General features: G+C 72.7%; 52 protein-coding genes (1 of these 52 running past the window's edge). 28 read left to right on the top strand and 24 right to left on the bottom strand.

What is annotated here, in order from left to right; translation table 11 throughout:
• Positions 1-54: 54 nt before the first annotated feature.
• A complete protein-coding gene (locus tag ABZ564_RS07705) occupies positions 55-546 on the bottom strand; it encodes a hypothetical protein (RefSeq protein ID WP_360851314.1) in 492 nt (163 codons plus the stop codon).
• Positions 547-737: 191 nt separating this feature from the next.
• Between ABZ564_RS07705 and ABZ564_RS07700 the strand changes: the two genes are divergently transcribed.
• Positions 738-1,592 carry a pentapeptide repeat-containing protein gene (locus ABZ564_RS07700; protein WP_360851311.1) on the top strand — a complete coding sequence of 285 codons (855 nt, stop codon included), beginning with the start codon at positions 738-740 and terminating at the stop codon, positions 1,590-1,592.
• A 4-nt stretch (positions 1,593-1,596) separates the two neighbouring features.
• On the opposite strand, the gene ABZ564_RS07695 is transcribed toward ABZ564_RS07700, so the two are convergent.
• Positions 1,597-2,103, bottom strand: a complete 507-nt coding sequence (locus tag ABZ564_RS07695) for an SRPBCC family protein (protein WP_360851154.1) — start codon at positions 2,101-2,103, stop codon at positions 1,597-1,599.
• A 220-nt stretch (positions 2,104-2,323) separates the two neighbouring features.
• Between ABZ564_RS07695 and ABZ564_RS07690 the strand changes: the two genes are divergently transcribed.
• Both ABZ564_RS07690 and ABZ564_RS07685 read left to right on the top strand, forming a co-directional pair.
• Complete coding sequence (locus ABZ564_RS07690) at positions 2,324-3,691, top strand: radical SAM protein (RefSeq protein ID WP_360851151.1); 1,368 nt, start codon at positions 2,324-2,326, stop codon at positions 3,689-3,691.
• A gap of 200 nt (positions 3,692-3,891) precedes the next feature.
• Positions 3,892-4,443, top strand: coding sequence for a glycoside hydrolase family 25 protein (locus ABZ564_RS07685; RefSeq protein WP_360851148.1), 552 nt, complete (start codon positions 3,892-3,894; stop codon positions 4,441-4,443).
• A gap of 59 nt (positions 4,444-4,502) precedes the next feature.
• Here ABZ564_RS07685 and ABZ564_RS07680 read toward each other — a convergent pair whose 3' ends face one another.
• Positions 4,503-4,652 carry a hypothetical protein gene (locus ABZ564_RS07680; RefSeq protein ID WP_360851145.1) on the bottom strand — a complete coding sequence of 50 codons (150 nt, stop codon included), beginning with the start codon at positions 4,650-4,652 and terminating at the stop codon, positions 4,503-4,505.
• Positions 4,653-4,708: 56 nt separating this feature from the next.
• Here ABZ564_RS07680 and ABZ564_RS07675 point away from each other — a divergent pair, with 56 nt between their 5' ends.
• From ABZ564_RS07675 to ABZ564_RS07665, 3 genes are all read left to right on the top strand, one after another.
• Entirely contained in the window at positions 4,709-5,209 is a 501-nt protein-coding gene (locus tag ABZ564_RS07675; RefSeq protein WP_360851142.1) for a MarR family winged helix-turn-helix transcriptional regulator, read from the top strand.
• Positions 5,206-5,487, top strand: a complete 282-nt coding sequence (locus ABZ564_RS07670; protein ID WP_360851139.1) for a hypothetical protein — start codon at positions 5,206-5,208, stop codon at positions 5,485-5,487. Before ABZ564_RS07675 ends, ABZ564_RS07670 begins: the two co-directional genes overlap by 4 nt.
• 99 nt (positions 5,488-5,586) lie before the next feature.
• Positions 5,587-7,095, top strand: coding sequence for a carboxylesterase family protein (locus tag ABZ564_RS07665; protein ID WP_360851136.1), 1,509 nt, complete (start codon positions 5,587-5,589; stop codon positions 7,093-7,095).
• 17 nt (positions 7,096-7,112) lie between these two features.
• On the opposite strand, the gene ABZ564_RS07660 is transcribed toward ABZ564_RS07665, so the two are convergent.
• A complete protein-coding gene (locus ABZ564_RS07660) occupies positions 7,113-8,105 on the bottom strand; it encodes a hypothetical protein (protein WP_360851308.1) in 993 nt (330 codons plus the stop codon).
• 310 nt (positions 8,106-8,415) lie between these two features.
• Here ABZ564_RS07660 and ABZ564_RS07655 point away from each other — a divergent pair, with 310 nt between their 5' ends.
• A complete protein-coding gene (locus tag ABZ564_RS07655) occupies positions 8,416-9,570 on the top strand; it encodes a S1 family peptidase (RefSeq protein ID WP_360851133.1) in 1,155 nt (384 codons plus the stop codon).
• A gap of 69 nt (positions 9,571-9,639) precedes the next feature.
• Here the strand turns inward: ABZ564_RS07655 and ABZ564_RS07650 are convergent, their stop codons facing one another.
• Positions 9,640-10,080 carry a GNAT family N-acetyltransferase gene (locus ABZ564_RS07650; RefSeq protein WP_360851130.1) on the bottom strand — a complete coding sequence of 147 codons (441 nt, stop codon included), beginning with the start codon at positions 10,078-10,080 and terminating at the stop codon, positions 9,640-9,642.
• A 103-nt stretch (positions 10,081-10,183) separates the two neighbouring features.
• On the opposite strand from ABZ564_RS07650, the gene ABZ564_RS07645 reads away from it, so the two are divergent.
• Positions 10,184-10,483 (top strand): DUF2087 domain-containing protein, encoded by a 300-nt coding sequence (locus ABZ564_RS07645; protein WP_360851127.1) that lies wholly within the window; start codon positions 10,184-10,186, stop codon positions 10,481-10,483.
• 404 nt (positions 10,484-10,887) lie between these two features.
• Here ABZ564_RS07645 and ABZ564_RS07640 read toward each other — a convergent pair whose 3' ends face one another.
• Positions 10,888-11,718 carry a helix-turn-helix transcriptional regulator gene (locus ABZ564_RS07640; protein WP_360851124.1) on the bottom strand — a complete coding sequence of 277 codons (831 nt, stop codon included), beginning with the start codon at positions 11,716-11,718 and terminating at the stop codon, positions 10,888-10,890.
• A 724-nt stretch (positions 11,719-12,442) separates the two neighbouring features.
• On the opposite strand from ABZ564_RS07640, the gene ABZ564_RS07635 reads away from it, so the two are divergent.
• Positions 12,443-12,646, top strand: a complete 204-nt coding sequence (locus ABZ564_RS07635; protein ID WP_018523299.1) for a cold-shock protein — start codon at positions 12,443-12,445, stop codon at positions 12,644-12,646.
• 74 nt (positions 12,647-12,720) lie between these two features.
• On the opposite strand, the gene ABZ564_RS07630 is transcribed toward ABZ564_RS07635, so the two are convergent.
• The gene (locus ABZ564_RS07630; protein WP_360851119.1) at positions 12,721-13,338 is read right to left on the bottom strand and encodes a hypothetical protein; all 618 of its coding nucleotides are present in this window, start codon (positions 13,336-13,338) and stop codon (positions 12,721-12,723) included.
• A gap of 493 nt (positions 13,339-13,831) precedes the next feature.
• Between ABZ564_RS07630 and ABZ564_RS07625 the strand changes: the two genes are divergently transcribed.
• From ABZ564_RS07625 to ABZ564_RS07595, 7 genes are read left to right on the top strand one after another with little or no spacing between them, the layout of a single operon-like run.
• Positions 13,832-17,035, top strand: a complete 3,204-nt coding sequence (locus ABZ564_RS07625) for an amino acid adenylation domain-containing protein (protein ID WP_360851115.1) — start codon at positions 13,832-13,834, stop codon at positions 17,033-17,035.
• Complete coding sequence (locus ABZ564_RS07620) at positions 17,032-22,611, top strand: amino acid adenylation domain-containing protein (protein ID WP_360851112.1); 5,580 nt, start codon at positions 17,032-17,034, stop codon at positions 22,609-22,611. Before ABZ564_RS07625 ends, ABZ564_RS07620 begins: the two co-directional genes overlap by 4 nt.
• Positions 22,608-24,098, top strand: a complete 1,491-nt coding sequence (locus ABZ564_RS07615) for a class I adenylate-forming enzyme family protein (protein WP_360851108.1) — start codon at positions 22,608-22,610, stop codon at positions 24,096-24,098. Before ABZ564_RS07620 ends, ABZ564_RS07615 begins: the two co-directional genes overlap by 4 nt.
• The gene (locus ABZ564_RS07610; protein ID WP_360851104.1) at positions 24,095-27,133 is read left to right on the top strand and encodes an amino acid adenylation domain-containing protein; all 3,039 of its coding nucleotides are present in this window, start codon (positions 24,095-24,097) and stop codon (positions 27,131-27,133) included. The genes ABZ564_RS07615 and ABZ564_RS07610 overlap by 4 nt, the downstream gene beginning before the upstream one ends.
• Complete coding sequence (locus ABZ564_RS07605) at positions 27,130-27,339, top strand: MbtH family NRPS accessory protein (protein WP_360851101.1); 210 nt, start codon at positions 27,130-27,132, stop codon at positions 27,337-27,339. Before ABZ564_RS07610 ends, ABZ564_RS07605 begins: the two co-directional genes overlap by 4 nt.
• Positions 27,336-27,605, top strand: a complete 270-nt coding sequence (locus ABZ564_RS07600; RefSeq protein ID WP_360851098.1) for an acyl carrier protein — start codon at positions 27,336-27,338, stop codon at positions 27,603-27,605. The genes ABZ564_RS07605 and ABZ564_RS07600 overlap by 4 nt, the downstream gene beginning before the upstream one ends.
• Entirely contained in the window at positions 27,598-29,016 is a 1,419-nt protein-coding gene (locus tag ABZ564_RS07595) for a condensation domain-containing protein (RefSeq protein WP_360851095.1), read from the top strand. The genes ABZ564_RS07600 and ABZ564_RS07595 overlap by 8 nt, the downstream gene beginning before the upstream one ends.
• A 53-nt stretch (positions 29,017-29,069) precedes the next feature.
• Here ABZ564_RS07595 and ABZ564_RS07590 read toward each other — a convergent pair whose 3' ends face one another.
• Positions 29,070-29,324, bottom strand: coding sequence for a hypothetical protein (locus ABZ564_RS07590; RefSeq protein ID WP_360851092.1), 255 nt, complete (start codon positions 29,322-29,324; stop codon positions 29,070-29,072).
• Here ABZ564_RS07590 and ABZ564_RS07585 point away from each other — a divergent pair.
• A complete protein-coding gene (locus ABZ564_RS07585) occupies positions 29,323-30,729 on the top strand; it encodes a VWA domain-containing protein (protein ID WP_360851088.1) in 1,407 nt (468 codons plus the stop codon). The two genes, ABZ564_RS07590 and ABZ564_RS07585, sit on opposite strands and share 2 nt — an antisense overlap.
• A 222-nt stretch (positions 30,730-30,951) precedes the next feature.
• Here ABZ564_RS07585 and ABZ564_RS07580 read toward each other — a convergent pair whose 3' ends face one another.
• From ABZ564_RS07580 to ABZ564_RS07565, 4 genes are all read right to left on the bottom strand, one after another.
• Positions 30,952-31,845, bottom strand: coding sequence for a GH25 family lysozyme (locus ABZ564_RS07580; protein ID WP_360851085.1), 894 nt, complete (start codon positions 31,843-31,845; stop codon positions 30,952-30,954).
• A 491-nt stretch (positions 31,846-32,336) separates the two neighbouring features.
• On the bottom strand, positions 32,337-33,107 hold the full coding sequence (locus ABZ564_RS07575) for a phosphatase PAP2 family protein (protein ID WP_360851082.1): 771 nt from the start codon (positions 33,105-33,107) through the stop codon (positions 32,337-32,339).
• Complete coding sequence (locus ABZ564_RS07570) at positions 33,108-34,061, bottom strand: YihY/virulence factor BrkB family protein (protein ID WP_360851077.1); 954 nt, start codon at positions 34,059-34,061, stop codon at positions 33,108-33,110.
• Positions 34,061-35,785, bottom strand: a complete 1,725-nt coding sequence (locus ABZ564_RS07565) for a diacylglycerol kinase family protein (protein ID WP_360851074.1) — start codon at positions 35,783-35,785, stop codon at positions 34,061-34,063. Before ABZ564_RS07565 ends, ABZ564_RS07570 begins: the two co-directional genes overlap by 1 nt.
• 206 nt (positions 35,786-35,991) lie before the next feature.
• Between ABZ564_RS07565 and ABZ564_RS07560 the strand changes: the two genes are divergently transcribed.
• Both ABZ564_RS07560 and ABZ564_RS07555 read left to right on the top strand, forming a co-directional pair.
• Entirely contained in the window at positions 35,992-36,372 is a 381-nt protein-coding gene (locus ABZ564_RS07560) for a VOC family protein (protein ID WP_360851070.1), read from the top strand.
• 50 nt (positions 36,373-36,422) lie between these two features.
• Positions 36,423-36,854 (top strand): SRPBCC family protein, encoded by a 432-nt coding sequence (locus ABZ564_RS07555; protein ID WP_360851066.1) that lies wholly within the window; start codon positions 36,423-36,425, stop codon positions 36,852-36,854.
• A 317-nt stretch (positions 36,855-37,171) separates the two neighbouring features.
• Here ABZ564_RS07555 and ABZ564_RS07550 read toward each other — a convergent pair whose 3' ends face one another.
• The 4 genes from ABZ564_RS07550 to ABZ564_RS07535 all read right to left on the bottom strand — a co-directional run bounded on the left by ABZ564_RS07550 (position 37,172) and on the right by ABZ564_RS07535 (position 42,101).
• Positions 37,172-38,455 (bottom strand): phosphatase PAP2 family protein, encoded by a 1,284-nt coding sequence (locus ABZ564_RS07550; RefSeq protein ID WP_360851305.1) that lies wholly within the window; start codon positions 38,453-38,455, stop codon positions 37,172-37,174.
• A gap of 310 nt (positions 38,456-38,765) precedes the next feature.
• Positions 38,766-40,556, bottom strand: a complete 1,791-nt coding sequence (locus ABZ564_RS07545; RefSeq protein ID WP_360851062.1) for a cellulase family glycosylhydrolase — start codon at positions 40,554-40,556, stop codon at positions 38,766-38,768.
• A gap of 296 nt (positions 40,557-40,852) precedes the next feature.
• Positions 40,853-41,635 (bottom strand): maleylpyruvate isomerase family mycothiol-dependent enzyme, encoded by a 783-nt coding sequence (locus tag ABZ564_RS07540; RefSeq protein WP_360851059.1) that lies wholly within the window; start codon positions 41,633-41,635, stop codon positions 40,853-40,855.
• Positions 41,636-41,726: 91 nt separating this feature from the next.
• Entirely contained in the window at positions 41,727-42,101 is a 375-nt protein-coding gene (locus ABZ564_RS07535) for a hypothetical protein (RefSeq protein WP_360851056.1), read from the bottom strand.
• Between the two features lie 143 nt (positions 42,102-42,244).
• Between ABZ564_RS07535 and argJ the strand changes: the two genes are divergently transcribed.
• The gene (gene argJ / locus ABZ564_RS07530) at positions 42,245-43,420 is read left to right on the top strand and encodes a bifunctional glutamate N-acetyltransferase/amino-acid acetyltransferase ArgJ (protein ID WP_360851053.1); all 1,176 of its coding nucleotides are present in this window, start codon (positions 42,245-42,247) and stop codon (positions 43,418-43,420) included.
• 49 nt (positions 43,421-43,469) lie between these two features.
• On the opposite strand, the gene ABZ564_RS07525 is transcribed toward argJ, so the two are convergent.
• From ABZ564_RS07525 to ABZ564_RS07515, 3 genes are all read right to left on the bottom strand, one after another.
• Positions 43,470-43,838 (bottom strand): DoxX family protein, encoded by a 369-nt coding sequence (locus ABZ564_RS07525; protein WP_360851049.1) that lies wholly within the window; start codon positions 43,836-43,838, stop codon positions 43,470-43,472.
• A 3-nt stretch (positions 43,839-43,841) separates the two neighbouring features.
• A complete protein-coding gene (locus tag ABZ564_RS07520) occupies positions 43,842-44,441 on the bottom strand; it encodes a helix-turn-helix domain-containing protein (protein WP_360851046.1) in 600 nt (199 codons plus the stop codon).
• Positions 44,442-44,533: 92 nt separating this feature from the next.
• On the bottom strand, positions 44,534-45,424 hold the full coding sequence (locus ABZ564_RS07515; protein ID WP_360851042.1) for an LLM class F420-dependent oxidoreductase: 891 nt from the start codon (positions 45,422-45,424) through the stop codon (positions 44,534-44,536).
• 204 nt (positions 45,425-45,628) lie between these two features.
• Here ABZ564_RS07515 and ABZ564_RS07510 point away from each other — a divergent pair, with 204 nt between their 5' ends.
• From ABZ564_RS07510 to ABZ564_RS07490, 5 genes are all read left to right on the top strand, one after another.
• Positions 45,629-47,173, top strand: coding sequence for an MFS transporter (locus tag ABZ564_RS07510; protein ID WP_360851038.1), 1,545 nt, complete (start codon positions 45,629-45,631; stop codon positions 47,171-47,173).
• 59 nt (positions 47,174-47,232) lie between these two features.
• The gene (locus ABZ564_RS07505; protein WP_360851034.1) at positions 47,233-47,424 is read left to right on the top strand and encodes a hypothetical protein; all 192 of its coding nucleotides are present in this window, start codon (positions 47,233-47,235) and stop codon (positions 47,422-47,424) included.
• Positions 47,425-47,588: 164 nt separating this feature from the next.
• Positions 47,589-47,873: a hypothetical protein gene (locus ABZ564_RS07500; RefSeq protein WP_360851031.1), complete on the top strand. Its 285-nt coding sequence runs from the start codon at positions 47,589-47,591 to the stop codon at positions 47,871-47,873.
• A gap of 85 nt (positions 47,874-47,958) precedes the next feature.
• Positions 47,959-48,729: a restriction endonuclease gene (locus ABZ564_RS07495; protein ID WP_360851027.1), complete on the top strand. Its 771-nt coding sequence runs from the start codon at positions 47,959-47,961 to the stop codon at positions 48,727-48,729.
• 398 nt (positions 48,730-49,127) lie between these two features.
• Positions 49,128-49,688: a YrhB domain-containing protein gene (locus tag ABZ564_RS07490; RefSeq protein ID WP_360851024.1), complete on the top strand. Its 561-nt coding sequence runs from the start codon at positions 49,128-49,130 to the stop codon at positions 49,686-49,688.
• On the opposite strand, the gene ABZ564_RS07485 is transcribed toward ABZ564_RS07490, so the two are convergent.
• From ABZ564_RS07485 to ABZ564_RS07475, 3 genes are all read right to left on the bottom strand, one after another.
• Positions 49,685-50,923: a cation:proton antiporter gene (locus ABZ564_RS07485; RefSeq protein ID WP_360851021.1), complete on the bottom strand. Its 1,239-nt coding sequence runs from the start codon at positions 50,921-50,923 to the stop codon at positions 49,685-49,687. The genes ABZ564_RS07490 and ABZ564_RS07485 overlap by 4 nt on opposite strands.
• 210 nt (positions 50,924-51,133) lie before the next feature.
• Positions 51,134-51,382, bottom strand: a complete 249-nt coding sequence (locus tag ABZ564_RS07480) for a DUF5133 domain-containing protein (RefSeq protein ID WP_360851018.1) — start codon at positions 51,380-51,382, stop codon at positions 51,134-51,136.
• A gap of 235 nt (positions 51,383-51,617) precedes the next feature.
• Positions 51,618-52,520, bottom strand: coding sequence for a DUF3626 domain-containing protein (locus tag ABZ564_RS07475; protein ID WP_360851015.1), 903 nt, complete (start codon positions 52,518-52,520; stop codon positions 51,618-51,620).
• Positions 52,521-52,640: 120 nt separating this feature from the next.
• Between ABZ564_RS07475 and ABZ564_RS07470 the strand changes: the two genes are divergently transcribed.
• The 3 genes from ABZ564_RS07470 to ABZ564_RS07460 all read left to right on the top strand — a co-directional run bounded on the left by ABZ564_RS07470 (position 52,641) and on the right by ABZ564_RS07460 (position 54,223).
• Positions 52,641-53,204 (top strand): hypothetical protein, encoded by a 564-nt coding sequence (locus ABZ564_RS07470; protein ID WP_360851012.1) that lies wholly within the window; start codon positions 52,641-52,643, stop codon positions 53,202-53,204.
• Between the two features lie 216 nt (positions 53,205-53,420).
• Positions 53,421-53,765, top strand: coding sequence for a hypothetical protein (locus ABZ564_RS07465; RefSeq protein WP_360851009.1), 345 nt, complete (start codon positions 53,421-53,423; stop codon positions 53,763-53,765).
• An 11-nt stretch (positions 53,766-53,776) separates the two neighbouring features.
• Positions 53,777-54,223, top strand: coding sequence for a glutaredoxin domain-containing protein (locus ABZ564_RS07460; protein ID WP_360851005.1), 447 nt, complete (start codon positions 53,777-53,779; stop codon positions 54,221-54,223).
• Positions 54,224-54,295: 72 nt separating this feature from the next.
• Here the strand turns inward: ABZ564_RS07460 and ABZ564_RS07455 are convergent, their stop codons facing one another.
• Both ABZ564_RS07455 and rph read right to left on the bottom strand, forming a co-directional pair.
• Positions 54,296-55,210 carry an NAD-dependent protein deacetylase gene (locus tag ABZ564_RS07455; RefSeq protein WP_360851002.1) on the bottom strand — a complete coding sequence of 305 codons (915 nt, stop codon included), beginning with the start codon at positions 55,208-55,210 and terminating at the stop codon, positions 54,296-54,298.
• Between the two features lie 38 nt (positions 55,211-55,248).
• Positions 55,249-56,437, bottom strand: partial view of a rifamycin-inactivating phosphotransferase gene (gene rph / locus ABZ564_RS07450; RefSeq protein WP_360850999.1) — the end only. 1,418 nt of this gene lie beyond the right edge of the window; 1,189 of the gene's 2,607 nt are visible here — the last part of the coding sequence; the start codon falls outside the window, past its right edge — the gene reads right to left on this strand; it ends in the stop codon at positions 55,249-55,251.

Here is a 56,437-nt window from a genome sequence, read left to right as displayed (position 1 = left end):
CAGCATCCCCCATGGGTCTGACAGCGTCCGTCGGCGAGGGGTGCGGCACAGTGCCTATCGGCCGTCCGGCCGACGCGCACCCGTCGGCGGCTCGACCTCCAGGAACCGGCGGCCGCGCGGCCCCCGGTACAGCAACACGGGCCAGCCCGACTCCCGCAGGGCCGCCGCGCAGCGGGACAGCTCGTCCTCCTCCTCGTACGCCGCCCCGCTGCCGGGTGGACCGAGCCACTCCACCCGCACCGTGCCCGGTGAGGACCCGGCCGCCACCCGGTAACCCTTCTGCGTACGGCCTCCTGACGGGCCGACGGCCGAGGCGGGCAACCCGGCGGCCTCCAGGACCAGGGCCACGGCCCTTACCGGACGGTGCAGTTCCCAGGGCGCGGGCACCGACTCCGGGTCGGCCCGGCCGCCGTTCGCCAGGCGCCTGATCTGCAGCAGCCCGGCGAACGCCGATTGGACCGAAGCGGCGCGGGCCGGCGCCTCCCCCGGGGCCGTCGGGCCGTCCCCGGTTGCCGGTTCGAACCCGCTCTCCTGCTCGCCGTCCATCCGCAACCCCTTCGTCCCGTCGCCGTACCGCACTGCTGTCAGTGTGCGCCGTCCCACCGACAACGGCGGACCGGACAGGAGACGCGGGGGCCGCACGCGAAGCCGATAGGCTCCGGTGCTGTTCACGAACACCGCGCCCGAAGGATCCACGCACCGTGCCAGACAACGATCGAGCCTCCGACGTCGACAGCCTGCACGGAGGCGACCGGGCCCACAGCACCGCCCCCCGGAGCGCGGACGACCGGGCCGCCCTGCGTGCCGACTGCGGCAACTGCTTCGCCCTGTGCTGTGTCGCGCTGACCCTGACGCGCTCCGCCGACTTCGCCGTCAACAAGGCAGCGGGCACGCCCTGCCGGAACCTCCGGGACGACTTCCGCTGCGGCATCCACTCCCGGCTGCGTACCGACGGCTTTCCCGGCTGCACCGTCTACGACTGCTTCGGGGCCGGCCAGAAGGTCTCGGTGGAGATCTTCGGCCGCCGGGACTGGCGCGGCGCCCCGGAGACCGCCCAGCAGATGTTCCAGGTCTTCCCGGTCGTCCGGCAGCTCCACGAACTGCTCTGGTATCTCACGGAGGCGGCCGCCCTGACTCCGGCGCGTCCCCTGCGCGGCGAGGTACGGCGGACCCTCGAAGCGACCGAAGCCCTCACGCGCCTGGACGCCTCCGCCCTGGCGGACCTGGACGTGGCGGCACACCGGGGCGAGGTCGCCGGGCTGCTGGGGCGCGTGAGCGCACTCGTCCGCGCCACGGCCCCGGGGCGAAAGAAGCGCAACCACCGCGGCGGCGACCTCATCGGCGCCCGGCTGAGGGGTACCGATCTGCGGGGCGCCGATCTGCGCGGCGCCTACCTCATCGCGGCGGACCTCAGCGGCGCCGACCTGCGCCTGGCTGACCTCATCGGCGCGGACTTCCGGGACGCGGATCTGTCGGGCGCCGACCTGACCGGGGCGCTCTTCCTGACACAGGCCCAGGTGAACGCCGCCAAGGGGAACGGCACCACCAGGCTCCCGTCGTCGCTCGACCGCCCCACGCACTGGGAGAAGTGACCCGTCAGGCGCCGGGGGCCTCCAGCACCGCCTTGAGGCGTTCGAGCGTGGTGCGGATGTTGCGGCGCTGGAACGCGGCGAAGGTGTGCCCTCGAGTGGCCAGCCGGTCGAAGGCGTTCGCCACGGCGTCGGGCCAGGCGCGCCGGTCGTCGGTCCAGGTCTCCGTGACCCGGGTGCCACCCTCCACCGCCTCGAAGCGGTACTCCCACGTGGCGATGGGACCGCGCAGCAACGGCCGTCGCGCGCCGATCGCGTGGACCCGGAACGCGAACCGCCGGCCCGGATCGGCCGCTGTCACCGTGCACCGCGTCGTCCAGCTCACCGGCCCCCGCTTGTTGCGGCCGTCGAAGACCATGCCGACGTATGCAGCCCGGCGTACCCCCAGCACCCGCGCTCCCAGGTTCTCCGGACTCCAGCGGCCCATCGACGTGGGGTCGCTCAGCCTGGCGTACACCTCCAGCGGTCCGGCGTGCACGACGATGCTGTCCGAGACGGACATGGTGCGGGGCATGGAGCACTTCCGTTCCGCGGCCGGCTGCGGTCACCAGCGGGCGTCGGGCCGGCCGCCCGGCCGACGGGCTCCCGCCCCCACACCTTACTGACCGGTCACATAGGATCCGGAAGCGGGGAGTGACGCATCCGGCAGCCGGAACCAGAACGCCCCGCGGCCGTGGTTCGTTGCACAGACGTCGCATCCGGACCACGACGAAGACCGACCGAGGAGCCCGCACATGCCCAGCCGTACCGACCCCAGCCGTACCGAGCCCGGCACCGCAGACCGCACCCGGCTCATCGAACGGCTGATGGAGCAGTTCCCGCACGTGCCGCGGGAGGCCGTCATCAAGGAGGACCTGCTGCGCGGCGGCCTGGCCTTCGACGAGTCCGCGCTCAGCGACAACGAGGACGGTGACGTCAAGCCCAAGTCGTACTTCATCTTCTCCTTCGACCACGGCACCCTGCCCGAGCTGGGAGCGGCCGCGCTGCGCCGCCCGCCGGAGGAGATCGTGCTCACCGGCGGCCCGTACGAGTTGCGCCGCACCGTCGTCTCGGTGCGCGTGAACCCCGCGTCCCCGTACCGCGTCGCGGCGGACGAGGACGGGATGCTCGGGCTCTACCTCGACGGCAGGCGGATCTCCGACGTGGGTCTGCCTCCCATGCCGGACTACTACCGGCACACGCTGGCCAACGGGAAGTCCGTGATGGAGGTCGCCCCGACCATTCAGTGGGGTTACCTCGTCTACCTCACCGTTTTCCGCGTCTGCCAGTACTTCGGCGCGAAGGAGGAGTGCCAGTACTGCGACATCAACCACAACTGGCGCCAGCACAAGGCGGCGGGCCGCCCGTACACCGGCGTGAAGCCCGTCGAGGAGGTCCTGGAGGCGCTGGAGATCATCGACCGGTACGACACGGCGAAGACCTCCACCGCGTACACGCTGACCGGTGGTGCCATCACCTCGCACATCGGCGGAAAGGACGAGGCGGACTTCTACGGCCAGTACGCCAAGGCCATCGAGGAGCGTTTCCCGGGCCGCTGGATCGGGAAGGTCGTCGCCCAGGCCCTGCCCAAGGCCGACGTCCAGCGCTTCCACGACTACGGCGTGAAGATCTACCACCCCAATTACGAGGTGTGGGACCGCCGGCTGTTCGAGCTGTACTGCCCCGGCAAGGAGCGCTACGTCGGCCGCGACGAGTGGCACCGCCGCATCCTGGACTCCGCCGATGTCTTCGGCGCCCGCAACGTCATCCCCAACTTCGTGGCCGGCGTGGAGATGGCCGAGCCGTTCGGCTTCACCACGGTGAAGGAAGCCATCGACTCGACCACCGAGGGCCTGCGCTTCTTCATGTCCCACGGCATCACCCCGCGCTTCACCACCTGGTGCCCGGAGCCGACGACCCCGCTCGGCAGGACCAACCCGGACGGGGCGCCGCTGGAGTACCACATCCGGCTGCTGGAGTCCTACCGGGCGACGATGGAGGAGTTCGGGCTCAGCTCGCCCCCCGGTTACGGTCCGCCCGGCGCCGGCAACGCCGTGTTCTCCGTCAGTTCCTTCATGGACAGCCTGCCGGCCGACCCGGAGGACGCTCCCGAAGCGGGATGAGAGCGGGGCGCGCGGTTACGCCTCCGCGGAGAGCTCGCACACCGGGCGGGCGAAGCCCCGCACCGCGCGCGCCACTTGCGCGTGTGTGCCGGAGCGTGCGCCCCGGCACACACGCGCATCCGTGCTTCCGGCGGGGGTGGAACATGGGCAGGAGGGGAAGGTAAGCGGAACAGAGCAGCCCATTTGTAAAGGCGGTGCCCATGCTGCACGGTGTCGATGTCAGCTCCCACCAGTCCTCGTTCGACACGGACGGACTGGACTTCGTCTTCATCAAGGCGACCGAGGGCCGTTCGTACGTCAATCCCCGCCTGACCGAACAGACGAAACGGGCCCGCGACGCCGACTGCGTCGTCGGCTTCTACCACTTCCTGTGGCCCGGGAACATCACGGCGCAGGCCGAGTACTTCCTCAGCAAGGCGCCCGAGAAGGCCGGTGACCTGCTCGCCGTCGACTGGGAACAGAGCGGCGAAGGCACCCACGCGAGCAACGCCGAGAAGGACCGCTTCATCCGCGAGGTCAAACGCCTGCGGCCGCATCATCGCGTCCTGCTCTACTGCAACCGCTACTTCTGGCTGAACCACGACACCACGTCGTACGCCGGGGACGGGCTCTGGATCGCCGACTACGTGAAGGCGGGAAAGCCACGTATCAAGGCGTCCTGGCGCATCCACCAGTACACCGACCAGCCGCTCGACAAGGACGTCGCCGACTTCTCCTCGCGTTCCGCCATGCGCGCCTGGGCGCGGAAGTGACCGCGGCACGCCCCGGCCGGTACGACCGCAACCCGACGAGGTTCCCCTCCGGCTCCCCCCTATGGACGGTGCGCGGCCCCGGCCCCTCCGAAGGCCGGTGCGCCGCCACTGGTCCGTACGGCTCCGATCGGCGCCGGCGGTACGGCGTCGTAGAAGCGGAAGCCCTCGGCGAACCGGCCGACCGGCAGGCGGGGACGGAGCGCGTTCACGGCGACTCCTTCAGTAGGTGCGCACCCATCATGGGGGCAGTCCTACGATGTGCCCGATGAACGAGACCCCACCCAGCCTTCTGGGACTCACGACCTACCTCATGACCAAGACCGGCAAGACGGCGCGCGGCCGGCTCGCGGACCGGCTGGCCGAACGCGGGCTGCGACTCTGGCACATGGCGGTCCTGGCCGCCCTGGCCGACTTCGGCCCGCATGTACAGCGGGAACTCGCTTCGAGGCTCTCGATCGACCGCAGCGACGTCGTGAAGATCGTGGACGGGCTCGGTGCGGCCGGCCTGGTGGAGCGGGCTCGTGACACCGCCGACCGGCGACGCGTCACGGTCACCGTCACCCCGGCGGGCCGAGCTCTGCTGGAGAGCCTCAAGTCCGAGGCGCTGGCCGTGCAGGAGGATGTCCTGGCGCCGTTGAACGCCCGTGAACGCGCCCAGCTGACCGCCCTGTTGCTCCGCGTGCACGACGGAGCGCGCGAGACCGCGCAGGCGCGGGCCGGTCGCGAGGCGGCTCGGCGCGCCGGGTGCGGCAGACTTCTCCGGTGACCACACCCGCGGCCCAGCCGCCTCGTGACCGCGCGCTCGGGCGCGGTATCTCCACCCTCATCCCGCAGACGGCACCCGCCACACCTGCCGAACAGGCGGCTGCGGTACTGGCGGCCATGCAGTCCGTCCCGGTACGCATCGGCGTGCTCCAAGCGGCTGTGGTGCTGCTGGAGGAGCGGGTGCGCGCCACGGGCGACGAAGCGGAACGGGCCGCGGCGGCGACCACCGTGGCCCTGCTCCGCAGCGCCATCGGCCAGGCCGACCGACCGTCTCCGTGACCACCTGAGGTGAATTCCCTTCGCACGGCCGCTTGAAGTGAGCCATTCTGATCACCGCTCCCGCCTCGGGGGCGGTGGGTGAAGGGAAGTCGGAACACGTTGCTGAACACCGGTGTGTACGAGACGGCATCCGGACGGGTACGTGGACGCGCCCCGGCCGGAGACGTCGTCGCCGTCCTCGGAATTCCCTATGCCGAGCCGCCGTTCGGCGAGAACCGCTTCCGGGCCCCCCGCCCGCGCGCCCCGTGGTCCGGCGTCCGCGACTGCACGGAGTTCGGCCCGGTCCCGCCGCAGTCGGCCGAACTGCCGGGCACCCCGTCCTGGTCGCCCGGCGACGAGGACGTGCTGAGCCTCAACGTCTGGACGCCCGCCGCCGCATCCGGTCCGCTGCCCGTGCTGGTCTGGATCCACGGCGGCGCCTACACCTTCGGGTCGAGCGCGCAGCCGGACTTCGACGGGACGGTGTTGGCCCGCACCGGCCTCGTCGTGGTCACCCTGAACTACCGCCTCGGCTTCGAGGGCTTCGGTCATGTCCCGGCCGACGGCCCGGACGACACCTGCCCGCCCAACCGCGGACTCCTCGACCAGATCGCCGCACTGGAGTGGGTCCGCGACAACATCGCCGCGTTCGGGGGAGCACCGGACGACGTCACCGTGGCCGGACAGTCGGCAGGAGCCACGTCCGCGGTCTGCCTGATGGTGATGGACGGCGGTCGGGGCCTCTTCCGGCGGGTGATCGCGCACAGCGCGGTCGGCCCCTGCTTCGCCCCGGAACTCGCCGAACGGGTCACGGCGCGAGTGGCCGCCCGCGCGGGGATTCCCGCGACCAGGGCCGCGCTGGCCGGGGCTTCTCCGCAGGCGCTGGTCCGGGCCTCCGACACGGTCCTCGAGGGCTACCGCCAGGACCCCGATTCCGGCCGGTTGCACTGGGACCCGGTCATCTACGGACCGGTCGCCGACGGGCACCTCCTGCCCGACGATCCGCTGCACCTGATCACCTCCAAAACCGCCCGGGACGTCGACCTCCTCGTCTGCCACACGACCGAGGAGTACTGGCTGATGGACGCCGTCGGCAGCAGCGCCGATGTCCCCACGGACGACCGGCTGCACGGCTTCGCGGCCGACTTCGGCCTGCCGGAGCCGCTCATCGAGGGGTACCGCGCGCTCATGCCCGGCGCCGGGGCGTACGACGTCCACCTCGCCGTGTACGGGGACCTGCTGTTCGGTGAGTACAGCAGTCGGCTCGCCGGGGCCCACGCGGCGGCGGGCGGCCGCGCCTTCCTGTCCCGGTTCGACCGCAGGAGCGGCGGGGCGCGTGCCTGGCACTGCGCGGACGTGCCATTCGCTTTCGGCAATGTGGACGACGAGAGCATCCGGTTCCTCATCGGCGGCGCCGCGCCGACGGCCGGGGACCGGGCCCTCGCGGAGCGGATGACCGCGGCCTGGGCCGGGTTCGCGGCCACCGGTGAGCCGGGCTGGGAGCAGGGCGGCGCCGAAATCAGGGTGTGGGGGACACCGGACCGCGCGTCCGCCTTTGGGCACTGGCGGGACAGCGACGCGGTCCGCGCCCTGTGGGCCGCGTACACCTACTGTCCCGCCCGGCCCTGACGCGGCGCCCCCGGGGTTCACATCGGGGGCAGCCGCAGCGGCCCCCGGCCCTCGCGGACCTTCCCGACATGCCGCAGCTCGCCCACGGGCTTCCCGTCCGGGTCCGTGGTCACCAGCACCGCCCGGTCGCCCAGGCACGACTTCTCCCCGTCGGGCTCCTCGCAGTAGAGGACATAGCCCGTGAGCCGGTCGACGGTGCCCGGCTCCAGGACCCAGACCCCGTCGTAGTCGCTCACCTGCACGCGGGGGTGAGCCGTCCGGAGCCGGTCCTTGACGGCGCCGTGGACGGCAGCGGCGAACTTCTGCCGTTCCTCGAAAGGAGGGACGATCCGGGCGCTGCCCGAGGACGGGTCCACGTGCCCGTCCGTCGCGGTGTACCCGGCGACGTAGTAGGCGTGCGAACTCAGGGCCCCGAGCAGCGGGGTCGCGCTCAGGCGCATGGCCGTCGGCTGCGACTTCCTTCCCGCCGGCCTGCCCCTGGCGACGGACGGGGAGACCAGGTTGACCGATGCGCCTCGCACCTCGGCCCCGTTCGTCCCGCCGGCCGCCTCCTTCCACCGCCGGGCACACGACCCGACCTCCTTGAGCAGGGCGGACACGGTGGCGTTGGTGGGGGAGGCGGCGATCCAGGGCGCCCCGGTCGAAGGATCGACGGCGATCACCTCGTGGCCGCAGCGCCGGAACGCGTCGACGAGGACCCGCAGCGCCGCCGCTTCCCGCCGTCCCCGCTTCACGGCCTCGTCCATCACCCCCCGGCAGTCATGGGTGTTGCAGGTGCCGGCGTCGGCGTTCACGCGCATCCGGACCACGGCGTCGGGGTTGTCGTTCATCGCGAAGACGATCTCCGAACCGCTCGCGTGCGGGACCAGTGTGTGTGTCTCGATCACGCGGAGGACGCCGGGGTAGTAGGTGTCGGCCAGCTTCTCGGCGTACTTGCGGTCCTCCTTCGTGGTCACCACTCCGCACCCCGCCAGGGCCAGCGCGAGCGCGCATGCCAGCGCGCCGGCCACCCCGGCGCCGGTTCCGCGTCTTCTCGAGGATCCGCTCATCTCCGCCCCGCCCCCTGTCCCGCGTTCCGACCCGCCCGTGCCCGGGCCTGCTCGTTCATCTGATGTGACAGTAGGACGCGGCCCGGCGCGGGGGATGAGTACGGCTACTCAGCGGCCGGCCCGTACGAGCGCCCATGGAATTGGCATGGACCTGCTAAGGATTCTTCCGCTACAGTCCGGAACGGCATACTCTGAGAGCGCTCTCAAGGAGTCGCCTCGGACGCCTGCTGTTCCTCCCCCACCCAGCCGGAACAACAGAAGGGCCAAGACCTTGAGACGCACCACAGCCTTGAGGACCGCACTGTCCGCCGTACTTCTCCTCGGAGCCTGGGCGGGCGCCGGCCTCCCCTCCGCATCCGCAGCGGACACCCCCACCGCCTCCTCCCGGACCGCGCCGGCCTCCGACGGTCTGCTCGCCGCCATGCAGAAGGACCTCGGCCTGACGGAGGTCCAGGCGAGGGCGCGGCTCTCCGCGGAGAAGACCGCCACCGCACTGCAGCCGAAGGCGCGCCGCGCCGCCGGGACCTCCTACGGCGGCTCCTGGTTCGACCCGGCGACCGGTGACCTCACCGTCGCCGTCACCGACACCGAGCAGGCCGCGGCGGTACGGGCCACGGGCGCCGCCGTACGGATGGTGACCCACACCGCGCAACGCCTCGACTCGGTCAAGGCGAAGCTCGACAGGCTCGACGCCCCCGCCGGCGTCAGCAGCTGGCACGTCGACCCCCGCGCCAACAAGGTCGTCATCGACGTCCTCGCTTCCCGGCGTTCCGACAACGATGTCCGGGCCTTCGTGCAGAAGGCCCGCGAGGCCGGGCCCGTCATCGTCGAGCAGACCGCGGAAGCGCCGCGCACCTTCTCTGCCGGGACCGTGGGCGGCGACCCGTACTACACGGGCAACGCACGGTGCTCCATCGGCTTCTCGGTCCACGGTGGCTTCGTCACGGCTGGGCACTGCGGCCGGGCGGGGGCCGGGGTCAGCGGCTGGGACGGCTCCGCGATCGGCAGCTTCCAGGGCTCGTCCTTCCCCGGTGACGACTACGCGTGGGTCAGCGTCGGCAACGGCTGGTGGACGGTCCCCGTCGTCCTCGGCTGGGGCACCGTCTCCGACCAGCTCGTCCGCGGTTCGAACGTGGCCCCCATCGGCGCCTCGATCTGCCGCTCGGGCTCCACCTCGCACTGGCACTGCGGCCATGTGCTCGCCACCAACGAGACGGTGAACTACAGCGCCGGCGCGGTGTACCAGATGACCAGGACCAGCGTCTGCGCCGAGCCGGGCGACTCCGGCGGCTCCTTCATCAGCGGCGACCAGGCCCAGGGCGTCACCTCCGGCGGATGGGGCGACTGCAGCTCCGGCGGTGAGACCTGGCACCAGCCGGTCAACGAGATCCTGAACCGGTACGGGCTCACGCTCCACACCGCCTGACCGAGTCCCGCGCAACCCGGGGCCTGCCGAGCGGGACGGCGGGCCCCGGTACGCGTGTGCGCCGGGAGGTCAGGCGAGCCGGAGGTCGACGAACGGCACCGTGCCGCCCGGCAGGAGGTACCTCTCCCTCTCCACGAAGCCCTGCCGCAACGCGAAGCGCAGCCCCTCGGGGTTCGACTCCAGGACACAGGTCTCGATCACCTCGGCGCCGAGCTTCCTGGCCAGCTCCAGGCCGTGCGCGTACAACTGTGAGCCGAGCCCCCGGCCGCGGTGCGCGGGCAGGATGCGCGCGATCACGGTCGCCACCGGAGCGTCCGGACCGGGCGGGCGCACGGTGGAACAGCCCACGAGGACATCACCCGCGTACCCGACGGACAGCCGGTTGCGACCGGCCCGCTCCGTCACTTCCGTGAACGACAGGGTGGCCGTGGGAATGATGGCGTTGTGGGCGAACTGCCAGTCCAGGAGCGAGGCTTCGCCCCTCACCCGCTCGATACGAAGATCGGTCATCGCGTCAGGAAACCGTCACGCGGCCCCTCCGTCAAATGGCCCCTGCTCAGCCCCCGACGCAAATGCGTTGCCCCGCCGGTGGCTCCCTGCCAGGCTGCACACCATGTCCGACCAGCAGACCGGCAAGCGCCCTGCCGACAGCCACGGCGTGCACGCCCTGTTCTCCCACGGCCGCCTGACCGCGATCCCCCGCAAGGCGGCCCGCCGGGAACAACTCCTCGTCCACCTCGCGGAAACACTCTTCGCGCCCGACCGCACCTATACGGAACGCGAGGTCAACGAGGCCCTTCGCACTGTTCACGACGACTGCGCGGCGCTGCGCCGGTACATGGTCATCGGGGGAATGCTCGGCCGCACCAAGGACGGCGTCAGCTACCGCAGGCTGTCGCGCACGGCGGCGTGACCGGGTAGGGAAGGGCGGGCCGACCGGATTCGAACCGGCGTGCGCCTCCAGGCCCGCCTGAGGTGCGTCCGTCCAGGTCCCCCGCAGGGCGGCGGTGGCGAGCCCCGGCCCGTACGCCACCGTGACGCCGGTGGCGCCGGCCGAGCCGGTCCAGCAGGCCGGGCAGTACGTCGTCGGCCGCGCTCAGCGCCTCCTTGGTGCTGTCGAAGGGGAAAGTCCGGGTGATGTGCGCGGATGTCGTCCGCGATCTCCCGCGCGGTGATCTTGCGGGCGGGGAACACCGTGGTGGGGCGCGACAGGCAGACGGACACGGTGCGACGGCGAGGTGGGGGTGGAGCACGGCCTGAGCGGCAGAAGGCCGCGTCGACCTGATCAGAGCACTGCCGAAGCCGGGAGGGAAGGACCTACGGGGCGCGCAGCACCGGAGTACGCGAGTGGGGCCGCCGCTCACCGGGACGGAAGACGAGGACGACCAGGCGCGCACCGGGAGCGGCCATGGGCTGCGCCGCGCACATCGTCACCCACCCCGGACCGTCGACTGCGTGCCGGACGGGCCGCTCGTCGCCGTCGGGATGGATGTGCGCGCCGCCCGACTCCCAGATCGGCGCACACTGCGGATCGGCCAGCACGTCCTTCTCGATCCGGCGGAGCACCTCGTCGTCGGGCCGGCCGGCGAGAGCCGCCCGCAACTGGGGCACGACGAGCGGGGCCCAGGCGGTTTCCCAGTCCATGAGCATCGCGCGTCCCTGCGGTTCGAGGAGCATCCACCGCATCGTGTTCGTGGGCACCCGCCTGGCGGGAAACAACCGGGCGAACCCGTCGTTGTACGCGATGAGTTCCCAGGAGGCGTCGGTGATGTACGCGGGATGGGTCATTCCGTCGATGGCTTCCTGCCACACACCCGGCACCTCCTTGCCCGAGCGGGCGGTGAGCGGACCGGGCGGGTCGCCTATCCCGGCGTACCGGCACAGCGACACCCATTCCTGCTCGTTGAGTGAGAAGAGCATCGCCACATCCCGGAGGAAACCGGTGTCCGGCCTCGGCCAGGCACCGGATTCGAGACGGCGGTACGTACCGGGGGTGCGGTGCAGGAGTTGGTCTACCTGGTGCTGGGACAGTCCGGGTGCGCGACGCCCCTGCCGGGACGAACGGTGAAAACCGTACCGGGCGGGGTCGATCCGTGCACGGCGGACTCTGAGCAGCGTCCGCAGTGCCGACTTGTCGGTGTTGGTCATGCGATCAAATCCCCCGCGTATGAGCCACGTTGCGCGAGCGTGAGCCTAATTGGCGCGACGCGGCTCAGCGCTAAAAAATGCGCGTAGAAAACAGTCTGTTTACCTTCCATGCTGGAGGCGTCGGGCGGTGGGGCCCGCAGCTCTCCGGGGCAGCGAGCCCGCGCCTGACGTGCGGACTTCCTGCTGTCTCTCCTGGCACCGCTCGCAGCCGGAATTCCGCGCCCGTTCAGAACGGTGGCGGGAAGGGCCTGACCAGCAGACCGTCTTTCGCCCCACGGGGCGGACCCGGTCGTACGGTCCGCTGGTCCGGCTCTTTCCGTCACTCACCTCGGTCTCCCGGGCCGAGGCGGGGCGGAACGCGGTGCGGCCGGCAGCCCCCCTGCCGGCCGCACCATTTTCATGCCCGCGGCCACTGCTCCATCCGGAGGCGGTCGTACCCCGGCGGCGCTCCGCGGCGCGACGCCGTCCTCCGGACCCGGGGCGCCGCAACCCGCTGATTCCGCCGCGAGCGTGGCCCCATCAGCGGGTTTCCCCGGCATCCGACGCGACGCGAAGTCGTTGCTCTCTGGTGGAGAGGGGTTTCGCCATGTAGCGTCACTGCCGGAAGTCGTGGTTCGCAGAAACCGCCCGTGCTCCGGCGCGGGCGCCTTGCTGTGCAGGGGTGGACCACGGCGCCACTGGGGCCGCGTGGTGCGGCTCCCGATATCGACTGAGAGGCACCGGCATGGCCAGCGGAACCGTCAAGTGGTTCAACGCCGAAAAGGGTTTCGGCTTCATCCAGCAGGACGGCGGCGGGCCGGACGTCTTCGCGCACTACTCGAACATCAACGCCACCGGCTTCCGTGAGCTCCAGGAGGGCCAGGCGGTGACCTTCGACATCACGCAGGGCCAGAAGGGCCCGCAGGCGGAGAACATCACGGCCGTCTGACGCCGCAGCATCACCCTCCGGCCCCCCGGGAGCGCGCTCCCGGGGGGCCGGAGGCGTGAACGGCCCCGGCCGCTTCAGCCGGCCGCCGAGGCTTCGCCGGCCACCGGCCCGCTTTCATCGGTCTGCGTCGGCTCGGTCGCGGTATACATGGCCGCGCCCTTCTGCATCCCCTTGCCGACGACGCCCCGTTTGACGAGGGTCTCCAGGGTGTTGCGCACCACCTGTACGGAAGTGCCGCGCTCCGGGTGCGCCTTCGTCAGGTCGGCGTGCACCTCGCGCACCAGGCGTGGTTCCCCCAGGGGCATCAGCGCGCGGATGAGCTGGTGCAGGGGAGCGCCCGCCGTGGGGGCCGCCTTCCTGCCGGCCGCTCCGGCCCGAGCGGGTTTCGCCTTCGCGCGCCCGGCGGGCCGGGGGTTCGGGAGGGGTTTGCCGGTGGCGGCGTCATCGCCGACCGGCACCTCGCCGGTCCGCGGGGCGCGGCGCGGCCGAGGGGGCGCCGTCGCGCCGGGAAGCGCGGCCTGCATACCGGTCAGCCAGGTCTCGTCCGTCCGGAGTTGCTCCAGACGGGCCCGCAGCCCCTCGATCTGCGCGGTGAGCTCCTTCTGCTCCGAACGGTTGTCGGCGAGATCGGTGGCGAACCGCTCGGCATACGCCCTCTGTACGCTCTGCGACGCGCTGTCTGTGTTGTTCACGGTGGTTCACGCTCCTTGGACTGGGGTTTGCTGCCGCACTCCTCCATTCACCACATGCGGCGAAGCGGCGGGTGGAGTTTGCGGGCAAGGTCCAGCCGAAGGGATGAACGACCCGCCGGAAGCCGGGAAGTCCACATGCTGATCACACCGAGCAACGTGCCCCCATGCCGACGTGGGGGAGTGCGCGGCGCGCACCCCCCGCATCGGGCCTGGTGACGGGTGGGGCGGTGCTGCCCCGCCGACGTCGCACAGTCGTTGGAGCTCTCAACTCCATTTTTGTATACAGGTGTTGCATTGACGCATGCCTGTGCTGTTCATAACATCGCAACACCTGAAGCCGTGAATGACTGGATCTCGTCGGTGGTGAGACCGGTCGGCCGCCGCGGTATCCCCATGCCGCCGCGTTGCTTCGCACCCCCCATGCTCCGCACGTCCCCATTGACCTGAAGCAACCGCACACCACGCCGCTCGGCGTGCGCGCCGAGGGAGCCGGATGAGTACCCAGGCCGTCCAGTCAGACCTGACGCATGGTCAGAAACGTCTGTGGTTTCTGCACCAGATGGACCCCGACGACGCCTCGTACAACATTCCGCTCGTCCTGCGGCTGACCGGAGAGCTGTCCCAGCCCTCCCTGCGGTCCGCCTTCGACAGAGTGGTGGCCCGGCACGAGGCGCTGCGGAGCCGGTTCCCCGCCGAGGACGGCAACCCGGTCGCATGGGTGACGGAACCGGCCCCGGTCGACGTGGAGTTCCGCGACCTGCGCCTCGACGGCGACCGGCTGGAGACGCTGATCGCCGAACGCACCAACCGGGCCTTCGACCTCGCCCGGGGGCCGCTGCTGCGCGTCTCCCTCTTCCGTACGGGCGACACCGAGCACGTCCTGTGCCTGGTCCTGCACCACATCGTCGCCGACGGCTGGTCGCTCAACGTCCTGCGTGACGAACTCGCGGCCCACTACGCCTCCCACCTGCGGGGCGAGGAAGCCGACCTGCCCGCCCCGCCCGCGCGCCCGAACGAGCAGGAGCGGGACCCCGACGAGGCGCAGGCGCGCGAAGCCCTCGCCCACTGGCGGGAAAACCTGGACGGCGCGCCCGCCCTGGAACTGCCCCTCGACCGTCCGCGCCCCGAACGCCCCTCGACCGACGGCGCCTTCCACACCCAGCTCATCACCGGTGCCGGGCCCCTGGTCGACGCCCTGGCACGGGCCCGGCGCTGCACCCCGTTCATGGTGCTGCTCGCCGCCTACCAGGCGACCCTGTACCGCTGCACGGGACAGCACGACTTCTGCGTCGGTGTCCCCACGGCGGGCCGCTCGGGCCCCGACGAGGAACGGGCCGTCGGCTACTTCTCGCGGACCCTGGTCCTGCGCTCCGACGTGTCCGGCTCGCCCACCTTCGCCGACCTGCTGCGCCGGGCCCGCTCCACGGTGTTCGGGGCCTTCGCCCACGAGCGCGTCCCCTTCGAGGAACTGGCCGAATCCCTGCGGCTGGACCGGGACCCGGGGCGCACCCCGCTGTTCCAGACGATGCTGACCGTCCACACCCAGGACGCCGGACTGCTGCGCGACGCGTCGTTCGCCGGTCTCGGCTGCACCGAACTGGACCCCGGCATGCGGGCGTGCAAGTTCGACCTCACGCTGGACGTGCGCCGGGACGGCGAGGACGTGGTCGCCGTCTTCGGCTACCGCACGGACCTGCTCGACCGGGACCGGGTCGCCCGGCTGGGGCGCTGGTTCGAAACGCTGCTGCGCGCCGCGGCCGCCGGCCCGGACACGCCCGTCCACCTCCTGCCGTGGCTGGACGAGGCCGAGCGCGCCGCCCTGGAGGCGGCCGGCCGGGGCCCGGACCTGCCCGAGGGCCCGCCCACCGTGCACGACGCCATCGCCCGGACCGTACGCGACCGGCCCGCCGACGAGGCCCTGCGCGGGCGCGACGCCTCGCTCTCGTACGCCGCCCTGTGGGAAGCGGCGGGCAGACTGGCCGGCCGCCTCGCGGCCGGCGGGGTACGGCGCGGGGACACCGTCGGCGTGCTCCTGCCCCGCGGCCCGCGTGCCGTCGTGGCGATGCTCGCCGCCTGGCGGGCCGGCGCCGCGTACCTGCCGCTGGATCCCGACTACCCGGCCGCCCGGCTCGCGTACATGGTCGCGGACAGCGGCGCCGGGATCGTCGTGACCTCCCGCGCCGCCGCAGCCGCCGAAGTGCCCGAGGGCGTCCGGACCTTGTACGTGGAGGACGCCGACGACACCGGCGCGGCGGGGGAGTGCCTGACCGTGCCCCTCCCCGACGAGCCCGCCTACCTCGTCTACACCTCCGGGTCGACCGGCACGCCCAAGGGCGTCCTCGTCCCCCACCGGGCACTCGCCGAGCGGGTGCGCTGGATGCGCGAGGGGTACGGGATCACCGCCGAGGACCGGGTCCTGCACTGCGCCTCACTGAGCTTCGACACCTGCGCGGAGGAACTGTTCCCCGCGCTGACCGCCGGGGCCGCCCTCGTCGTGGCCGATGCCGGGGCCGCGCTGCCCGACCAGCTGGCCGAGGACTTCACCGCCGATGTCACGGTCATGGACCTGCCCACGCCGTACTGGCAGCACCTCGTCGGCGACCTCGACGTCGTCGCCTGGCCGGACGGGCTGCGGCTGCTGATCCTGGGCGCCGACCAGGTGCAGGCCGCCGCCGTGGCCGCCTGGCGGGAGCGGTTCGGCGACCGGGTGCGGCTCGTCAACTCGTACGGCCCCACCGAGACCACCGTCATCGCCACGACCGCCGTCCTCGGCGAGGCCGACACCCGCGCCCGCCCGCCCATCGGCACCCCCATCGGCGGCGTCACCGTCACGGTCTGCGACGAGCACGGCGGTCCGGTCCCGCCCGGCACCCCCGGCGAACTGCTCATCGGCGGTACGGGCGTGACCCTCGGCTACACCGGCCGGCCCGGCGCCACCGCACGCGCCTTCGTCCCCGACCCGTACGGCCCTCCGGGCTCCCGCCGCTACCGGACCGGTGACCTCGTGCGCCGCCGGGCCGACGGCGCCCTGGAATTCCTCGGCCGGCTGGACGGCCAGGTCAAGGTGCGCGGCTACCGGGTGGAGCCCGGCGAGGTCGAGAACGCGCTGCTCGCGCAACCGGGGGTCGCCGAGGCGGTGGTCGTCGCCCGCCGCGACACCCTGGTGGGCCATGTGGTCCCCGCCGCCACGGACCCGGCCGTCCCGGCGCTCGATCCGGCCGCTCTGCGGAGCGCCGTGGGAGCGCTCCTACCGGCCCACCTCGTGCCCGCCGCGATCCTCGTCCTGGACCGGCTGCCGCTCACCCCGAACGGCAAGCTCGACCGCGCGGCCCTGCCCGCCCCCGACCGGCGCCCCGAACTCCGCGCGAGCTACCTGGCCCCGCGCACCGAGGCGGAGGAACTGGTCGCGCGGATCTGGCGCGAGGTACTGGACATCGACCGGGTCGGCGCCCTGGACGACTTCTTCGACCTGGGCGGACACTCCCTGCTCGCCACCCGGGTCATCGCCCGCGTCCGGGCCGCCGCCGAACTCACCGTCCCCCTGCGCACCCTCTTCACCCACCGCACGGTCGCGGCCTTCGCCGAAGCCGTGGAAGCCGCCCTGATGGCCGAGATCGACGCCCTGTCGGACGAGGAGGCCGCCGCGCTCCTCGCCGCGGACGGCGACGCCCTGGAAGGAACCCGTACGCCGTCATGAGCGACACCACCCCATCCTCCGCCGGTCTCTCCGACGCCAAGCGCGCCCTGCTCAGCCACCGGCTGAAGGCCGGCCGCGCCGCCGTGTCCCGGCCCGCCGTGCCCCGCCGCCCCGAGGGCGTCGTGCCGCCGCTCTCCTTCGCGCAGGAGCGGCTCTGGTTCATGGAGCAGTTCGCGCCCGGCACCGCCGCGTACAACATTCCCGTCGCCCGCAGGCTGCGCGGCGACCTGAACCGGGAGGTGCTGGCACGCGCCCTGGACACCGTGGTCGCCCGGCACGAGACGCTGCGTTCCCGGTACCCGGTGACCGACGACGGCCGCCCGGTCCTGGAGATCGCCGAGCCCGAGCCCGCGCCGCTGCCCCTCGTGGAGGCGACGGACGAGGAGCACGCGGCCCGGCTCGTGGACGAGGCGGGGGCCCAGCCCTTCGACCTGGCCGCCGGGCCCCTGCTGCGTACGCTGCTCGTACGCCTCGGCGACCGCGACCACATCCTGCTGCTCGTCGTCCACCACAGTGTCAGCGACGGCTGGTCCAGCGAGATCCTGATCTCCGAGATCCTGCGCTGCTACGCGGCCCACGCCGAAGGCGACGACCACCCGCTGCCCGAACTCCCGGTTCAGTACGGCGACTTCGCCCAGTGGCAGCGCGACCGGCTGAGCGGCGACGCGCTGACGGCCGAAGTCGCCTACTGGGCCGGGGAACTGGCCGGAGTGGAACCGCTCGTCCTGCCCACCGCCCGGCCCCGGCCGGCCCGGCAGACCTTCGACGGGGCCGGCTACGGATTCCAGGTGGACCGCGCGCTCCTCGACCGGCTCGCCGCCCTCGGCAAGGCGCACGGGGCCACGATCCACATGGTGCTCCTCGCCGCCTTCCAGGAACTCCTGGCCCGGTTCAGCGGCCAGCGCGACTTCGCCGTCGGCTCGCCCGTCGCCGGCCGCCCCGAACCGGAACTCGAAGGTCTGGTCGGCATGTTCGTCAACGTCCTGGCGCTGCGCGCCCGGCTCGACGGCGACCCGACCTTCGCCACCCTGCTGGCACGTACCCGCGAAACCTGTCTGGAGGCGTACGCCCACCAGGAGCTGCCGTTCGCGCAGCTGGTCACCGAGCTGAACGTGGAGCGCGACGTCTCCCGCTCCCCGGTCTTCCAGGCCGTCCTCGCCGTGCAGAACTACGCCACCGGGCGCCAGGCCGCCGCCGGCCCGGACCTGGACGTGGAGACCTACGGTCTGCGCGCCTCGGGCACCCGCTTCGACGTCGAGCTCTTCCTGATGGAGTGGCCGGACGGGCTGCGCGGCGCCTTCAACTACAACACGGACCTCTTCGACGAGGCGGACATCGCCCGTCTCGCCGCCCACCTCGACCGGCTGCTGCACGCGGTGGCCGACCGCCCCGACGTGCCCCTGTCCGCACTCGACCTGCTCTCCGCCGACGAACGCGCCCGGGAAACCGAGGACTTCAACCGTACGGAAGTGCCCACACCGGCCGACGCCACGCTGGTCTCCCTCATCGACGAGCAGATCGCCCGCACCCCCGACGCCACCGCGGTGACGGCCGACGACCGCAGCCTCACCTACGCCGGACTGGACGCCGCGGCCGACCGCATCGCCGCCCGGCTCCTCGCGGCGGGCGCCGGCCCCGGCGACGTCGTCGCCGTCGGCGCGGAACGCTCCCTCGAACTGGTCGCCGCACTGCTCGCCGTACTGCGCACCGGCGCCTGCTACACCCCGCTCGACACCGAATACCCGCCCGAACGGCTGGCGTTCATGCTCGACGACAGCGGTGCGCGGGTGCTTCTGACCCAGCGAGGCATCCCCGTACCCGAAGGCTGCCGGGCCGCCGTGCTGCTCCTCGATGACGAGGAAGCGGCTGACGGGAGCGCTCCCACAGCCTCGGGGGCCATCCCGGGGCCGACGCCCGACGATCCCGCGTACCTCATCTACACTTCCGGATCCACCGGCCGCCCCAAGGGAGTGCCGAACACCCACCGCGCCATCGTCAACCGGCTGCTGTGGATGCAGCGGAGCTACCCGCTCGGCCCCGACGACTCCGTCCTGCAGAAGACGCCGGCCGGGTTCGACGTCTCCGTCTGGGAGTTCTTCTGGCCGCTGATGACCGGCGCGTGCCTCGTCCTGGCCCGCCCCGGCGGCCAGAAGGACGCCGCCTACCTGCACGAACTCATCCGCTCCGCCCCCGTGACCGTCGCCCACTTCGTCCCCTCGATGCTGCCCCTCTTCCTCGCCGAGGAGGGAGCCGGACGGTGCACGGCCCTGCGCCGCGTCGTCTGCAGCGGCGAGGCGCTGCCGCCCGACACGGCGCGCGCCTTCCACGAGGTGCTGCCCGGCTGTGCCCTGGCCAACCTGTACGGACCCACCGAGGCGGCGGTCGACGTCTCGGCGTGGGAGCACGAGGGCGGGCCCGACGTCGTCCCGATCGGCTTCCCGGTCGACAACATCCGCCTCTACGTCCTGGACCGGGCGCTGCGGCCGGTGCCGCCGGGGGCGCCCGGTGAGATCCACATCGCGGGGACCGGGGTCGCCCTCGGCTACCACCGGCGCCCGGGGCTGACCGCCGGCCGGTTCGTCCCCGACCCCTACGGCCCGCCGGGCTCGCGGCTCTACCGCACCGGCGATCTGGGCAGGCGCCGCCCCGACGGGGCTCTGGAACACCTCGGACGCATCGACCAGCAGGTCAAGCTGCGCGGGCTGCGGATCGAGCCCGGTGAGATCGAGTCGGCCCTGCGCGCCCTGCCCCTCGTCATCGAGGCGGCCGTCGTCGTACGCGAGGACAGCCCGGGAGACAAGCGGCTCGCCGCCTACCTCGTCACCGCCGACCCGCAGGCCGAGCCCGATCCGCAGGAACTGCGCGCCGAACTCAAGCGGGTGCTGCCCGCCTCCATGGTGCCCGTCTCCTTCACCGTCCTGCCGGCCCTTCCCCTCACCCCCAACGGCAAGCTCGACCGGCGCGGTCTGCCCGCCCCGCGGATCCACCGGACGACCGGGGCGGCCGCCGCGCCCGAGACCCCGGCGGAGCGGGTGCTCGCCGGGATCTGGGCCGAGGTGCTCGGTCTCGACGAGGTCGGCGCCGAGGAGGACTTCTTCGACCTCGGCGGCCACTCGCTCCTCGCCACCCAGGTCGTGGCCCGCGCCCGCAGGCTGCTCCCGGAGGCAGGGGCCCGGCCGGTCAGCGTGATGGACCTGTTCACCTGCCGCACGGTCAGGGACCTGGCGGCGCTGGCGGAGCTCCCCGAGGAGGCCCGGGGCCCCCGCAGACTGCTGCACCGCCTCACCCCGCAGGCCCCGGCCGGGCGCCTGCGCGCCACCCTGGTCTGCGTCCCGTACGGCGGGGGCAGCGCGGTCGTCTACCAGCCCGTCGCCGACCTCCTGCCCGAGGGCTACGAGTTGTGGGCCGTGGCCATCCCGGGCCACGACGTCGGTGTGACCGAGGAGCACCTGCCCTTCGGGGAGCTCGCGGAGAGCCTGGCCGCCGAGATACGCGAACGGGTCCGGGGGCCGCTGATCGTGTACGGGCACTGCGGTGTCGGCACCGCGCTGGCCGTGGCGACCGCCCGCCTCCTGGAGGCGTCGGGCCGCGAGCTCGAAGCGGTGTACGCCGGTGCGCAGTTCCCCTTCGCCAAGCCGCGCGGGCGGGTGCTCGGCGCCCTGTCCGAGGTGGCGTCCCTGGAGGCGCTGCTCGGCAACCGCGTGTACGTCAACTGGCTCACCGGGATGGGCGTCGACACCTCCCAGCTCGACCGGGAGCAGACCGCGTTCATCGTGGGCAACATGCGCCGCGACAGCCAGGCCGCCGAGGAGTACTTCACCGGGGCGATCGCCGATGTCGAGGCGGGGGCACCCCGGCTGCGGGCGCCGCTGGTGTCGCTCGTCGGTGACCGCGACCCGGCCGCCGACTTCTACCAGGAGCGCTACCGGGAATGGCTGCTGCTCGCGGAGCGCTCGGCGGTCGCGGTGATCGACCAGGGCGGCCACTTCTTCGTGAAGTACCGGGCCGCCGAGGTCGCCGAAGCGGTGACGAGCGTCCACGAGGCCATCCGTGCGGGGAGCACCGACACCCTGCCCGCGCGCTCCCCGGACACGGCCTGGTGGTTCCACGCCGAGACCGGGCCACCCGGTGGCGCGGAGGAGGCGGCGGACCCGGCGGCGGGCGCCCCCGGAGACGGTGACGACGCACAGGCCACGGGCGCCCCCGCACCGGGTGCCGCGCGCTTCCTCGCCGTCGTGCTCGGGCAGCTGGGCTCGATCGTGGGCTCCGCGCTCACGGAGTTCGCCCTGCCCATCTGGATTCTGCTGGAGACCGGTTCACTCGCCCGGTTCGCGCTGTACTCGGTCGTGGCGATGCTGCCCGGCATCCTCGTCGGCCCGCTGGCCGGCGCGGTCGTGGACCGGTTCGACCGGCGCAAGGTCATGCTCGCCGGCGACCTCACGGCGGGGCTCAGCCAGGTGGCCATGCTGTGCCTGCTGCTGGGCGGCGTACTGGACACCTGGTACCTGTACCTGCTGCTCGGCAGCCTCTCCGTGGCCCTCACCTTCCAGCGACTGGCGTACAGCTCGGCCATCCCTCAGCTCGTCCCCAAGCGCTACCTCGGCCATGCCAACGGAGTCGTGCAACTCGCCTTCGGTGCGGCGCAGTTCGTCGTGCCCCTCATCGCGGTGGCGCTCATGGCGGGAATCGGTCTGCGCGGGATCCTGATCCTCGACATCGCGAGTTACGTGGTCGCGGTGGCCGTCCTGGTGTGCGTCAGGTTCCCCCGGACCCTGCCGTGGAGCCGCCGGGAACCGGTCGTCGAGGAGATCAAGCAGGGCTTCGCCTACACCTGGCGGCACCGGGGATTCCGGTCGATGCTCCTGTGGTTCGCCGCGCTCAACCTCTTCCTGTCCCCGCTCTTCCTGCTGGTGACGCCCCTGGTGCTGTCCTTCGACACCCTGGACGGGGCGGCGGCGGTCGCCACGGCGGGCGGTGCCGGTGCCCTCGCGGGCGGACTGATCATGGGGGTGTGGGGCGGGCCCCGCAGGCACCGGGTGCGCGGCATGCTGGCGCTGGCCGGGGTGTTCGCCCTGGCCGGTGCGGTGACCGGGCTGCGGGCCGACCTCTGGGTGATCGGCGCCGGCGCCTTCGGGATGTCCTGCGCCATCACCCTGGTGAACGGGGTGTACTCGACGATCGTCCAGGTCAAGGTCCCGCAACGCTTCCACGGCCGCGTCTTCGCCCTGAACACCATGGTGGCCTGGTCCACCCTTCCCATCGGCCACGGACTCGTCGCACCCCTGGGCGCCAGGCTGTTCGACCCGCTGCTGGCCGAGGACGGGGCGCTGGCGGACAGCGTGGGCCGGGTGCTGGGCACGGGGCCGGGGCGCGGCATCGGGCTGATGTACCTCCTGTGCTGCCTGGTCATGCTGGCGCTGGTGGCCCTGGCCCTGCGGCTGCCGGTACTCGCCCGCTTCGACCTCGACGTGCCGGACGCCGAGCCCGACGACCTCATCGGGCTGCGGGAACGCGCCGCCGCCCTCGCCGCGTCCGCGCAGCGCGCCGAGCCCCTTCCCGCAGGAGCGGAGCGGTGAGCCCCGCCGCACCCCCGCGCTCCCTGATCGAGCTGCTGGTCCACCGCGCCGCCCTCCACCCCGACCGCGCCGCCCTCCGCAACGGGCCGCACGCCCTGGACTTCGGCACCTGGCGACACCGTGCCGCCGCCCTCGCGCACGGCCTGCTCGCCCGTGGCCTGAGCCCCGGCGACCCGGTCGGGCTGCGCTACGGCAGTACGGAGTGGACCGATTACGCGGTCGCCTACTGCGGGGTGCAGTGGGCGGGCGGCATCGCCGTACCCCTGTCCGACCGGCTGGCCCCGGCCGCCGCCGCCCACATCCTTCACGACAGCGGGTGCGTGGGCGTCCTGCATGCCAAGGGCGGTCCACCGCCCCGGCTGCCCGCCGGGGTGTGGCAGGCGTCCGGCGAGGACGTCGAAACCGGGGACGGGACCGCCCTGCCCCTGCCCGGCCCCGCCGCCCCCGCGCAGTACCTCTACACCTCGGGTACCACCGGCCTGCCCAAGGGAGTCCGGGCCACCCACGCCAACCTCGCCCACGGCTGCACGCTCGACGAACGCCGCAGGCCCCTGCGCCACTCGCGCGCCTTCCTGCACAGCTTCCCGATCGGCACCAACGCCGGGCAGACGATGCTCGTCAACTGCCTGGACACGGCGGCCACCGGTGTCGCCGCCCCGCAGTTCACCCCGCTGCGGTTCGCCCGGCTGATCGAGGAGCACGCGGTCGGCAGCGTGTTCCTGGTGCCCGCCACCGCCATCGAACTCCTCGCGTCCACCGCCCTCGCCCGCCGCGACCTCGGCACGGTCAAGCTGGTCGGGTCGACGGCGGCGGCGCTCCCGCAGCCCGTCGCACTCCGGCTGTCGCAGGCGTTCCCCGGCGCCCAGATCGTCAACTACTACACCTCCACCGAGGCCGCGCCCGCCCAGATCACCCTGCTCTTCGACCCCGACCACCCCGACTCACCCGGCCGGCCCGCCTCCCTCGGCCAGTTGCGCGTCACCGACTCCGAGGGGAACTTGGCGGCCACCGGTGAACCCGGCGAGATCTGGCTGCGCTCACCCACCGCCCCCCGCTCCTACCTCGGCGCCCCCGACACGGACGCCGAGGTCTTCCGGGGCAGCTGGGTGCGCATGGGGGACATCGGGCGGCTCGACGAGGACGGCTACCTCCACCTGCTCGACCGGGAGCGCGACGTCATCAAGTCCGGCGCCCACAAGGTGTCCACGATCCAGGTCGAGAACGCGCTGCACGCCCACCCGGACGTCGCCGACGCCGCCGCCTTCGGCATTCCGCACCCGGTGCTGGGCAGCGTGGTGGCCGCCGTCGTCGTGCCCCGGCGCGACGAGCCGGACACCAGCCGGCTGCGGGCCTTCCTGCTCGAACGGCTCGCCGCGCACGAACTGCCGGCCCGCATCCTCTTCCGCGACACCCTGCCCCGCAACGAGGGCGGCAAGGTCCTCAAACGTGAACTGCACCGGCTCCTGGACGACGAGGCGACCTCATGACCCCTTCCGCAGCACCGGCCCCGCTCGACCCGGCCCAGCACGGGCTCTGGGTCACCGAGCAGACCCTCGACACCGCATCGGCCTACCACCTCAGCGTCACCCTCGACTTCAGGGGGCCGCTCGACCCGGCAGCCCTGGCGACGGCCTGGACCGACTTCGTGCGGGCCACCCCCGTGCTCGCCGCCCGCGTCGACCCGGCGGGGCCGGACCTGATCCCGGGGGAGGCGCCGCCGCTGCGGCTGGTCACCGCCGCCCCCGGCGAGCTCGGCAAGCTCCGCGACGAGGAGACCGCCGCACGGTTCGGGCCGGGCGAGGCCCTGGTCCGTCCGACGCTGTTCATCACCGCCCCGGACCGGCACCTGCTGCTCGTGGTCGCCCACCACCTCGTCTTCGACGGCGAGTCCAAGGACATCCTGGTCTCCGGACTGGCCCGGGCGTACCGGGCGGTGACGGGGGAGAGCGAACGGCCCGCTCCGGTTGAGGCGCCGATACCGACGCCCCCCACCCCGGCGGAGGCGGACGTCGACGCGGCCACCCGCTTCTGGGCCGGCCGCTGGCGCGAAAGCCCCGCCCCAGCGCTGCCCGGACTCACCGCCCACCACGCGGACCCCGTCACCCCGGCCCCCGGCAGTTCCTGCGGCTTCCGGCGCGACGGGGAGTGGCACGCGCGCCTGGTGGCCGCCGCCACGACACTCGGCGTCACCCGCTTCGAACTCCTCACGGCGGCCTGGCACGCCCTGCTGCTGCGTTACGGCAACACCGCCCCCGCCACCGCGATCGAACTCTCCACCCGCGCGCCCGGAGCGCCCCGGCAAGCCGGCCTGCACGTCAACGAACTGCCCCTCTTCACCGACCCGCGGCCGGAGCTCTCCTTCGCGGAATTCGCCCACGAGGTACGGGGCGAACTGCGCGCCCTCTACCACCACCGCACCGTCCCCCTCAGCCGCGCGGTGCGCGGACTCACCCCGCGTACCGCACTGTGCCCGCTCTCCCTCAGCTACCGTCGCCGCGACGCCTCCGGGTCGGTCGACTTCGGCCCCGCACTCGACGTGCGCACCGAGTGGATCGGCTTCGCGCACACCGCCCGCAACATCGGCCACCTCCAACTCGTCGACGCCCCAGACCGCCTCGAAGGCAGCCTCCAGTACCGCACCGCCGCCTTCGAGACCGACGCGCCCGCCCGCGTCCTGGCCCACTTCCTCACCCTGCTCGACGGGGCCGTGGCCGCCCCGCGGACCCCCCTGGGCCGCCTGCCGGTCCTGCCGCCGCGGGAACGCGCCACCCTGCTGGCCGACCCCACCCGCGCCCCCGGCAACGCCGGCACCACCCTGCCCGCGCTGTTCGCCGCCCAGGCCGCCGCCACCCCCGACACCGTCGCCGTCATCGAGGGCGACACCACCCTCACCTACGCGGAACTCGATGCGGCCGCCCGCCGCCACGCCCGCCGGCTCCGCGACCGGGGGGCCGGCCCCGGCACCCTCGTCGGCATCGCCCTGCCCCGCTCGGCCGCCCAGCTCGTCGCCGTACTCGGCACCCTCACCGCCGGCGCCGCCTACCTTCCGCTCGACCCCGACCACCCCGCGGAGCGCCTGGCGTTCATCCGCTCCGACGCCGGGCTCACCCTGGAGACCGTCACCGGCCCGGGGCCCGAGGACCTGGACCGGCTGCCCGCCGCCCCGCCGGCGCCGGAGCCGCCCGCGCTCACGGACCCCGCCTATGTGCTGTACACCTCCGGCTCCACCGGCGTGCCCAAGGGCGTCGAGGTGTCGCACGCCGCCCTCGCCAACCTCCTCGCGGCCCTCCGGGACATCACCGGCACCGGGCCCGGCAGCCGCTGGCTCGGGCTCACCTCCCTCTCCTTCGACATCTCCACCGTCGAACTCTTCCTCCCCCTGGTCACGGGAGGCACCGTCGTCCTCGTCCCCGAGGGCCGCCACCGCGACGGCTCGGTCCTCACCGCACTCGTCGAACGGCACCGCCTCACCCACGTACAGGCGACGCCGAGTGGCTGGCGCACCATGCTCGCCGCAGGACTCCACGCACCGGACCTCGTCGCCCTGACCGGGGGAGAGACACTGCCCGACGCCCTCGCCCGCGAACTGCGCACCGCCGTCGGCCGCCTGACCAACGTGTACGGGCCGACCGAGACGACGGTCTGGTCGACCGCCGCCGAGATCGGGCCGGAGGACAGCGTCACCATCGGCCGCCCGCTGGCCAACACCCGTACCTATGTGCTGGACGCGCTCCTCCAGCCGCTGCCGCGGGGACTGACCGGCGAGCTGTACATCGGGGGCGACGGCGTCGCCCACGGGTACCGGGGCCGTCCCGGACTCACCGCCTCCCGGTTCGTCCCGGACCCCTTCGGCCCGCCCGGTGCCCGCCTCTACCGCACGGGCGACCTCGCCCGGCTCACCGCCGACGGCCGGACCGTCTTCGCCGGCCGGTCCGACACCCAGGTGAAGGTGCGCGGTCACCGCGTCGAACTCGGCGAGATCGACGCCGCCCTCGGCGGCCACCCGCAGGTGGCGCAGGCGACGTCGGTGCTTCGGGAGACCCCGGACGGCGCACCGGGCCGGCTGGTGGCCTACGTGGTCCCCGCCCCGGCCGGCGTACCACCCACGCCCGAGTCCCTGCGCGACCACCTGGCCCGCACCCTGCCCGCCGCGGCCCTGCCCGACGCGTACGTGACACTCGACGCGATGCCGCTCACCCCCAACGGCAAACTCGACCGGGCCGCCCTGCCCGAACCGCCGCGCCTCCGGCCCGCCCCCGCCGGAGCGAATCCCGTCGAAAGCGGCGACCAGGCCATCACCGCCACCGTCCTGGCCATCTGGCGCGAGGTGCTCGACCTCGACGACCTCGGCCCCGACGAGGACCTGTTCGACCTCGGCGGCCACTCCCTCACGATCACCTCCATCGCGGGCCGCATCCGCAAGGAGTACGGCGTCTCCGTCCCCTTCGACGTCTTCTTCGACAGCCCCACCGTCCACGGCGTCGCCGCCCGCGTCGCCGAACTCATCGAGGAGAACCAGTGAACGCACCCGCAATCCGCTACCTGGTGGCGGTCAACGACGAGGAACAGCACGCCCTGTGGCCCGCGGACACCCCCTTGCCCGCCGGCTGGCGGCCGGAGGGGTTCAGCGGCACGGAGGACGAGTGCGTGGCCCACGTCGACCAGGTGTGGCCCGACATCAGGCCCCTGAGCCTGCGCCGCAGACTGGCCGGGAGGGAAGGAAGTTGAGCACCGCACAGGACCCGGCCACCCGGACACGCGCACGGCTGGCCGGACTGATCAGCGACGCCATGGACGGGCAGATCGCCGCAACCGAGATCCTCGACGCCCGGGGCACCCTCACGGAACTCGGCGTCAGCTCCCTGGCGTTGCTCCGGCTCGCCGACACCCTGGAGGAGGAGTACGGCATCGAACTCGACCTCGCCGACCCCGATTTCTACCAGGAGAGCGTCGACAGCCTGGCGGCCCGGCTGAGCGGCCGGCCCGATGAGTGACCTGGCCACGGCCCGTACCGTGCGCGTCCCGTTCGCCGGTAACAGGGCGGGCACCGCACCCCTCACCTGGGGCCAGCGGGCGATCTGGAACGCCATCCTGCGCACCGCGCCGAACGACATCTACTTCAACATCGGGCGCCTCCTCCCGCTCGGGGAGCGCGGACGGGTGACGGACCTGCCCCGGCTCAGCACCGCGCTGGCCGCCCTGCTGGAACGTCACGAGGCGTTGCGCACCCGGCTGTACGACATCGAGGAAGGCGAGCCCCGCCAGTCGCTCACCGACTGCGGAGCCCTGCCGGTCACCGTGGTGGAGGAGGCCGACCCCGACCGGGCCGAGGCCACCGCACGCGCCCTGCTCGACAAGCTGACGGCCACCCGCTTCGACTACGCGGCGGAGTGGCCGCTGCGCGTCGGCGCCGTCTGCCACCAGGGACGGGTGACGCACGCCGCGCTGGTCCTCTGCCATCTGGCGGCCGACGGCCACGCCGCCGAACAGGTGGTACGCGACCTGCGGCTGCTGGTGCGCCGGGGCTCGGCCGGGCGGGCCCCGCGCACCACCCCCCTCGACCTCGCCCGCGACCAGCACGGGCCGGCCGGTGTCCGTCGCAGCGAGCGGGCCCTCGCCCACTGGGAGGGCTTCTACCGGACCATGCCGCCCACGATGTTCCCCCGGCAGGCCGCCGAACCCCGCACGCCCCGTTTCTGGAGCGGCCAACTGGTCTCCGAGGCGCTGATGAGGGCGACCGACGCGCTGGCGGCCGCGCACCGGATCAGTGGGTCGACGGTCCTGATGACCGCCTTGGCCGCCCTGGTCGCCGCCGAGGGCGGACACAGGGCGGCGGCGATGATGCCCATCGTGGCCAACCGCGCGTCCGAGGACCGGCGGGACCTGGTGGCGATGCTCTCCCAGGACGCGCCGTTCCTGCTCGACACGACCGGCGCCGAACGCTTCACGGACCTGCTTCCGGTGGCGTGGCGCGCGGCCATGGCGGGCTACCGGGCGGCGTCCTACGACCCGGTCGCCTGGGAGGCCCTGCGCGAACGGATCGGCCGCGAGCGCGGTACACCGGTGCACCCGTACTGCTGCTACAACGACCAGCGGTTCTTCGTACGCCCGCCGGACGAAGGTCCACCGCCGGACCCCGCGGAACTGCGCGCGGCACAGGCCCGTACGGAGCTCGGCTTCCCCGCCACCGAGGACAAACTGGGCTGCCGGTACTGCGTCCACGTCACCGAGGAGCGGGGCGTCCTCGCCGTCATGCTCACCGCCGACACGGCCTACCTGCCACCGCCGAGGATCAGGGCGCACCTGTGGGCGCTGGAGGAGCTGGTCGTCGCGTCGGCGTGCGGCGAGGCCCCGGCGACGGCCGGCCTGCCCGCCCTGCTGGAGCGCGGGGAGGCCGCCGCCTGACGCATCGGCACCACGTCACGGCTGCCCCGGCCGGCGCCCGCCGTGTGCGGCGTTCACCGCGTCGGCCGGGCCGCCTCCGCGTCGTGCTCGGCCCGGACGACGCCACCTGGCCCCGGGGACGCGGCTGGGCTCTGGTCACCGGCCTGAAGACCCTCACCGCGTACCCGGCCGTCGCCCCGCGCATCGCCGCGCAGACGGCCCGTCAGGCCGGCGCGCCCCTCGCCGGCCGAACGACCGGGCGCGTTCGTGCCGGGGAGGTCGTGGATCCGGGCGGCCTCGCGGAACGCCGGCAGGCAGACTGTTCCCATGACGACACTGAGCAAGGGCGCCAACATGCCGGTGGCGGCATCCGCCGTCAGAGCCGTACTGGGCTGGTCGGCCGGACCGGGTGTGCCCGACGTGGACGCGTCGGCGCTCGTGCTGGCCGCCGACGGGCGGGTCCGCTCGGACGGCGACCTCGTCTTCTACAACCAGCCCCGGCACGCCTCCGGGGCCGTACGCCACCTCGGCAAACAGCCGGGCTCCGACGCGCTGGAGGCCGATCTCGCGACGTTGGGACCGGGCGTGGAACGGGTCGCGCTGTGCGCTTCGGCGGACGGGGGCACGTTCGGGCAGGTACCGGGGCTCCATCTGCGCCTGCTCGACGCCGGGTCCGGCGCGGAGCTGGCCCGGTTCGACATGGCGGCGGGCCCGGAAACGGCCTATGTGTGCGGCGAACTCTACCGGCGGGCGGGCGGCTGGAAGTTCCGGGCCGTGGGCCAGGGGTACGCGAGCGGGCTCGCCGGTCTGGCGACGGACTTCGGGATCAGCGTCGACGAGCCCCGTACGACCCCCGCCCAGGCCCGGCCCCCGGCCCCCGCCCCCGCGGCGCCGCCGCCTCCGTCGCACCAGCCCCTGGGCCCGGCGGCCGCGCAGCCCGCCGCGGGCCGGGGTGAGCCGTCGCCGAGGCTCACCAAGGGCGAGGAGCGGCTGCCGGTCGACATGCGCAAACGTCTGTCCCTGCGCAAGCAGCAGGTGGCCGTCAGCCTCGGCAAGCACGGCCTGTCACGGCTGACCGCCCGGGTGATCCTCGTCCTGGACGCCTCCGGGTCGATGAGCGGCCTCTACGCACGCGGCACCGTGGCGGGTGTCACCGAGCGGATGGCGGCCGTCGCCGCGCAACTCGACGACGACGGCGAGATGCAGGCGTGGACCTTCGCCTCGAACCCGGCTCGGCTGCCCGACCTCGCCATCGGCGAACTGCCCGAGTGGCTGCGGCTGCATGTGCGGGTGGGCCAGGTGAACCTCTTCGGGCGCAAGAAGCCCCAGAAGGGACTGGCCCCCGGCCAGGTCGACATGCGCGCGGTCGGCATCCAGAACGAGGAGCAGAAGGTCATCGCCGAGGTGCGGGACCACGTCCGCGCGAACCCGGCGCCCGACCCCACGCTCGTACTGTTCTTCTCGGACGGGGGTGTGTACCGCAACGACGAGATCGAGCGCGAGTTGTGCGCGGCGGTGGAGGAGCCGGTCTTCTGGCAGTTCATCGGGCTCGGCCGGTCGCAGTACGGCGTGCTGGAGCGGTTCGACACCATGCCCGGCCGCCGGGTCGACAACGTCGGTTTCTTCGCCGTCGACGACATCGAGAAGGTCTCCGACCAGGAGCTGTACGACCGCCTCCTGTCGGAGTTCCCGTCCTGGCTGCAGGCCGCCCGGCAGGCCGGCATCCTGCGCTGAGCCGTCGGGTACGGCACGCGCACGCGGGAGGAGCTTCTGCGCAAGGGGCCCGCCGCCGCCCCGCCCACCGGGGCCCCGATCGCGGACCCCGCGCCCGCATCGTCCCCACCTCGTACAAGGACGGCTCACCGCCGGCCGCTGAGACGGGAGGGCGGCCGTCCGGTGAAGGCCTGAGCCTTCACCGGACGGCCGCCTCTTTTCCGGACGCGGTTCAGCCGGCCGTCACGGGGTGTTGTTGGCCAGGGCCAGCAGCCGGGTGGCGTCACCGCTGAACCGGTCGCGGTCCACGGCTCCCGAAATGCCGCCCACCGAACCGGAGTCGGTGTACTGCCAGAAGGTCCAGTACGGGAAGCCCTTCGGGATGGTCGGGCTCGCCGCGGTCGTCCAGTGCGCGGCGAACAGCGGGCTGCGCGCGGACATGCCGCTCCAGCCGCCCGTGCAGGAGTTCCACCAGCTCGCGCTGGTGTAGATGACGACGTCACGGCCCGTCCTGGCCTTGTACGTGTTGTAGAAGTCCAGAATCCACGACTGCATGGACGCGGCCGTCTTGCCGTAGCAGCCGCCCTCCAGGTCGAGCATCCCGGGAAGCGTCAGGTTGTCCCGCGACCAGGCGCCGCCGTTGCTCGCGAAGTAGGCGGCCTGGGTCGCACCGCTGGACACGTTGGGACGCGCGAAGTGGTACGCGCCCCGGATCACCTTCGCGTTGTAGGCGTTGAGGTAGTTCGCGTTGAAGTTCGGGTCCTTGTACGTGGTGGACTCCGTGGCCTTGATGTACGCGAACCTGATGCCCGCTGCCTTCACCGAGGACCAGTTGATCGACCCCTGGTAGTGGGAGACGTCGATGCCGGGGAGCTGGGTGGCCTGGATCGAGGACGAGCTCTCCGGGGTGAGGTCGACCTCCCGGGTGTCCGGGGCGAACCTGGCGCCGTCGGCGAGGTAGCCGGCGCCCATGTATCCGTCGCCGAGGGGGATGGCGGAGCTCGACGAAGCGGTGGGCGCGGGCGAGGCCGACGCCGGCGTCGCCGAGACGGTGGGGATGACCACCATGCCGAGGCCGGCGGTTCCGAGGGCCACCAACTTGCGGAGTGCGGGTCTGCGGCTGCGGATGGATAACACGGGAGCCTCCTGGGGTGAGCGGCGCGAGCGGGGTCTACTCGCGTAGCATGGGGAGCGGTTCCGAGCATAGTGGTGTGTCCGGGGGACGGCCTGTCACGGGGTGCGGAGAAACCACTCCGTTGACGAGTGCACGTCACGAGTGACGCATGAACACCCCTGTGGCGTAAAGGGTTTCGGGCCGGCCTCTGTGGTCCAGTCCAGTGAAGAGGCCGCCGAGCTGCGGTGACTCCGTCACCCGGGTGAGAACTTTCATCCCGCTGAAACCCCGCCGCGCCGCCGCGCCGGGAGACGGGCGCCACGTCTCCCGGCCGCGAGGGCACCCAGGACGCCCGGCCGGTGGGCCCGGCAGGCCCCGGCCGGCGGCTGCTTCCCGCCCTAGTCGGCGCCGGCCGCGCGACCTGTCCGGGCCTCGCCCGGCGGACCGGCCGGCCGGCACCCGCCGTACGCCGACGGCTGGACGCCGCAGCCGGGTCCGACGCCCCCGATCGTCGTCAGCGTTCCGGGGCGGTGGCCGTCAGTTCGGGTTCCAGGCCCTCGGTCATCTCGCTGCGCCCGCGCCCGGAGTCGGCGCGCCACGCCTCGAACGCCCAGGCGGTCGACGCCACCACGGCCAGCCCGAGCAGCCAGCCGCCGACCACATCGCTGAACCAGTGCACACCCAGCGCGACCCTGGTGAAGCCCACCCCGAGTACCGAGAGCACCGCCACCGCCCAGCACACCACCCGGCCACGCCGCGGCACCAGCGGCAGCAGGACCAGCAGCAGCACCGCGAACGACGTCGTCGCGGTCATCGCGTGTCCCGACGGGAACGAGAAACCGGGCGCCCGCGCCACCGGGTCCGCGAGCGACGGCCTGGCCCGCTCGACGACCACCTTGACCAGCAGGCCCGTCAGGCCACCGGCCACCGCCGTGACGGCGCACCAGGCCGCCAGCCGCCACGCCCGCCGGTACAGCAGCCAGCCCGTCAGCAGCGCGACGGCACAGCGCAGCGTCAACGGGTCCCAGACCCAGTCGGACAGGAAGCGCAGCGCACTCGTCCAGGCCGGATGGTCCAGCGCGGTGCGGTGCAGACGCCCGGCCGCCCCCGAGTCCACCGCGCGCAGCGGCCGCCAGCGCCCCTCGACGAGAACCAGCACCAGCGCGAACGGCACCGCGGACAGCGCCGTGACGGCCGCGGCGCCGAGCAGACGCACGCCGAACGCGCGGTCCGCCGCCCGGCGCCGCCGCTCCCGCAGCAGCCGTGTGGTGGCTCGTGCAACCATTCATGCTCCCGGATCGGCTTGTATCGGACCGGGCCGGCGGGCGCGGGCAGCCTCCAGCTGCGCCGCGAAGGACAACCCGAGGAACAGGGCTATGGAGGTCAGGTAGGCCCACAGCAGGAGCGACATGAAGGCGCTCAGGGGCCCGTAGACCGTGTCGAAGGAGCCGCTGAGGGAGAGGTACTGGCTCAGCAGATAGGTCAGCGCCGTCCACAGCACCAGGTAGAGGGCCGCGCCGAACGCCAGCCAGGTGTAGCCGGGCTGATTGCGGCGCGGGGAGCGACGGAAGATCGCGCTCGCCGACAGCAGCGCCAGCAGCAGCCCGCACGGCCAGCGCAGCAGGTCCCAGGTGGTCCGCGCGGTGCCGCCGAGGTGGTAGACGGTCGCGGCGGCCGTGACGAGGTCGCCGCCGACGACCATCAGGATGAACCCGAGCCCCAGCGGAATGCCGGCCGTCAGCGACATCACCAGACCCCGGAAGTACTTCTGGTGGAAGGGGCGGTCGCGCTCGACCCCGTAGATCCGGTTGGCCCCGCGCTCTATCTGGCACATCGCCGTCGTCACGTTGACCAGCGAGAAGAGCAGCCCGAACCAGAGCGTGAGCTGGGAGCCCTCACCGGCGTGCCGCCGGCTGCGGTCGAGCGCGTCGTCCACCACGTCGGCGCTCGGCCCGGCCGCGATGCGATGGATCGTCAGTTCCGCGAGCCGGCCCACGTTCTCGGTGTGCAGCGAGGCCGAGAGACCGACGAAGGCGATCACCAGCGGGATCACCGCGAGGACCGTCTGCAGGGCCAGCGCCCGCGAGTGGCTGAAGCCGTCGGCGTAACGGAAGCGTACGAACGAGTCACGCACCAGCGGCCAGCGCCCGTAGCGGCGGAGCGATTCCAGTGCCTCGTCCGCACTCAGCTCGTCACCCGACATGTCGCGGGTCTGCGGGACCCGGGTCGCGGTGCCCATCACTCACCCCCCGACGGCAGGAGTACGGTGAGGGCCCCCGGACGCACCTCGGCCACGAGCCGGCGGCCCGTTCCCACCGGGTCGCCGTCGAGCTCCCGCGACTGTCCTGTGGCGAAGCGGAGTTCGGCGCGGCGGAAGGTGAAGTACTCCACGGGCGCGCCGACGCCTCCCGGACCGGAGCCGGACCGCCGGGGGCCACGCAGCACCGCGCCCACGGCACGCAGCCAGCCGCCCGGGCCGTGCGGGTCGAACACGGCCAGGTCGAGCAGCCCGTCGTCGGGCCGGGCGGACGGGACGAGGGTCGCCCCGCCCTGCACGGCCCCGATGTTGGCGAGCAGCACCATCCGCGCCGTGCGACGCAGCACCGGCCCGCCGTCCAGCCGGACCGACACCGACATGCGCGGCGCCCGCAGACTGCTCAGTCCGGCGACCACGTACGCGGGCCAGCCGAGCGCGGCCTTCGCCGCACTGCCGGTGTTCTCCAGCATCGCGGCATCCAGGCCCGCCCCGGACATCGCGGTGAAGTGGGTGGCCGGCAGGCCGTCGCCCTCGATCCGGCCGAGGTCGATCCGGCGCTCGGTGCCCGACAGCGCGGCGGCCAGCGCCTCGGCCGGCGCGACCGGCAGGCCCAGGTTCCGGGCCAGCAGGTTGCCCGTGCCGCAGGGGACCAGCGCCATCGGGACCCCCGTCCCGGCCAGCCGGTCGGCCGCCGCCCGTATCGTTCCGTCGCCCCCGCACACCACGACCAGTGCGGCGCCGTCGCGCACCGCTGCCGCCGCCTGCCCGCCGCCCGGGTCGTCGACGGTCGTGGGCACGAACTCCGCCGCATGATGCCCGTACTGCTCCAGGACGAGCCGCAACGTCTCGCGCCGCTCCTCGTCGGTCACCGTCGGATTGACCACGACGACGGTGCGGCCGGCGACCCGCTGCGCCCCTTCGGCGGCCATCTCCTGCGCGATCGCCATGGCGTTCTTGGGGGCCGGGGCCGGGCTCGTGCCCTCGGCCAGCAGCGTCCGGCCCGCCACCAGCAGGGACAGTGCTCCGTTCAGCATGCCGCCGAGGACATCGGTGGGGTGGTGCATCCCCCGGTAGAGCCTGGCCAGACCCACGAGCAGCGCAATGAGCAGCAGCAGCGCGGCGAGCACCTTGTGGCGTCGGCCGCGCCCGCCCGGAAGGAGCGCCAGCACGGCGAGACCCGCGTAGAGCGCGGTCGCGGCCCCGGTGTGCCCGGAGGTGTAACTCGCCGTCGGCGGCGACGCGTCGAGCCGGTCCACCTCGGGCCGGTCGCGGTCCACGCACACGGTGATCACCAGGAACACCAGGGACTGGAGCGAGACACCGACGGCGAGGAAGACGGCCTGCCGCCACCTCGGCAGCCGGGGAATCGCGACGAGGCCCAGGCAGACCAGGACGGTGATCACGATGATCGTGACGGTGTCGCCGGCCCCCGACGCGGCGAACGACACATCGGTCAGGGGGCCCGTCCGCAGGTGCTCGAACCCCTCGTTGACCCGGTCCTCGGCGCTGAGGGGCCAGACGCGTTGTCCGGGCCCCGTGATCAGCAGCCCGAGACCCACCATCAGCGCCGCCTGCCCGACGGTCAGCGCACTCAAGCGCAGCGCGGCCGTGCGCAGACCGGTCGTCAGGGCGGGGGAGCGGCCCGGCCCCGCGGGAGCACGGGGGTTTGTCGGTCGCACGGGTCTTTCCGGCTGGGTGGCGGACATGGGGTTCCCCCTCTTCGGCGGCGGGACGCTTCGGCTCGTCCGGTGACCCGCCGTCTGCCCCGTATTCCGCCCCGCAGGCATGCTGCGAACGGTCCTGCCGGGCGGCGCCGGCCACGGACCCGCCGGTGACCGGGTGTGACCGGCGGCGGCGTGGGTACGCGGAACGGCGTCCGGAGGAACGAGCAGCCGCGAACAGGAGGACGGTCATGGCGGTTCCGAAAACGGGTCTGCTGGTGCTGGACTGCGCCGAAGCGGAGGAACTGGCCGACTTCTACGCCGCGTTGCTCGGCGCCGAGGTCCGCCCCGGGCACGAGCCCGATCTCGTCGAGGTCGTGGGCGCGGCCGGCATCCACCTCGCCATCCGCAGGGACCACGGGTACGCGCCGCCGAGCTGGCCGAGGCCCGACGACTCGCAGCAGGCCCATCTGCGGATCCTGGTCGCCCGCGAGGACATCGACGAGGCGGAACGGGAGGCGGTCGGTCTCGGCGCGCGCCCCCTGGACACGAAGAACAACGGCGGCGCACGAGACGCCCGCCTCTACTCCGACCCCGCCGGACACCCCTTCACCCTGGCCACCCGCGCCTAGGGCCTGGCGGGTCCGGCAACCACTCATTCCCACCCACCCCAGGAGCTCTCATGTCCTCCTCTCTCGTCGAGACCGTCGATATCAAGGCCCCCGTCGCCGTCAGCTGGGCGCTGTGGAGCGACGTCGCGCGCTGGCCCGCCTTCCTGAGCCACGTCCGGCGCGTCGATCCCCTGGACGCGCGCCGGTTCGCCTGGCAGCTCTCCCTCCCCGGCACCGACAAGAGCTTCGTCGCCGAACTCACCGAGGTCATTCCGGAGAACCGGATCGCGTGGAGGACCACGGAAGGTGTCCACCACGCCGGGGTCGTCACCTTCCACCGGCTGGACGACGAGTCGAGCCGGGTGGCCCTGCAGATCGAGTACGACCCCCAGGGCTTCGTGGAGTACTTCGGTGCCCTCACCAACCTGGACTCGGTCCTGGCCAACTACGACCTCGGCGAGTTCCAGAAGCTGGCCGAACGGACCGCACGCGGTGACTTCTGACCGCACCTCCTGACCGGCGCCCGCCCCTGCTCCGGCGACGAGCCGCCCAGGACACCCGGGAAGTCCGGCCCGGGCGGGCGGCGCGTCACCGGGGCGCGGCGGTGCGAGGCGCTGAACCGGGCCGGTCTCGCCGGGCTTCTCGGCGGTCGCGACGTACATCGGACAGCCGAGCGCGTCGGTGAACCGGGCGAAGGCGATCACGGGGGGGGTGGCTCTCTGTCGGGCTCTCTCGCAGGGTCTGGCGGGGTGCCGCCCATGCCGAGGGACTGACCGGCGAGGTGGCGCGGGCCGACGTCACCTCGCCACGTGAGGGCGGCTCAGGCCATCTCGGGCTGTGGCTCCAGCGTCGGCGCGGGCGCCGTCTTCGGCTCCCACCGCCGGATGATCCGTGCGTAGCCGTAGATCACCGATCCCATGGCCGCGATGAGAAGCGGTCCGAACAGCCACGGATAGTGGGCCATCTCCAGCGACAGATAGCGGTACGACACCAGAAGCGCGGCGAAGACGGCGGTGCCGTAGGCGACCAGACCGACGGCAGGCCGGTCCCAGCCGCGTTCGAGCGCGCGCATGCCCGTCTCGATCGTCAGCGTGAACACCACACCGGCGACGAGGTCCGCGCCGTAGTGGTAGCCGAAGCCCAGCGTCGCGGCGAGCGTGGCGACCAGCCAGAAGGCGCCGGCGTACTGGAGGAACTTCGGGCCCTTGCGGGAGTGGATGAAGATCGCGGTGGCCCACGCGGTGTGGAGGCTGGGCATGCAGTTGCGCGGGGTGATCTCGTCGAACGGCATGTGGTGCGGGGTGCCGATGGGCACGGGGGTGTCGGGCCACATGTCGCCCACCGCCCAGTGCCCGCCGTCGGAGCCGAACGCGAAGATCGGGCCGACCACCGGGAAGATCATGTAGATGGCCGGGCCGAGGAGGCCGATCACCAGGAAGGTGCGCACCAGGTGGTGGCCGGGGAAGCGGCGGTCCGTCGCCACGTTACGCAGCTGGTACAGCGCGACGCAGACCGCGGCGACCGCCAGCTGCGTATAGACGGCGTCGAGGAAATGGGCGCCGGCAGGGCCGGTCGCCTCGATGAGCCGCCCCACCACCCAGGACGGGTTGCCGAGCGCGTGGTCGGCGTTGGCCATGTACTGGTCGAGCACCTCGGGGCGGGTCTTCGATGTGATGACCAGCCAGGTGTCACCGGTCTTCCGCCCCGCCACCAGGAGCAGCCCCAGACCGACGCCCTTCAGGAGCAGCATGCGTTCCTGACCCGTGCGGCGGGTGAGAGCGATGACCGTGACGCCCACCATCACCCACAGCGCACCGTTGCCGAAGGGGTGGCCCTCGGTGACCGGAGCGTCGGCCACCCATCGGATCAGGGCGATGACGATGTCGATGCCGGCCGCGACACCGACCGCGATGAAACGCTGCCGCCAGGTGAGGACGATCATCATCAGACCCATGCTGGCGTACAGCAAGAAGCCTGATTTGGGGGCGATCACCACTTCTTGGGCCTGAGTGGTGACCGGCCCCGGCAGGCCGTAATGGCGTGCGGCGATCTCCAGCGCGACGAGGAACGCGAGTGTCACCACCGCCGCCACCGTCCACAGGATCGCTCGCGGCCGGCGCCACGCGGCGAAGGGTATTCGGCGGTTTATTCGCGAAAACGCCCGCGATGCTATAGGTATCAATTCTCTGGCCGATGTCCTGGGTTTTGGTCAAATAGGTCGCTTTTCATGCCGTATGGCATGGTGTGCGGGCGATGAGGGTGGTCGCCGGGGCGGGATCATGCTAGCCGAGGGGTTTCGACGGGTATTCGCTGGTCGTGGAAGAGGCGGAAGAACTGTCCTGAATGAGAGGTAGCCCGCCACGGGGGCGGGCTACGGTGCTCCCTTTCCGGAGCGGATCGTGCGGACGAGGCGGTCAGGAGAGCGTGCAGCTCACGGTCGGTACGGCGCCGGCGGCCGGTGTGCCCTGGAAGCCGAAGCCGGTGTGCGCGCCGGCCGCGAGGCTGCCGTTGTGGTCGGTGTTGGTGACGGTGACGGCGGCGCCGGTCTGGGTGTATGCGGCGTTCCACATGTTCGTGATCTTCTGCCCGCTGCCGTAGGTCCAGGTCAGCTTCCACGCGGTGGCCGGTGCCGTACCCGTGTTGGTCACGGTGACGTCCACCCCGAACCCGCTGCCCCAGTCCCCGTTCACCGTGTACACCGCCTTGCAGCCGGTGTTCCCGCCGGAGCCGGTGGTGGTGGCGGTGACGGACGCGGAGGGAGCGGAGGTGTTGCCCGCGGCGTCGCGGGCGCGGACGGTGTACGTGTACGAGGTGCCGGCCGTCACACCGGTGTCCGTGTACGTGGTGCCGGTGGCGGTGCCGGCCTTGGTGGAGCCGCGGTAGACGTCGTAGCCGGTGACTCCGGTGTCATCGGAGGTGGCCTGCCAGGACAGGGAAACGGAGCCCGCGGTGGTCCCGGTGACGGTGAGGCCCGTCGGGGCCGTCGGGGCCCGGGTGTCGTCGCCGCCGGAGCCGCCGCCGTTGCCGAAACCGGGCGCCTTGATGCTCGCCAGGTAACCGTCCTTCACGGTGTCGACCGAGGTCCAGTCGTCCTTCAGGATGCCGCCGGTGTCACCGGAATTCGGGTTCCAGGACCAGAAGGTCCACGAGAAGCTGTCGGCCCCGTATCGGCTGGTCGGCCGCAGGTAGTCGGCCAGGGCCTTCAGCCACTTCTGGTCGGTGGTGGACTGGAGTGTGGTGCCGAACTCGCCCACCCACACCGGAGCGATGTTCTGCTTGAAGATGTAGCCCCAGTACTTGTCCCAGACGCCGGGCATGTTGTCGGGGAACGAGGCGTCGGCGAACCACGGCTGCTGGGCGACGCTGGTGGCGTAGTCGTGTGCCGAGTACACCACCCGGTGCGGCACGCTCAGCTCCACCGGGTACTGCCCGACGCCCATGAGGTTGCCGCCCCACCAGCCGGACACCCCGGCGAAGGTCTGCACGCCCTCCACGAAGATCAGCAGGTCCGGGTTGGCCGACAGGACGGCGTCGCCACCGCGCTCCGCCGCCAGCCGCCAGTCCTTCGCGGTGTCGCCGCAGCCCCAGCAGGCGGGGTCGTGGGGCTCGTTGTGCAGGTCGATGCCGACTACCGCGTCGTTGCCCGCGTACCGGGCGGCCAGTGTCCTGAGGTGGGCCAGCCAGGTGGACTCGGGGACGGCCGAGGTGTACCAGAGTGCCGACTGGCCGGCCGAGTCGGGCCGGTGCCGGTCCAGGATGACCTTCATGCCGACACTGCCCGCGTGATCCACGATGCGGTCCATCACCTGGAGCGAGTCGAGCCCCTCCAGATCGGTGTTCATCCCGCCGGAATAGTTGATGCTCGCGGGCTCGGTCCCGGCGAAGATGTCGTCGCTGTACGGCAGTCTGATGGTGTTGTAACCCAGCGACCGCATCTGGTCGATCATGCTCTTGTAGTCGCGGGACCACAGGCCGTGAGGCACGTAGTTGGCGGTCTCGAAGCCGAACCAGTTGATTCCGGCGATGCGGACCGGCTGGTTGTCGGCGTCCAGGATCTGCCGCCCGCTGGTGTGCCAGTAGCCGGACCCGGCAGCGGGCTCGGCAGCCTGTGCCGTGACCGTACCGGCGAGGGGCAGAAGCAGGGCCGCCGCGCTGAAGGCGGCGATCCTGGCGGCTCTTCGGAGAGTGCGGAGAGGGTGGAGCACGGTGCTGGTTCCTCTCTCGGCGACGCGGAGTCACGGCCCGCAAAGGGATGGGAGCGCTCCCATTACGCGCCGTGCGCCGCGCCGCCCGGGGCAGGGGGACGGGGGTGCGGGGCCGGCGGTCACCCCCTCGATGCCGGGATGAAGTCCCGTTGCCCGGCGGGCGAGGCGGATGGTCGCGGCCCGGCGCCATAAAAGCGATAGAGCCATGGGCATGTCAATGGGGTGTGCCGTGTTCATGTGTTGAAGGCGGTGCGGCCCGCCGCGGCCCTAGGTGCGCGGTCTTACTCCAGGCGGTCCTACTCCATGTCCCACTCTTCCAGCAGGCCGAAGAGGTGCCGGTCGCCTTCGAGCTTCAGGGAGTCCAGTGGAACGCGGCCGTAGAAGGCCAGGACCAGGTCGCTCGCCGTACCCTTGACGGAGGCGTCGGCCGACTCCGACTCCTCGCCGGCTGCGGGGCCGGATTCGGGCAGACGGAAGGCTCGCGAACCATTGGCGGAGAGCGATTGGCGCCAGGAGTCGCCCTCGGTGACCTGATAGTCGACGACGGCGGGCTTGTGCGGCCAAGCGACCGTCGTGGTGCAGCAGGTGAACAGGAAGTCCTCGACGCCATCAAGCGCCACCTCCTCCGGTAGCGACTCCGGGGCGCCCACGGTGAGCTGGGCGTCATAGGTGTGCATCGCGATCTCCTGGAGCTGGTGCCGGGCGACGGCGCCGCAGGTCCGCGGCGACTGCGACGAGCTCCACCATGTCCAGCAACCGCGCTCCGGGCCGGCCTCCCGCAACGCGTCCAGCATCTGCTGCGTCGACTCGGCCAGCCAGGCGAGCAGGGCCTCGCGCTCCTGCGGTGCGGCCAGGCCCTCTCCCGCCGACTTGCCCGAGGCGTTCGGCCCAGCCGCGACCGTAGCGGCCCAGGCGCGACGCCCCCCGCCCAGGTGGTGCACCAGGTCGAGCAGCGTCCACTCGGGGCAGGTCGGCACCTGCACGTCGAGGCTGGGCGCGGAGGCGATCGCGGCCCGGAAGGCGGCCGACCGCTCGTCGATCAAGCGCAGCAGTTCAGGGAAGTCCAAGGTCTTGGTCACCCGGGTTTCCTATCACTGTGCGCGGCGACGTCACAACGATTTTCGCGGGCCGGTCTCCGCCTTCGCGGCGCAATGATCCAGATCAAGGGCCTTACCGGAGCTGCTGCTTGGGCACGGCCGAATGCACGCCCTGGCAGTCGCAGCCTGTCGCGTAGAACGCGAGGAAGAGGCTCGTCCCGGCGCCCAGCGCGAGGAGGGCGGTCGTGGTGGCGGCGACGCCTCGTCGCCGGGGGTGCTGTGAAGGTGCGCGGAGCATGGTCCACGCGCCGTGGATGAAGGCGAGGCCCGCGAGAACGCTGCCCGCCACGGTCAGGCGGGGGCTGGCTGACCAGCTGAGGTGCGCCGCCCATATCAGGGCGCCGAGCAGTATGCAGGCGAGCGCGGTGAGTGCCAGCTCGCCGACGGCCTCCACGGTCTGCTCCCGAAGGTGCTCCCCGACGCGCTTCGCGGTTCTTCCGATGCCCATGATGCTTCTTTCTTCGGCGTGTTGACCTGTCCGCAGAGGGAGACCCGAAGGGGGTGATGTGGGTTGCCGGCGAGTCGGGGAGGGGGTGGACGTTCCGGCTTGACGGTGCAAGGATATGTGGAATGTCGAATAAAAATGCATCGATGCGAGCGGACGACGCTCTGCCCTGGCCCACCGGTTTCCTCGCGTACACCGGCCACGGCGGGCTGCGTGAACACGGCGACGACATCTCGATCGTCGCCTCGGACCGGCCGGCGGTCAGCGCTGCCGTCTTCACCCGGAGCCTCTTCGCCGGGCCGGCCGTGGTGCTCAGTCGCAGGCACGCCGCAGGGCAGCGCCTGCGCGCCGTGACCACCCTGGCGCAGAACGCCAATGTCGCCACCGGGCGCCGGGGTGAGGAGAACGCTGCCGAGGTCGTCCGCCGGGTCGCCGGGATTCTCGGCGTCCCCGAAGGTGAGGTGCTCATCGGCTCCACGGGGGTCATCGGCAGGCCCCTGCCGATGACCACCATCCTCCCGCACTTCGACAGGACCGCCGAGCGTGGCATCGCGGCGTTCACGGCCGGGCCCCAGGACGTGGCCCGCGCGATGATGACCACCGACACCCGCCCGAAGACCGCCGCCCGGACCGTCGGGCCGGCCCGCCTCGTGGGCGTCGCCAAGGGGGTCGGCATGCTGGAGCCCGACATGGCCACCATGCTGGCCTATGTGGTCACCGACGCCGAGCTCTCCCCGGCCGACCTGGACACCGCGCTGCGCGGGGCGGTGGACCGTACGTTCAACTGTCTGAGCGTCGACACCGACACCTCGACCTCCGACACCGTGGCCGTCATCGCCAACGGGGCGGCCGGAGCGGTCGATCCGGTGCTGTTCGCCGAGGCGCTCGCGGACCTGTGCCTGGATCTCACCCTGCAGCTGGCGAGCGACGGCGAAGGGGCCACCAGGCTTCTGCGCGTCACCGTGGGCGGCGCCCGCGACCACGCGCAGGCCAAGCGCGTCGCCAAGAGCGTGGTGAACTCGCCGCTGGTCAAGACCGCCGTCCACGGCGCGGACCCCAACTGGGGGCGGGTCCTCATGGCCATCGGCAAGAACACCGATGACACCGATATCGTCCCGGACGCCGTCACCGTCGAGTTCGGTGACATCGAGGTGTATCCGGAGGAGCCCGAGGCGGACACCCTGGGCAGACTCGTGGATCTGATGGGCCGGGACGAGGTGGACATCGCGATCACGCTCGGTCTCGGCGACGCCGAAGCGACCGTGTACGGCTGCGACTTGTCCGCCGGATACATCCGCGTCAACGCCGACTACACGACCTGACCGCCGGCCCGTCGTCGCGGGGCATCGCGCGCCGCGGCGACGGGCCGCGCTACACCCGTACGAAGCACCCCACCAGCACCGCGAGCGAGACCGCGAGCATGCCGAGACAGTTGACCCAGAACGTGGTGTTCAGCGCCCGCGCGCGGATGTGCGCGACGGCGGCCGCGAGGAAGTAGACCACGATCGCCGCGGTCGTCGTCATGGCGACACCGGGCACCCGGAAGCCGACGACGAGGCCGACGACCGAGGCGGCCTTGGCGGTGGTCAGCACCCACCACCACTCGCGCGGCAGCCGGACGCCCTCGAGGCAGTCGACGATGAACCCCGGCGGGCGCAGCATCATCGCCGCGTCACCGGCCTGGATGACGAGCAGGACCACCACCGGCCATACGGGGGAGGGGAGTTCGGAGAGCGACATGGGTCAGTTCCCTTCCTGCGCGGTGACGAAGGCGGCGATGGTCCTGATCCGCGCCGCCGTCTGCCGGTGGTCGGTCGATCCGGCGGCGAGCAGCATCAGTTCCCCCAGGTAGCCGGCGAACATCACCTGCGCCCCGAGCCGGGCCCGCGCCTCGGGCATGCCGGCGTTCACCATCGCGGCCGTGAGGTTGTCCTCGGAGAGGGCGCGGAGCGCGCCCAGGGCGGCGTTCTCCGGCCTGCCCCTCGCCAGCGTCCGGAAGTACGCGCGGGCGAGGTCCTCGTTCTCGGCGAACAGGGCCAGGAACGGGTCGAAGTAATGCGCCAGGTACGCGACGGCGGGCGGCGCGGGCGCCGCCTCCGCCGGAGCGGGCGGGGCGGGGATCCGGTCGGCGATGGCCCGGTCGTACACCAGGCTCAGCAGTGACTCCTTGTCCCCGACCGCCATGACCGCGCCCACCGAAACACCGGCCTCCGCCGCGATCTGACGCACCGTCGTGCTCTGGAAGCCCCGCTCCGCGAAGAGCCGGGCCGCGGCCTCCACGATGCGGGTGGCGGTCCGTCGCTTCTGCGCCGCACGCGTTGACTGAACATGTTCACCGAACATGTTCATAAGGTACGGGCGTGCGCGCGCCCGTACAAGAGCCCGGCCCGCGCAGTCGCGGACCGGGCTTGCGGGCATGGAGCGGGGCCCGTCGTCTACAGCTCGTCGCCGAAGGCGTCGGCGAGCTCGCGGTACTCGGCCAGCGGGAGCCCCGTCCTGCCCTGGCCCGCCGTGACCACCTGGAGTGCCACGTGGTCCGCGCCCGCCTCGATGTACTCGCGCGTCCGCGCCTTCACCCGCTCGGCGTCGCCCAACGCGAAGAGGGCGTCCAGGAGGCGTGTGCTGCCCCCGCCGTCGAAGTCGCTCTCGGTGAACCCGAGGCGCAGCAGATTGCCGGTGTAGTTGGGCAGTTGGAGGTACATCGCCAGCATCGCGCGCGCCGTGTCGCGCGCCCGGTCGAGGTCGGTGTCGAGCACGACGGACAGTTCGGGCGCGAGCAGCGCGTCGGATCCGAGAGCTTCGCGTGCCTCCGCCGTGTGCGCGGCGGTGACGAGGTAGGGGTGTGCGCCCAGCGCCCGGTCCGACGCCAGCTTCAGCATCTTCGGGCCGAGCGCCGCCAGCACCCGGTGCCGGGGGCCCACGGCCGGGTCGGCGGCGTCCAGGGCATCGAGGTAGCCCACCATCGCGCTGTACGGCTTCGCGTACTGGGGTACCAGCGCGTCGTGGCTGACGCCCAGGCCGAGGACGAAGCGTCCCCGCGCGCTCGCGTCGATCGCGGCGACGCGGGCGGCCACCTCCTCGGCGGTGTGGTTCCAGATGCTCAGGATGCCGGTGGCGACGGTGACGGTCCGGGTGGCGTCGACGATGGCGGCGGCGTCCTCGGGCGAGGGGCTGCCGCCGAGCCACAGCGTCCCGTAGCCCAGCGCCTCGATCTCCGCGACCGCGTCCGCGATCTCCTTCCTCCCGTCGTCGTCCACCCGCGACTGGTGCAGCGCGCCGCTCCAGATGCCGATCCGGCCGAACGTCTCACGTGTCTCAGAAGTCATGTCGGGGACAACAGCGCCCGGCTTCCGCTATTCCCGGCGCTGCTGCGAACGGGTCGGTCCGCACCGAGACGCCGGCCCCGGACCGTGCGCGCAACCCGTGTGGCGGAGTCGCCGCGTGTGCGGCGGCGGCCCCGGGGCAACTGGCGGATATTGGATGCTCTGCGCTTCGCGGGACGCACCCGCCCGGACGAGGAGGTAGCTGCCGTGACGACCCCCGCCGCATCGGAGGGACACGAAGACAGGGAACAACGCCCACGGGGGAGAGGCGGCCGGGAGCGCGATCCGCGCGACGAGGCGGCGGCTCCCGGCGACTCCGGGATCGGCACCGTCACCACGGCCGTCCCGGCCAGGCTGGACCGGCTGCCGTGGTCGCGCTGGCACTGGATGATCGTCATCGGCCTCGGCACGGTGTGGATCCTCGACGGCCTCGAAGTGACGACGGTCGGCAACATCGCGAGCCGTCTCTCGGAGGACGGTTCCGGCCTCGACATCACGTCCTCCCAGGTCACCGGAGTCGCCGCCGCTCTCTATGTGGCGGGGGCCTGTGCGGGGGCACTGTTCTTCGGCTGGCTCACCGACCGCTACGGCCGCAAGAAGCTCTTCATGGTGACGCTCGCGGTCTACCTCGCGGCGACCGCCATGACCGGACTGTCGTTCAGCGCCTGGTGGTTCTTCCTCTTCCGTTTCCTCACCGGCTTCGGCATCGGCGGCGAGTACGCGGCGATCAACTCGGCCATCGACGAACTGATCCCGTCGAAGTACCGGGGCCGGGTCGACCTCATCATCAACGGCAGTTACTGGTTGGGCGCGGTCGGCGGTGCGCTGCTGTCGATCGTCATGCTGAACACGGACTACTTCCCCAAGGACCTCGGCTGGCGGCTCACCTTCGCCCTCGGCGTCGTCCTGGGTCTCGTGATCCTGCTCGTACGCCGGAACGTGCCGGAGAGCCCGCGCTGGCAGTTCATCCACGGGCACGGTGAGCAGGCCGACGAGCTGGTCGGGGCCGTCGAGCGGGAGATCGAGGAGGAGAAGCACGAGAAGCTGCCGCCCCCGGCCGGAGAGATCACGATCCACGAGCGCAAGAGCATCGGCTTCGGGCTCATCGCCAGGACCGTCTTCCGCAGCTATCCCAAGCGCGCGGTGCTCGGCCTCTCCCTCTTCATCGGGCAGGCGTTCCTCTACAACGCGATCACCTTCGGTTTCGGCGCGATCCTGACGACGTTCTACGACGTGGACAGCGGCCACACCGGCTACTACTTCGCCGTGATCGCGGCGGGCAACTTCGTCGGGCCGCTCGTGCTCGGCAAGCTCTTCGACACGATCGGGCGGCGCATCATGATCGCCGCCACCTACATCCTGCCGGGCATCCTGCTGTTCATCACGGCCTGGCTCTTCGACCGGGGCTCGCTGACCGCCAACACGCTCACCGCCTGCTGGTGCGTGGTGCTGTTCTTCGCCTCGGCCGGCGCGAGCAGCGCGTATCTCACGGTCTCCGAGGTGTTCCCCATGGAGACCAGGGCCATGGCCATCGCCTTCTTCTACGCGATCGGTACCGCGGCCGGCGGGATCAGCGGCCCCCTGATCTTCGCCGACCTCACCGAGTCGGGCGTTCCGGGCGACACCGCCCTCGCCTTCTCCATCGGCGCGGCCCTGATGTGCGCGGCGGGTCTCGTCGCGGCCTTCCTCGCGGTCGACGCGGAGCAGCGCTCCCTGGAGGACATCGCCAAGCCCCTGTCCCAGACCACGTAGCGCGCCCGGACGCACCCCTCAGGCCGGACCCGGAGTCGCGGAAGCGCGCCGACCACCCCGTGGGCGCCGCGCAGGGCGCGTCGATGGCCCTGGAGGACGCCCTCGCGCTCGCCCGGTCACTGGGCGCGGAGCCCTCCGTTCCGGCCGCCCTCGCGGCGTACGATGCCGCCCGCTCTGACCGGCTCGCCAGGATGGTCAGGTCGGCGGCGGGCAACCGCGACTCCAAGACGGCGGGTCCGCTCGGCCGGTGAGTGCGCGACCTGATGATGCCGGTCGGCATCCGCCTTTTCTACGAGAAGGCCACGGCCTGGCCCTACGCGTACGACTGCGGCGAACTCCCGGTCGCGCGGACGGACTTCGGCCCCGAGACCCGGAAACCGGGTGCGGGCCGCCCTCGCGGCGGGGGATCGGGGACATGACGAGCGCACTCGCCCCGCCGGACGCCGACCGGCTGGGAGCGGTGGCGGACGCGCTGCGGGACCGGCCGGAGGAACTCGACGGGCCCGGCCCGGTGCGGCTCACCACCGCCGCCGGGGTCACGGCCGGGCGATCACCCGGAGCGCGGCGGCCGCGCTCCGGCAGCCGGGCCCGCCGAGCGCGCTGGTCCGCATCCCGGCCTCCATCGCCGGGGGCCTTCGCGCACCTGTCGGCGGGCTTCGAGCGGTGCCCCGAGGTCCTCGACCGGCACCGGGGCGCCTGACACGGCCTCCGCTCGCTGATCATGGACGGCGCGGTCCGGGGCACACGGCAGGTGATGACGTCCGCGACCTGCCCGAGGAGACACCGTGCCGATACGCAGAACGAGCAGCGCCACGCCCCGCCCCCGCGCCACGGCCCCACTGCGGAGCCCTCTGCTCACCCTCGCCCTGGCCGGTGCCCTGATCGGCGCCGCGGCCCTGCTCTTCGTCCGCTTCGGGCACTGGGCCGGAGCCCATCCCGTCACCGCCGTGCTGCTGGCGCTGCTCGCCCTGCCGGTGCTCTACGTCCTGTTCCGGGCCATGCCCCGCGCCCGTGAGCTGCGCCGGGCGGCCCGCTCCGGCATGACCCCGCCCGCCGGCGAAGAGGCCGTCCCCGAAGCGTCCCCCGCCGCCCAGGCCCTGCCGGCCCCCACCGACGCGCACGACGGGCTCACCGCCGTACTCCCGCCGCCCGCCCCCGACTTCACCGCCCTCGACCCCGACGGCTTCGAGGCGGCCGTGGCCGCGCTGTGCGAGCGGGACGGCTGCCGGCAGGTCGAGGTGGTCGGCGGGGCCGGCGACCTGGGCGCCGACGTCCTCGCGACCGCTCCCGACGGCCGCCGCGTCGTCGTGCAGTGCAAGCAGTACGGCCCCGAGCACAAAGTGGGCTCCCAGGACCTCCAGCGCTTCGGCGGCACCTGCTGGACGGTCCACGGCGCGCAGCTCGCCGCCGTGGTGACGACCAGCGAATTCACCGCGCCGGCACTGGAGTACGCGGAGGCGTGCGGGATCCGGTGCGTGGACGGCGCCTCGCTCACGGCCTGGGCGGAGGGCTCGGGCGCGGCCCCCTGGGGCCCGGCGATGCTGGACACGGCCTGAGACGCCCCGCCGCAACCCGGACGCCGGGCGGCTGAACCCCTGTTGAGCGGTCGAGGGAGGCTACGGCAACACGGTCGGTGCTTCCGGTCCGGTCTCGTCGTCCCTCTCGTCCCCCTCGGCCGCCTCCCGTTCGCCCACGCTGATCAGCCCCGTCTCGTACGCGACGACGACCGCCTGAACCCGGTCCCGCAGACCCCAGCTCGGCGAGGATGCGGGCGCATCCCCGATTCCGTCCTCGCGGTCCGCTCCTCGGCCGGGGTGCTCCCGCTCGTCCTCGGCGGCCTCGTGATCGCCACCTGGGCATCCTGCTGCCCGCGGGCTGGGCCGCCAGGACCCGTACGGCGGTGGCTTCGCGGACCGAATGGACGCGGGACGGGCGCGTGCGGGAGGCTCCGGAGGTGATCGAGCGAGAAGAGGCGGTGCGCCTCGTCGAGGAGCAGTTGGAGCGCGAACACCGCGAGTGGCTGGCCAAGGGCGTGGAGCAGCCGGCCCTCGCCGTGGCCGACGTCGAGGAACACGAGCTGGTGTGGATCGTCTCCTGGCAGTCCGTGGAGTACCTGCGGACCGGGGCCTTCAGGGACATGCTGCTGGGCATCGGACCGTATCTGGTCGACCGCGTCGACGGGAGCCTGCACCGCATCGGCGCCGTCTCGGCGATGTCCGGAGCGTGGATGGACGACTACCGCGGCCGGATCCGGGGACTGCCCGTCCGGACCGCGGTGGACGACCTCCACGACACCGTACGGGCGGCCGCCGCCGAGCACGGGCGGCTGCAGGCGGTGCGGTTGCTGCGCCGGAAGCTGCCGGGCATGTCGCCCTCGGCGGCCGCCGATTACGCGCGCACCCTGCTGGACGGCGAGCCGTCCGCGCACTTCGTGGCCGCCGCGACGGCGGAGCTGGTGGAGCCCATCCACCCGGTCGAAATGGTGGAGACGGTCCGGCCGGGCCGCGCACCCTAGGGGCTGTCCAGGCGCCGGATGACCGGGGTCGCCGTCGCGCCGTGCAGGAGCACGGAGACCAGGACCGTGAACGCCGTCACCACCCACAGCTCGTCCGCGTACCGCGTGAAGGGACCTTCTCCGAGCGCGTACGCCAGGTAGAAGAGCGAACCGATGCCCCGGATGCCGAACAGGGCTGTGACCGCCCGCTCGCGCCGCCCGGCCGGGAAGCCCAACTGGGCGGCGGCGCCGGCCGCCGGGCGGATCACCAGGACGAGGGCGAGGGCGAGGAGCGCCCCCTGCCACGGGAGGTCCCTCAGTCCGTCGGCGACCAGGTAGCCGCCCAGCAGGAACAGGAGCACGGCGGTCAGCAGCCGCTCGATCTGTTCGCTGAAACCGTGCAGCACCTGGTGGTAGCCGTGGCTGCGCTCGGCGCCCCGGATGGTGCACGCCGCGACGAACACCGCGAGGAATCCGTATCCGTGGAGCAACTCGGTCAGCCCGTACGCGGTGAACGTGGCCCCGAGCGCGGTGAAACCCTCCATCTGCCGCGAGAGGCGGAAGTGCCCCGAGCGGAAGAACAGCCGGCCGAGCAGTCGCCCCACGGCCACCCCCGCGACCAGTCCGACCGCCACCCGCACCAGCACATCGGCCAGCAGCCAGTGGCCGACCCACCCCGCCGACCAGCCGTCGCCCGCGGTCGCCGCCAGTGCCACGGCGGCCAGCACGAACGGCATCGCGAGCCCGTCGTTGAGACCGGCCTCGGAGGTGAGCGTGAACCGCACCTCCTCCTCGTCCTCCTCGTCGTCCCCGCTCGTCGGCTCCCCGACCCGCACCTCCGCCGCCAGCACCGGATCGGTGGGCGCCAGCGCACCGGCCAGCAGCAGGGCCACCGCCGGGGGCCAGTCCATGAGCCACACGCCGAGCAGAGCCACACCGGCGACGGTGAGCGGCAGGGCAAGCCCCAGGAAGCGCCACGCCCCCGCCCAGGTGCGCCATCCGAAAGGCCGGTCGATCGCGAGCCCGGCCCCCATCAGCGAGACGATCACGCAGATTTCCGTCACATGCTCGACCCACACCCGGCCCCGTACGGGGTCCACGACGGGCACGCCGAGCGGCAGCAGGGCGATCGCCGCACCCGCCACGAGGAACACCATGGGCATCGAGAAGGGACGCCGACGGACGAGCGGGGGAAGGACGGCGGCCATCAGGATGCCGATCCCCGCAGCCGCGTATATGCCGTGCACCAAGGTCATCCTGTACCGCGTCCTCCATCGGGTCGGCCGCGGCCGACCACGCCGGTCTCGTATGCGGCGGGAGGAATCCCGGGTACCCGGCGGCCCGGCTCCCATACCCACGGGTGCAGGGGCGCGGGCGCACCTGGATCCGGAGGCGGAGACACGTCGGCCGCCGCGCGGCCCGGATCTCCCGGGCGCCGGCGGCCGCTGCCACCCGCCGCGCGGCCCTCAGACGGGGACGGCCCCCGAGTGGGCGGCCCGGTCGGCCTCCGTGGCCGGGGCGCCGCGGCTCAGCAGGGCGTCGGCGGTGCTCAGGGCCTCGCGCACGTCACTGACGCCCGTCATGACGCACAGGGTGTACGCGGTGTCCTCCCGTTGCCGGATGGTCTCCGGGGTGGAACGGCGCTCGTCCTCGATCACCGCGTCGGCATAACGGGACAGCGCGGCACGCAGATCCGCGGGCGTGGGAAGCAGCACAGCCAACTCCTCCTACTGAACTGGCCCTCCCGAGCCGATGGGGCGGCCGGGGCAGGGGCGTCGCTCACGACGATCATCGGATTCCCCGTCATACGCAGACCATTCCAACCGTTTTCGGCCGAAGAAGAATTCCCGCGTCACCGGTGACAACGCCGCTATGGGGCACACGTGCCCCATGACCGGGGTGGCCGCCCTGCGGATGTGGACAGCCAACCCCGCACGGCAGGCCCCCCGGTCATCCGTCCTTCCCCGCCGGTACCGTCGCGCCCGACGACCCGGTGAGTGCCGCGCTCCGGCCCTCGTACGGGAAGCCGAAACGTGCCAGGCAGTGCCACACCTTCTTGACCGCCTGAGGATCGAAACGCCCCGTGAGCGCCGCGTCCCCGACGATACGGGGGTCGAGGACGCCGTCCACGGCGATGGCCGCGCCCAGGTCCACGTACTCCTGCCCCCGGTAGCCGGGATGCCGGCGCAGCTCGTCCGCCGTGAGCCGGAACCCGGGGTGCCACTCCACCGGACAGTCCAGGCGCCCGGCTGCCGCCTCCACGTCGGTGCCCCGGTAGCAGGGGTCCAGGACCAGGGCCTCCACATGGCGGTCCGGGCGGACCGGCCCGTGGACCTGCGCTTCGATGTAGTCGTCGAGCACGTCCTGCTCATCGGCCAGCGCGAGGGTGATCAGGCCCATGCTCGCGGCGACCCCGAAGTCCGTGGGTTCGAGGAAACTGTCCGGATAGCAGAAGGTCGTACGCTCCAACACCCCGGCGCCCAGCCGGAAGTGCGCGGAGCCGAACCTCGGCGCCCCGCCGGCCGCGTACCGGCGGAAGTTCAACGCCCCGTAGACGGGCCGCTCCCCGGCCGGTGCGCCGTCGTACGCGCCACCGAAGATCCTGCTCTCCCAGCGCCACCGGTCACCGCCCGGATGGGCCGTCAGGCCGCCGTTGCTCGTGCCGGTCACGAACTGCGAGGAGTAGACACCGGTCGCGGCCATCGCCTCCAGTATCGGCCTGCCATCCAGCAGCCGGTCCGGGTGGAAGTTGAGGGTCACGCGTACGTCCGGGGCCACCGCGGGCCCCGAGGACAGCGACGCGACATGGGCGAGGGCACGCCGCTGGGGCGTGGGGAGGGAAGGTGAGCTCATCGGCACAGTGTTCCCGCAAGCGGCCGACGGGCGCACGGAGATATACACCGCTGAGCGGGCGGCGGGGGGCCGGGCCGCTATGGTTTCTCCGCCGTGCAACACGACCGACCGGGGGCCTTCGTGAGTCTGACCGCACAGATACTGCCGCTCGCGGGCGTCGCCCTGGGCGCCGTCACCTCGTTCCTGGTGACCAGCGCCAACGAGCGTACGAGATGGCGCAGGCAGCAATCCGTCCGGTGGGACGAGCACCGCCTGACGGCCTACGCCGAGTACGCCCACGCGGTCAAGGAGTTGGCGGCGCGCTACCAGATGCTCGCGGCCGGCCGGGGACTCACGACCGGTCCCGTTCCTGTGGAGGCGACACCCGAAGTAATCGCTGAGGTGAGCCAGTTGGAGGCGCGTCGCTCCGCACTGTCGGAAACCCTCGGTCTGCTCGGCGACACGGAGGCCAACACCGCGTCCAAGTCCGTGGACCAGTGCCTGTGGCGGTTGGAAGGGCTGGCCAGGGGCGTCGACCCGTCGGCCGAACAGGACTGGGGCCAGGCGTATCTGCAGTTCCGGCAGGCGCGGGACCGTTACGTCGAGCACGCACGGGCCAGCCTCGGCGTGCCGGGGGCCGTCTCCCGCGCCGTGCCCCGGCCGGACGACCGGCGTCCCGCCTCCGGGCCGCCGGCGACGCCGTGATGCCGCGGACCGGGCCGGCCCTCAGCCCGGTTCGAGGCCGGGCCGGTCCACCGGGGCAGGGCTACGAGTCCACCGTGCCCGCGCACGTGGGCGATGGGGTCGCTCACCTTCATGCGGGTGGTGGCGTTGCGACCGTGCCCGCGCACGTGGGCGATGGGGGCCTCGACCCCGGGGCGACAAGCCCGCCCGACCCGCCGTGCGCTACCTTCCCGGGATATGGACGACGACGCCCAGGCGCCCTTCATCGACCCGGAGTCGGACTACCCGTGTTGCTGGTTCTGCCCCGCACTGCGGTTTCCGCGCGCCGGCTTCCTCGTCGCGGACCGGCCCAGCAGGGACTGGCCGTTCGACGCGGCGGACGGGTTCCGGTACACCGTCGACACCCGGACCCCGGTCTGCGTCCACCCCGGCCGCGTCGGCCTGGAACCGGAGCGCACCGCCCGGACCTACGGGGACCCGCCGCTGCCGGACCTTGAGCCGGGCGGCCCCGGGACGCCGGGACGGCTGCGCCGGTGGTGGCCGCGACGGCCCGGTCGGCCGGGCATGCCGGCGCATCGGTAGCCTGGGGCGCCATGACGCGTGCCTGGCTGCTTCCGGTCCTGTTCCTCGCCTCCGGTGCGGCCCTCGCGGTCGTGCCGCTCGTCCGGGGGAGCACCCGCGAGGCGGTCGTTCTCCTGTCGGCCTTCGCGCTGGTCGCGGTCCTGAACTCGCCCCTGGCCTTCCCCCGGTCGATCAGTGCGGCGGAGGCCCGCCGCCGCAGCGCGGTCGACGGCCGCCCGATCGTGTTCTGGCGGCCGGGCTGCGCTTACTGCCTGCGGCTGCGATTCCGGTTGCGCCGACGCGCCCGCAGGCTGCACTGGGTCGACATCTGGCGTGACCCGGAGGCCGCCGCCGAGGTGCGGGCGGCCAACGACGGCAACGAGACCGTTCCGACGGTCGTCGTGGCGGGCAGGCCCCACACCAACCCGGACCCGGCCTGGGTACGCGAACAGCTCGCCCCCACCGCGCGCCGCGGCTGACGGGCCGCAGGCCCGTACCGTACGGCCACGCCGCGGAGACCGGCCCGGCCGGGGCGGTCAAGGCCCTCGCCGTCATGCCCCCGGCGCGTCCCGGCCGGCCGCGTCCTCGACGCGCAGTCCCAGCCGCTCCGCCACCGTCCCCAGGGCCGGCCCGAGCGGGAGCCCGATGCGGGTGACGGCCTGGCCGTCACCCCGGGTCGGCTCCCGGTTGACGATGAGCACCGGCTTTCCGGCCTGGGCCGCCTGCCGGACGAACCGGAGCCCGGACATCACCGTCAGCGAGGACCCGAGAACCAGGAGCGAGGTCGCCGCGCGCACCAGCTCGCGGCAGTGCTCGACCCGCGCCGGGGGCACGCTCTCGCCGAAGAACACCACGTCCGGCTTGAGGACGCCGCCGCAGATCTCGCACGGCACCACCCGGAAGTCCCCGACCTGCTCGTCGGTGAGATCGGCGTCGCCGTCCGGATTCACCCCGGCCGCCACCGGCTGGAACCCGGGATTGGCCTCCTCCAGCCGCCGGGCGACCTCGGCCCGCGCGACGAAGGTGCCGCAGGTCAGGCAGACGACCCGGTCCAGGCCCCCGTGGAGTTCCACGACGCCCTCGCTGCCGGCGGCCTGGTGCAGACCGTCGACGTTCTGGGTGATTACCCCGGCGAGCGCACCGCCGCGCCCGAACGCGGCCACCGCCCGGTGACCGGCGTTCGGGCGGGCGCGCCGGAACGTCTTCCAGCCGAGGTGGCTGCGCGCCCAGTACCGGCGCCGGGCCCGGGCACCGGAGGTGAAGTCCTGGTACGTCATCGGGGTGTGCCGGCTGAGGCTTCCGCCCTCGCCCCGGTAGTCGGGGATGCCGGAGTCCGTCGAGATGCCGGCCCCGCTCAGCACCAGCACCCCGCCGGTGCCGAGCGCGTCGACGACGGGCTCCAGATCAGTGGTGGCCGGGGGCAGCCCTTCGGTGGGAGTCCAGCTCAGAGTGGGGCGCATACGCATGCCTCCAGAGTACGGAACGGGCCTCCCACCGCTCGCCGTCACGACAACAGCTCCACGTACCCGTCGGTGCCGTGCAGGCGGATGCGCTGCCCGTCCCGGATCAGCCGGGTCGCCCGGTCCACGCCCACCACGGCCGGCAGGCCGTACTCCCGGGCGATCACCGCGCCATGCGTCATCAGGCCGCCCACCTCCGTCACCAGCCCCGCGATCCCGACGAACAACGGCGACCAGCTGGGGTCCGTGAAGGTGGTGACCAGGATGTCGCCCTCCTCCAGATCGGCCTCGGACACATCGAGGACGACGCGGGCCCTTCCCTCGACGGTCCCGGCGGAAACCGGCAGGCCGTTCAGCGCCCCGTCCGGCGCGTCGTCGCGCCGGTACGCCCCGTTCACCGCCTCACCGTCCGACGTGAGCACCCGGGGCGGGGTGAGCGCGCGGTACGCCCGGAACGCCTCCCTGCGCCGCCGGATCAGCCCCTCGTCCACCTCGTTCGTGCGCACCGCCTCACGGAACTCCTCGAAGGTGAGGTGGAAGACGTCCTCCCGGTCGGCGAGCGCCCCGGCGTCCACCAGGCGGTCGGCCTCCCGCATGAGGGCCTGCTTGTAGACGAAGTAGCGGCGGACGATGCCGTACTTCGGGTACTCCCGGTACCCGATGAACGTCCGGACCCGGTCGATCATTCGTTTGGTCTCGTCGGCCTTCCGGTCCCCGTCCGGTAGGGCCCGCAGGCGGGTGAGCACGTCCCGCTCCTTCGCCAGGGCCTTTTGCCGCCCTTCCTCGAAGCGCTGCGCGGCGGCCCCGGGTCCGAAGAGCCGCACGTTGTCGAGGATCACCGGCACGAGCGTGGTGGGGCGTTCGCTCCAGCGCGGCCGCGTGATGTCGATCTCGCCGACGCACCGCATGCCGTACCGGGCGAGGTACGCCTCGATGGCGTCGCGCGCCTCCGCGCCGCCCGCGACCTTCGCCAGGCCGTCCAGGAACCCTTCGTCGTCCCCGACGTCCCGCAGGTACGCCACCGCTTCCGGATGCGGGCGGATCGCGTCCGCGACGTCGAGCAGTGCGAGGCCCATCTCCGAGGTCACGTTGCCGGGGGCGGACAGGGTGAGCGTGTCGGCCGCGTTCTTCTCGCCCAGCCACTCCCACAGCATGTCGTTGAGCCACCAGGTGGCCTCCATGCCGGCCATGATCGCCTGCATGCTCACGGGGTCGCCGAGCACGCGTTTGTGC

The sequence above is a fragment of the Streptomyces sp. NPDC019224 genome (genome assembly GCF_040632605.1).
In the GTDB taxonomy this organism is placed as follows: Bacteria; Actinomycetota; Actinomycetes; order Streptomycetales; family Streptomycetaceae; genus Streptomyces.
Note: the sequence above shows the minus strand (reverse complement) of the source record. Positions and strands in the feature narration are given on the sequence as shown.

What these genes read in the sequence shown, in the direction of transcription:
- ABZ564_RS07705 (WP_360851314.1), bottom strand. Translation starts at nt 546, where the DNA reads ATGGACGGCGAGCAGGAGAGCGGGTTCGAACCGGCAACCGGGGACGGC.
- ABZ564_RS07695 (WP_360851154.1), bottom strand. Translation starts at nt 2,103, where the DNA reads ATGCCCCGCACCATGTCCGTCTCGGACAGCATCGTCGTGCACGCCGGA.
- ABZ564_RS07690 (WP_360851151.1), top strand. Translation starts at nt 2,324, where the DNA reads ATGCCCAGCCGTACCGACCCCAGCCGTACCGAGCCCGGCACCGCAGAC.
- ABZ564_RS07685 (WP_360851148.1), top strand. Translation starts at nt 3,892, where the DNA reads ATGCTGCACGGTGTCGATGTCAGCTCCCACCAGTCCTCGTTCGACACG.
- ABZ564_RS07675 (WP_360851142.1), top strand. Translation starts at nt 4,709, where the DNA reads ATGAACGAGACCCCACCCAGCCTTCTGGGACTCACGACCTACCTCATG.
- ABZ564_RS07650 (WP_360851130.1), bottom strand. Translation starts at nt 10,080, where the DNA reads ATGACCGATCTTCGTATCGAGCGGGTGAGGGGCGAAGCCTCGCTCCTG.
- ABZ564_RS07645 (WP_360851127.1), top strand. Translation starts at nt 10,184, where the DNA reads ATGTCCGACCAGCAGACCGGCAAGCGCCCTGCCGACAGCCACGGCGTG.
- ABZ564_RS07640 (WP_360851124.1), bottom strand. Translation starts at nt 11,718, where the DNA reads ATGACCAACACCGACAAGTCGGCACTGCGGACGCTGCTCAGAGTCCGC.
- ABZ564_RS07635 (WP_018523299.1), top strand. Translation starts at nt 12,443, where the DNA reads ATGGCCAGCGGAACCGTCAAGTGGTTCAACGCCGAAAAGGGTTTCGGC.
- ABZ564_RS07625 (WP_360851115.1), top strand. Translation starts at nt 13,832, where the DNA reads ATGAGTACCCAGGCCGTCCAGTCAGACCTGACGCATGGTCAGAAACGT.
- ABZ564_RS07620 (WP_360851112.1), top strand. Translation starts at nt 17,032, where the DNA reads ATGAGCGACACCACCCCATCCTCCGCCGGTCTCTCCGACGCCAAGCGC.
- ABZ564_RS07610 (WP_360851104.1), top strand. Translation starts at nt 24,095, where the DNA reads ATGACCCCTTCCGCAGCACCGGCCCCGCTCGACCCGGCCCAGCACGGG.
- ABZ564_RS07595 (WP_360851095.1), top strand. Translation starts at nt 27,598, where the DNA reads ATGAGTGACCTGGCCACGGCCCGTACCGTGCGCGTCCCGTTCGCCGGT.
- ABZ564_RS07585 (WP_360851088.1), top strand. Translation starts at nt 29,323, where the DNA reads ATGACGACACTGAGCAAGGGCGCCAACATGCCGGTGGCGGCATCCGCC.
- ABZ564_RS07590 (WP_360851092.1), bottom strand. Translation starts at nt 29,324, where the DNA reads ATGGGAACAGTCTGCCTGCCGGCGTTCCGCGAGGCCGCCCGGATCCAC.
- ABZ564_RS07575 (WP_360851082.1), bottom strand. Translation starts at nt 33,107, where the DNA reads ATGGTTGCACGAGCCACCACACGGCTGCTGCGGGAGCGGCGGCGCCGG.
- ABZ564_RS07570 (WP_360851077.1), bottom strand. Translation starts at nt 34,061, where the DNA reads ATGGGCACCGCGACCCGGGTCCCGCAGACCCGCGACATGTCGGGTGAC.
- ABZ564_RS07565 (WP_360851074.1), bottom strand. Translation starts at nt 35,785, where the DNA reads ATGTCCGCCACCCAGCCGGAAAGACCCGTGCGACCGACAAACCCCCGT.
- ABZ564_RS07560 (WP_360851070.1), top strand. Translation starts at nt 35,992, where the DNA reads ATGGCGGTTCCGAAAACGGGTCTGCTGGTGCTGGACTGCGCCGAAGCG.
- ABZ564_RS07555 (WP_360851066.1), top strand. Translation starts at nt 36,423, where the DNA reads ATGTCCTCCTCTCTCGTCGAGACCGTCGATATCAAGGCCCCCGTCGCC.
- ABZ564_RS07535 (WP_360851056.1), bottom strand. Translation starts at nt 42,101, where the DNA reads ATGGGCATCGGAAGAACCGCGAAGCGCGTCGGGGAGCACCTTCGGGAG.
- argJ (WP_360851053.1), top strand. Translation starts at nt 42,245, where the DNA reads ATGCGAGCGGACGACGCTCTGCCCTGGCCCACCGGTTTCCTCGCGTAC.
- ABZ564_RS07525 (WP_360851049.1), bottom strand. Translation starts at nt 43,838, where the DNA reads ATGTCGCTCTCCGAACTCCCCTCCCCCGTATGGCCGGTGGTGGTCCTG.
- ABZ564_RS07520 (WP_360851046.1), bottom strand. Translation starts at nt 44,441, where the DNA reads ATGTTCGGTGAACATGTTCAGTCAACGCGTGCGGCGCAGAAGCGACGG.
- ABZ564_RS07515 (WP_360851042.1), bottom strand. Translation starts at nt 45,424, where the DNA reads ATGACTTCTGAGACACGTGAGACGTTCGGCCGGATCGGCATCTGGAGC.
- ABZ564_RS07500 (WP_360851031.1), top strand. Translation starts at nt 47,589, where the DNA reads ATGACGAGCGCACTCGCCCCGCCGGACGCCGACCGGCTGGGAGCGGTG.
- ABZ564_RS07485 (WP_360851021.1), bottom strand. Translation starts at nt 50,923, where the DNA reads ATGACCTTGGTGCACGGCATATACGCGGCTGCGGGGATCGGCATCCTG.
- ABZ564_RS07475 (WP_360851015.1), bottom strand. Translation starts at nt 52,520, where the DNA reads ATGAGCTCACCTTCCCTCCCCACGCCCCAGCGGCGTGCCCTCGCCCAT.
- ABZ564_RS07465 (WP_360851009.1), top strand. Translation starts at nt 53,421, where the DNA reads ATGGACGACGACGCCCAGGCGCCCTTCATCGACCCGGAGTCGGACTAC.
- ABZ564_RS07460 (WP_360851005.1), top strand. Translation starts at nt 53,777, where the DNA reads ATGACGCGTGCCTGGCTGCTTCCGGTCCTGTTCCTCGCCTCCGGTGCG.
- ABZ564_RS07455 (WP_360851002.1), bottom strand. Translation starts at nt 55,210, where the DNA reads ATGCGTATGCGCCCCACTCTGAGCTGGACTCCCACCGAAGGGCTGCCC.